Here is a 56,215-nt window from a genome sequence, read left to right as displayed (position 1 = left end):
CACCCCGGTCGCCTTGGCGACGAAGGGCACGGTGCGCGAGGCTCGTGGGTTGGCCTCGAGGACGTAGAGGATGTCCTGCGCGAGCGCGAACTGGACGTTCATGAGCCCCACGACGCCGATGCCCTCGGCGAGCCTGCGGGCCGACTCGCGGACGAGCTCGATCTCGGCGTTGCCGAGGGTGGCCGGCGGCAGGGCGCAGGCCGAGTCGCCGGAGTGGATGCCCGCCTCCTCGATGTGCTCCATGACGCCGCCGAGGTACATCTCGGTGCCGTCGTAGAGCACGTCGACGTCGATCTCGATCGCGTCGTCGAGGAAGCGGTCCACGAGGACCGGGTGCTCGGGCGAGGCCGTCGTGGCCCGCTCGACGTAGGTCACGAGCGTCTCGTCGTCGTAGACGATCTCCATGCCGCGCCCGCCGAGGACGTAGGAGGGGCGCACGAGGACGGGGTAGCCGATCCCCTTCGCGACCTCGACCGCCTCTGCGGCGCTGTATGCCGTCCCGTGCTGGGGCGCGGGCAGCTTCGCCTCCGCGAGGACGCGGCCGAAGGCGCCGCGGTCCTCGGCGAGGTCGATGGCCTCGGGCGAGGTGCCGACGATCGGCACGCCCTCCGCCTTGAGCGCGCGGGCGAGGCCGAGCGGCGTCTGCCCGCCGAGCTGGACGATGACACCGGCGATCGGGCCCGCCTGCTTCTCGGCGTGGTAGACCTCGAGCACGTCCTCGAGCGTGAGCGGCTCGAAGTAGAGCCGGCTCGACGTGTCGTAGTCGGTCGAGACCGTCTCGGGGTTGCAGTTGACCATGACCGTGTCGTAGCCGGCGTCACGCAGCGCGAAGCTCGCGTGCACGCACGAGTAGTCGAACTCGACGCCCTGGCCGATACGGTTGGGCCCCGAGCCGAGGATGAGGACGGCCTCGCGCTCGCGCGGCGCCACCTCGCTCTCCTCGTCGTACGAGCTGTAGTGGTACGGCGTCTGCGCGGCGAACTCGGCCGCGCAGGTGTCCACGGTCTTGAAGACCGGACGCACCCCGAGGGCGTGACGGACACCGCGGACCACGGCCTCCGGCATACGACGGATCTCGCTGAGCTGCGCGTCGCTGAACCCGTGGCGCTTGGCCAGGCGCAGCAGGTCGGGCGTGAGCTCGGGCGACTCCCCCACCTCGCGGGCGATGTCGTTGATGAGCTCGATCTGGTCGAGGAACCACGGGTCGATGCCGGTCGCAGCGTGCGTCTCCTCGACGGTGGCCCCGCCGCGCATGGCCTGCTGGACGGTGACGATGCGGCCGTCGGTCGGACGCGCGGCGACGCCGAGCAGCTCGAGCGCCTCGTCGCGGGTCGGGGTCTCGCCGCGCCAGTGGAACGAGGAGCCCTTCTGCTCGGTCGAGCGAAGCGCCTTCTGCATCGCCTCGGTGAAGTTGCGGCCGATCGACATGGCCTCGCCGACCGACTTCATCGTCGTCGTGAGGGTGTCGTCGGCGGCCGGGAACTTCTCGAACGCAAAGCGCGGCACCTTGACGACGACGTAGTCGAGACTCGGCTCGAAGCTCGCCGGGGTCTCGCGGGTGATGTCGTTGGGGACCTCGTCGAGGGTGTAGCCGATCGCCATCTTGGCGGCGATCTTGGCGATCGGGAAGCCGGTGGCCTTGGATGCGAGCGCCGAGCTGCGCGAGACGCGCGGGTTCATCTCGATGACGATGATCCGGCCGTCGCGCGGGTTGACCGCGAACTGGATGTTGCAGCCGCCGGTGTCGACGCCGACCTCGCGGATGACGGCGATGCCGATGTCGCGCAGCCGCTGGTACTCGCGGTCGGTGAGGGTGAGGGCCGGCGCGACGGTGATCGAGTCACCGGTGTGGACGCCCATCGGGTCGAGGTTCTCGATCGAGCAGACGACGACGACGTTGTCGCGGTGGTCGCGCATGACCTCGAGCTCGTACTCCTTCCAGCCCTTGATCGACTCCTCGAGGAGGACCTCGGTGGTCGGGCTGGCCTGGAGGCCGGCGCCGGCCATGCGGCGCAGCTGGGCCTCGTCGTCGGCGAAACCGGAGCCCAGCCCCCCCATGGTGAACGAGGGACGGACGACGAGGGGGTAGCCGAGCTCGTCGGCGGCGGCGAGCACCTCGTCCATCGTGTGCGCGATGACCGAGCGTGCGCTCTCGGCGCCGCAGCGCTCGACGACGCCCTTGAAGAGCTGGCGGTCCTCACCGAGCTGGATGGCCTCGACGTTGGCGCCGATGAGCGGGCAGCCGTACTTCTCGAGGACGCCCGCCTCGTGCAGCGCGATGGCGCAGTTGAGCGCCGTCTGGCCACCGAGGGTCGCGAGCACCGCGTCGGGGCGCTCCTTGTCGATGATCTTCTCGACGACCTCGGGGGTGATCGGCTCGATGTAGGTCGCGTCGGCGAACTCGGGGTCGGTCATGATCGTCGCCGGGTTGGAGTTGACGAGGATGACGCGCACGCCCTCCTCGCGCAGCACCCGGCAGGCCTGGGTGCCGGAGTAGTCGAACTCGCAGGCCTGGCCGATGACGATCGGGCCGGACCCGATGACGAGGACGCTCGTGATGTCGTCGCGCTTCGGCACTACGCTCCTACCTTCCGGTTGACTGTTCCCTCTGTCGCGCTCGTCGGCGCTCCGGGCCTCGCTCGTTCCTCGCTCGTGTCCTCGCGCTGTCCTCGCCGCTCCGTGAGGAGGTCGATGAAGCGGTCGAACAGGTATGCCGCGTCGTGCGGTCCCGCTGCCGCCTCCGGGTGGTACTGGACCGAGAAGGCGGTGAGGTCGCCCGCGGCAGAGCGGAGCTCGAGTCCCTCGACGACGTCGTCGTTGAGGCAGACGTGCGAGACGCGGGCGGTGCCGAAGTCCGTGTCGGTGTCGGCGTCGAGCGGTGCGTCGACGGCGAAGCCGTGGTTGTGGGCGGTCACCTCGACCTTGCCGGTCGTGCGGTCCATGACCGGCTGGTTGACGCCGCGGTGGCCGTACTTGAGCTTGTAGGTGCCGAAGCCGAGCGCGCGTCCGAGCAGCTGGTTGCCGAAGCAGATGCCGAAGAACGGGATCGACGCACTCAGCACCTCGCGGAGCACACCGACCTCGTGGTCGGCCGTCGACGGGTCACCGGGGCCGTTGCTGAAGAAGACGCCGTCGGGCTGGACGGCGCGGATGTCGTCGGCGGTCGCGCTGGCGGGCAGGACGTGCACCTCGATGCCGCGCTCGGCCATCTGGTGGGGCGTCATCGACTTGATGCCGAGGTCGACCGCGGCCACCGTGAACCGCCTCTCCCCCACCGCCTCGACGACGTAGGTCGCGTCGGTGCTCACCTCCTGGGCCAGGGCCGAGCCCTCCATGAGGGGCGCGGAGGTGACGCGCTCGAGGAGCTGGTCGGACGGCATACGGGCGTCGTCGCCCGAGAAGATGCCCACCCGCATCGCGCCGCGTTCGCGCAGGTGCCGGGTCAGGGCGCGGGTGTCGATGTCGCAGATGCCCACGACGCCCTGTGCGTCGAGCTCGTCCTCGAGCGTGCGGCGCGAGCGCCAGCTCGAGGGGCGCAGCGACGGGTCGCGGACGACGAAGCCGGAGACCCAGATGCGGGAGGACTCGTCGTCCTCGTCGTTCCACCCGGTGTTGCCGACGTGCGGCGAGGTCATGACGACGACCTGGCGGTGGTAGCTCGGGTCGGTGAGCGTCTCCTGGTAGCCGGTCATCGCGGTGCAGAACACCGCCTCGCCGACGGCCTCGCCGCGGTGCCCGTAGGCCTGGCCGGTGAAGGTGCGGCCGTCCTCGAGGACGAGCACGGCGGGCTCGCGGGTGTGCAGTGCGCTGCTCATGAGGCTCCCTGGAGCGAGGCCGTGACGCGGCCGCGCAGGATCGTCGAGTGGACGGCACCGGTGAAGCTCATGCCGTGCCACGGATTGTTGCGGGACAGGGACTTCGACGCTGCGGCGTCCACGGTCTGGCTCGCCTCGGTGTCGACGAGGACGAGGGTGGCGGGCGCGCCCGCCTCGATCGCGCTGCCGTGCCCGGACAGCCCGGCGATGCGGGCCGGCGCGGTCGACATGCGGTCGGCGAGCGTCGCGAGGTCGAGGCGGCCGCCGCGGACCATCGTGTCGTGGACCACGGCGAACGCCGTCTCGAGACCGAGCATCCCGAAGGCGGCGTCGACGAACGCGTGCTCCTTGTCGTGCCGCGCGTGCGGTGCGTGGTCGGTGGCGACGGCGTCGATCGTGCCGTCGGCCAGGGCCGCCCGCAGCGCCTCGACGTCCTCGCTGGGACGCAGGGGCGGGTTGACCTTGAACGTCGGGTCGTAGCCGCTGAGCAGGTCCTGGGTGAGCAGGAGGTGGTGGGGCGTGACCTCGGCGGTGAGGTCGATGCCCTGCGCCTTGGCCCACCGCACGACCTCGACCCCCTCGGCGGTCGTCACGTGCGCGACGTGGACGCGGGAGCCGGTGTGGCGGGCGAGCTGGGCGTCGCGGGCGATGATGCTCGACTCCGCGACCGAGGGCCACCCGGGCAGGCCGAGGCGGCCGCTCAGCTCACCCTCGTGGCAGCAGGCGCTCGGGCCGGCGAGGTCGGGGTCCTGGCTGTGCTGGCTCACGACGCCGCCGAAGGCGCGGACGTACTCGAGGGCCCGTCGCATGACCCGGGCGTCGGAGACGCACCGGCCGTCGTCGGAGAAGACACGGACCCGGGCGCGCGAGCGGTGCATGAGGACGAGCTCGGCGAGCTCCTCACCGGCGAGACCCTTGGTGACCGCGCCGATGGGCTGGACGTCGACGAGCCCGGCCTCGTGACCGAGGTCGAGGACGCGCTCGGCCGCCTCGGCGGTGTCGGTCACCGGGCTGGTGTTGGCCATGGCGAGCACGGCGGTGTAGCCACCGGCCGCCGCCGCAGCCGCGCCCGTGGCGATCGTCTCGGCGTCCTCGCGGCCAGGCTCGCGCAGGTGCGTGTGGAGGTCGACGAAGCCGGGCAGCAGGGCCAGCCCGTCGGCCTCGAGCCGCTCGACGTCGCCGGGCGCGTCGAGGCCGGTGCCGACCTCGACGATCGTGCCCTCGCGGACGAGGACGTCCTTGGCCTCGCCCCCGAGGAGTCGTGCCCCCGTGATGAGCAGGTCGCTCATGCCGCACTCCCCTCTGTCGTGGTGCCCACCGTGGGCGTGTCCTCGCCCGCAAGCAGGTGGTAGAGAACGCTCATCCGCACTGCCACGCCGGCGCTCACCTGGTCGAGGACGAGGCTCTGGGCGGCGTCCGCCGCGTCGGCGCTGATCTCGAGGCCGCGGTTCATGGGTCCGGGGTGGCAGATGACGATCTCGGGGTTCCTCTCGACGAGGTCGGCCAGACGGGGCCGCGTGAGCCCGTAGCCGACGGTGTACTCACGGGCGGTGGAGAAGTAGCCACCACTCATCCGCTCCTTCTGCACGCGCAGCATCATGAGCGCGTCGACGGCCTTGCCCTCGCGACCCTGGAGTACGCCGTCGAGGTCGTGGCTCAGCGCGAAGCCGTCGCGCTCCGCCCACGCGCCGATGCCGCTCGGCATGAGCGTCGGCGGCGCGACGAGCGTCACGTGGGCACCGAGCCGCTGCAGCGAGATGAGGTTGGACCGCACGACGCGCGAGTGGGCGAGGTCGCCGACGATGGCGACGTGGCGCCCCTCGAGCGACCCGAGCCGCCGCTCCATCGTGTAGGCGTCGAGCAGGGCCTGGGTCGGGTGCTCGTGCGTGCCGTCGCCGGCGTTGATGACGTGGGCGTCGACCCAGCCGGCGACCTGGTGGCAGGCCCCGGAAGCGCCGTGCCGGATGACGAACGCGTCGACCCCCATGGCGTCGATGGTCCGGACGGTGTCGCGTAGCGACTCGCCCTTGGACGTCGCCGAGCCCTTGCCGGTGATGTTGATCGTGTCCGCGCTCATCCACTTGCCGGCGATCTCGAACGAGCTCCGGGTGCGGGTGGAGTCCTCGAAGAAGAGGTTGATGATCGTCCGGCCGCGCAGGGTCGGGATCTTCTTGACCTCGCGCTTCTGGACGTCGTGCATCTGGGCCGCGGTGTCGAGGACGGTGCGGATCGCGCCGGCGTCGAGGTCGGCCATCGACAGGAGGTGGCGCGGCATCCGCGTCTGCGTCGTCGAGGAGGTCGTCGCACTCATCGGGCACCCCCGGTGATCGTCACGCTGTCGGCCTCGTCGAAGTCGGCGAGGCGGACCCGGACCTTCTCGGTCTGGGCGGTGGGGAGGTTCTTGCCCACGTGGTCGGCGCGGATCGGGAGCTCGCGGTGGCCACGGTCGACGAGGACCGCGAGGCGCACGGCGGCGGGTCGCCCATGGTCGGCGAGGGCGTCGAGGGCGGCGCGCACCGTGCGGCCGCTGTAGAGGACGTCGTCGACGAGGACGACCGTCCTGCCGTCGACACCGGAGTCCGGGATCTGCGTCGGCATCGGCGCACGGGTGGGCTGGCGGCGCAGGTCGTCGCGGTACATCGTGATGTCGAGGCTCCCGACGGGGATCTCGCTGCCCTCGAACTCAGTGATGATCGCCGCGAGACGGCGCGCGAGCGGGACGCCGCGGGAGGGGATCCCGAGGAGCACGAGACCGTCGGAGCCCTTGTTGGCCTCGAGGATCTCGTGGGCGATGCGACGCAGCGCCCGGGAGATGTCGGCCGCTCCGAGGACCGTCCTCCCGTCGTCGGTCGCGGGGTCGGTCTCGCTCGAGGAGCGGGTGGGCACAGGTGCGTCAGGACACATGAGTGTCGAGACCTCCTTCCCTGCCTCACTGGACAGGTCGTTAAAGGATGTCGGTCGGTCGCGATCACTGTAGCGAGTGCCCCTCCCGCTCCCCAACCCGGCTCCCCGGTGCGTCCACCGATCGGGAACACATAACTCAGTGCTATGCCTGACCCAACGTCATGTGATGTACTTGCCGGACGCCACTCGCCCGCCGAAGGAGGCACCGTGCACCCGCAGACGCTCACGACACCCGACACCGCGGACACCTGTGCCGCCTCCGCCACGCGGGCCCCGCTCTTCCCGCCGCCGGATGCCGACGTCGAGGCCTACCGGGCCTGGCTCGCGCGGGCCGCGTGGCCCGAGGTCGTCTTCGGCGCCCGGCTGCCGGTCACGTCCGCCGCGCGGTGAGCTGCCAGAACGCCCCCACCCCGCGGTAGGGGTCGCGTCGGCAGAGCTCGCGCTCGAGCCCGAGGAGCTCCTCGAAGTAGGTGGGGTCGTGCTTGGCATCGTCGTCGGCGACGAGGTCGTTGGCCACCCGGCCACCCAGCCACGACTCCTCGACGAGACCGACGGCGGCGAGCCCCGCCGCGACGTCCTCGTGCGAGAGCTTGCGTGACTCGTGCTCGAAGGTGTGGCTGCGCTGCGTCACCCGGCCGAGCTCGGCACGCGCGGCCGCCGGACCCTGCCGGGTCAGCGTCCGCAGCACTGCACCGGCGTCGTTGGGGCAGACGAGCGAGACGACGCCGCCCGACCTCGTGACCCCGGCCAGGGTCGCGAGGTCGGCAGCGAGGGCGCCCTCCGGGCGGTACTGCAGGACGAAGTGGCAGACCACGACGTCGTATGCCGTCTCGCCCACCTCCGCGAGCTCGTCCAGTCCCGCGGTGGTCCAGCGGACCCGGTCGGCGACACCGAGACGCTCGGCTTCGGCCCGGCCGCGGTCGAGGAAGCCCTCGGCAGGGTCGGCCACGGTGAGCGCGTGTCCGCGGACGGCATACGGGAGGGTCTCGAAGCCGTCGGCGCCGCCGACGTCGAGGATCCGCAGCGGCTGGTCGCCCAGCGAGGCGACGGCCTCGTCGAGAGCGTCAGCGACGAGGGCGAAGCGGATCCGGCCCCACGGCGAGGACTTCCACGCCTCCCACGCGTCGAGGTGCTCGTCGGCCCGGCTCATCGCACCCGGTCGAGTGTGACCACGCGGACACCGCCGGCGAGGTCGACCTGGTCCACCTGCTCGAACCGGGCATGGGCGAACTCCCCCGCGAACAGCGGGATCCCGGCTCCGATGACGGAGGGGTTGACCTTGAGCACGAGCCGGTCGACCTCGGGCAGCAGGGCGTGGGCGAGGGTGCCGCCACCCACGAGCCAGATGTCCTTGCCGTCCTTGGCCTTGAGCTCGCGCACCCGCTCGACCGGGTCGCCGGTGACGACCTCGACCGGCACGTCGTCCCGGCCGGCGAGGGTGGTCGACACGACGAGGTGGCGCAGGTGCGGGTAGGCGTCGGCGAGACCCGCGGCGAGCCCCAGCTCATAGGAGCCGCGCCCCTCGATCACGGTGTCGAAGTGCGTCCCCTCCCCGGAAATGCCCATGGCGTCCCGGGCCGGACCGGGCAGGGTCTCGGGGTACTCGGCGACGATGAACTCGACGAGATCCGGTGTCACCGGGAAGAACTCGGAGGCGCTGGGGTCACCGCCGTCCGGCCCGGCGATGAAGCCGTCGAGGGTCGTGGCGACGTAGTAGACGAGTCTGCGCATGACCCCAGATCCTCTCAGGGGTGGTGTGCGCAGCCGGATCCGGGTTGTCGGGGCAATCCTGCGTCGTCGGGGCCGGGAGGGTGCGGCTGTCGGGGCCGTCCTGCGTCGTCGGGGCCTCAGGTGCACCCGACAGCGCAAGGTGCCCCCGACAGCCGTAGCGCGTCAGGCCAGGGTCGGCTTGACCTCGGCGAGGCGGGCGAGCAGACCGTTGACGAACTTCGGGCTGTCGTCGGTCGAGAGCTCGGTCGCGAGCGAGACCGCTTCGCTGATCGCCACGCCCTCGGGGACCTCCGAGAAGAGGACCTCGAACGCGCCGATGCGCAGGATCGCCCGGTCGACGGCGGGCATGCGCTCGAGCGACCAACCCTGCGAGTACGTCGTGAGCAGGTCGTTGATCTCGTTCCAGTGGTCGACGACGCCGGAGACGAGGTCGGCCGTGAACTCGTTGAGCGGGACCTCGGTCACCGGGGCCGCGAGACGCTCCTTGAGGAGCTCACCGGCGTTGAGCTGACGCTGCTCGGCCTCGAAGAGGATGTCGATCGCGCGCCGACGTGACTTGGTGCGGGCTGCCATGGAGGGAGCAGCCGCCGATCAGTTGACGCGGCCGAGGTAGGACCCGTCGCGGGTGTCCACCTTGACCTTGTCGCCGGTGTTGAGGAACAGCGGCACGCCGATCTCGGCGCCGGTCTCGAGGGTCGCCGGCTTGGTGCCACCGGTGGAGCGGTCGCCCTGCAGGCCCGGCTCGGTGTACTGGATCTCGAGGACGACCGAGGCGGGGAGCTCGATGAAGAGCACGTTGCCGTCGTGGCGGGCCACGATCGCGTCCTGGTTCTCGAGCATGAACTTGGCGGCGTCGCCGACGATCGCGGGCGTCACGGCGATCTGGTCGAACGTGTCACCGTCCATGAAGACGTAGTCGGTGCCGTCGTTGTAGAGGTACTGCATCGTGCGCTTGTCGACGTTGGCCGTCTCGACCTTGGTCCCGGCGTTGAAGGTCTTGTCGACGACCTTGCCCGAGAGGACGTGCTTGAGCTTGGTCCGCACGAAGGCCGGGCCCTTGCCGGGCTTGACGTGCTGGAACTCCACGACGGACCAGAGCTGGCCTTCGAGGTTGAGGACGAGGCCATTCTTGAGGTCGTTCGTCGATGCCACGTGTCAGTCGCTTCCATTGAGTGTCGGGAGATCGCCCGGAAGTCTATCCGTCGGACGGCCACGCCCCGAATCCGTGCAGATGCGGCCCTCCACCAGCTGCTCGACCCGACTTCGTGTCGCTCGACCCGAGGTGGCACCTCGGGTCGAGCCCAGCTTTATCGGGTGACCCGATAATGCTGGGTGGCCCAGGCGGGGCTCAGAGGAACTGTGCCGGGTCGAACTCGTCGATCGGGATGACCCGGATGCGCGGCAGCGCGGACGTGAACGCCTTGACGTCGTACTCGAGGTCGAAGCTCTCGAGCCCCTGCGCCTCGAGGGCGGTGAACCCGCTGTTGCGGAACTCGCGGAAGGCCATGAGGCCGACCCGACGGTCGTCGTCCTCGAGGAGCGCCTCGACCTCCTCGAGGAAGTCGCCGTCGTGGCTGACGAGCATGACGTCGGCGTCGCGGTCCTTGATGGCCCGCAGCGTGCGCTGGATGGCGACGTCGACGACCTTGACGTCCGCGTCGCCGGACAGCGGCACCGGCTGGAAGCCCAAGGCGTTGAGCGCCTGGATGAACGACATCGGCATCGTCGTCGACGCGTTGAGGAAGAACAGGCCACGGACGTCCTGCGACCACGCCTCCTTGGCGAAGGCGATGAGGCGGTCCCACCGGGGGCGCTCGTCGGGCTGCGGCCGCCGGCCGAGGATCGAGGTGCCGAGGGTGGCGTCGATGTTCTCGCCGTCGACGAGGAGGTACGTCATGACCTCGGAGTCGTCGCTCTCGGTGGTCTGCGGGGCTGCCATGGTCCGGAGTCTAGGTGCACGCGACCGGCCCGCGTCCGGTCAGACCCCGATCGTCAGGTTGGCGACGAAGCCGCTCGTCGCGTCACCCGTCACCGTCGCGAGCTGGTGGATGCCCCCGTCGTCGCCGAAGACCATGTCGGACGTCAGCGAGGTCTGCGACAGGTTGCGCACGCTCTGCTCGTAGCCGGCGGTCGCGTAGACGGTCCTGCACGCCGCTTCCGGGAGGGCGAGCTGCGACGTCTTGACGATCTGCCCGCTGCTCGTCGCCTCGGCCGTGGACCGGTAGACCTCGAAGTGGATGTGCGGCCACCGACCGGAGTATGCCGCCGGGAAGATCGTCGTGAACGTCGCCGTCCCGTCGCCGTTGGTCGGCTGCACCCCGCGCAGGTAGTTCTCGTTCTCGACGCCCTGCGAGTACATCGAGTAGTTGCCGTCCCGGTCGCAGTGCCAGAGGTACACCGCGACACCCGACATCGCGGCATACCCGTTCGCGCTGTCGGTCACGGTGAGGTTCACGGTGAGCGGGACCCCCTCCGCCTTCGTCGTCGACGTGCCGAACGAGCTCGTGATGTCGGAGCGGACGATCCCCGAGTCGTCGAGGACGTTGACGCCGTTGCTCCCGTCGCCCGGGTAGGGGCCCCCGGTCTCGTCGGGCACCTCGGTGCCCACCGTCGACGCGCCCGCGCTCGAGGACGTGCTGGCCGACGCACTCGCCGTGGCGGAGGCGGACGGCGTCGAGGTCGACCCGGTCGTGGCGGTGGCGCAGCCCGCGAGGGCGAGCAGGCCGGCGCCGCCGAAGAGGCCGAGCGCGCGGCGGCGGTCGAGGAGCGTGGCGACGTCGAACTCGAGGCCGCGGTCGTGGTCCGGGTGGGGCTGCTGGGGGGTCTGTCGTTCGCTCATGCCGGGAACTCTGCCGCCGTCGCCCAGTACGTGCCCATGCACCGGCTGTGCGGCTGCTGTGAACGCCTTCCCCGACGCACGCACGGTTTGGGGGCAGACTGCGAGCCATGAAGGCGAAGTCGATCATCGGAGCCGCTGTCGTCGGACTGGCCGGGGTCGCCGCTCGCGACCTCACCCAGAAGAAGCACTCGCTCAGACGCAACTTCCCGGTGATCGCCCACGCCCGCTACTGGCTCGAGAAGATCGGCCCGGAGCTGCGGCAGTACATCATCACGAGCAACGACGCCGAGCGGCCGTTCTCCCGCGACCAGCGCTCGTGGGTCTACGCGAGCAGCAAGAAGGAGAACAACTACGTCGGGTTCGGCACCGACAACGACGTGGAGAACCTCGAGGGCTACGTCATCGTCAAGCACCGGACCTTCGCACCGTCCGCGCCCTCTACCTCGGTCGCGCACGGCCACGACGACGCGGTCGACCTGCCGGCCGCCAAGGTCCTCGGAGGGCCCCGCGGACGGGCGCACGCCTTCCGGCCGGGTTCGGTCGTCAACGTGTCGGCGATGAGCTTCGGCGCGCTGTCCGGCAACGCGATCGAGTCGCTCAACCGCGGCGTCGCCCTGGCCGGCGCCCTCCACAACACCGGCGAGGGCGGCCTGTCCGACCACCACCGCAAGGGCGGCGACCTCATCTTCCAGATCGGCACGGCCTACTTCGGCTGCCGCGACGAGCAGGGCCGGTTCGACCTCGCGCGGCTCAAGGACCTCGTCCAGTCCGCGCCCGTCAAGGCGATCGAGGTCAAGCTGAGCCAGGGCGCCAAGCCCGGGCTCGGCGGGCTCCTGCCGGCCGCAAAGATCACCGAGGAGATCAGCCGGATCCGCGGCATACCGATGGGCCAGGACTGCGCCAGCCCGTCGCGCCACGCCGAGTTCGACGACGTCGACAGCATGCTCGACTGGGTCGAGCGCATCGCCCAGGAGACCGGGCTGCCCGTCGGCATCAAGTCCGCGGTCGGCGAGCAGGACTTCTGGAGCGACCTCGCCGAGCAGATGTCCGGACGGTCGCGCGGCGTCGACTTCATCACCGTCGACGGCGGCGAGGGTGGCACCGGCGCGGCGCCGCTCGTCTTCACCGACACCGTCGCGCTCCCCTTCCGGGTCGGCTTCGCCCGCGTCTACTCGACCTTCGCGCGGGCCGGGCTCACCGACGACGTCGCGTTCATCGGCAGCGGCAAGCTCGGGCTCCCTGACAACGCGCTCGTGGCCTTCGCGCTCGGCGCCGACATGGTCAACGTCGCGCGCGAGCCGATGTTCGCGCTCGGGTGCATCCAGTCCCAGAAGTGCCACACCGATCGGTGCCCGACCGGCGTGGCGACGCAGGACCCGTGGCTCGCCCACGGCCTCGACCCGACGCTCAAGTCGGTACGGCTGGCGAACTACCTCCAGACCCTGCGCCGGGACCTGCTCAAGGTGTCCGAGGCCTGCGGTGTCCCCCACCCCGGTCTCATCGACGCCGACGCCGTGGAGATCCTCGACGGCAACCGGCTCGGCACGCCGCTGCGCGAGGTCTACGGCTACGAGCCCGGGTGGGGCGCCCTCGGCCCCGACCTCGCCCGCGACATCACGTCGATCATGTGGCCCGAGCGCGACCGGGACACCGAGGCGCCGGAGTCGGCCACCGCGACCGCCTGAGGCCCGCACAGGAACCGACCGGTGGTTGGATCGGCACATGCGGATCTTCTTCACCGGCGGCAGCGGCAAGGCCGGCAAGCACGTCGTCGCCCACCTCGCGGACCAGGGCCACGACGTCACGAACGCCGACCTCGTCCCGCTGGGGCACCCGTCGGTCACCGATCTCACGGTCGACCTCACCGACGCGGGCGAGACCTACTCGGCGATGGCGGGGCTGGCGCGGATGTCGGAGCTGGATCTCGAGAGCAAGCCGGGCTATGACGCCGTCGTCCACTTCGCAGCGATCCCCGCCATCCTCAAGGCGCCGGACTCGCGGACCTACGCGACCAACGTTCTCAGCACCTACAACGTGCTCGAGGCGGCCACGTCCCTCGGGATCCGCAAGGTCGTCTTCGCCTCCTCGGAGACGACGTACGGCGTGTGCTTCGCGCAGGGAGAGCGACGGCCCGAATACGTCCCCGTGGACGAGGAGCACCCGACCGTCCCCGAGGACTCCTACGCGATGTCGAAGGTCGCGGGCGAGGTGACCGCCCGCTCGTTCGCCGCGCGCACCGGAGCCGACATCTACGGGCTCAGGATCAACAACGTCATCGAGCCGCACGAGTACGCCGAGCTGTTCCCCGCCTTCCTCGCCGATCCCGCGTTGCGACGCCGCAACATCTTCGCCTACATCGACACCCGCGACCTCGGCCAGATGGTGCAGCGCTGCCTCGAGGTCGACGGGCTCGGGTACGAGGTCTTCAACGTCGCGAACAGCGACATGTCGGTCGCAGCCACGACGGACGAGATCCGTGAGCGCTTCTACGACGGCGTTCCCCTGACCCGGCCCATGGGCCGGGACGAGACCTTCTACTCGATCGACAAGGCACGAGACCTTCTCGGCTTCGCACCAGAGCACTCGTGGCGCGACGTGCTCGACGCGCACACGCCGTCCTGACCGTCGGCAAAAGCCTCAACTCCGCAGGTTGCGACGGGGCCCGGGAGTAGTCTGAGTGGGCGCGTTGGAGGTGATGCGCCATGAACGGTCTACGCGCACTCTGGTGCTCTGTCGCCCTCATCGCGACGATGGCCTCCTGCGGAACCGCCGGGCCCGGCACCGAGTCCGCGGGCAGCGGAAGTGCGACCCCGGCCGTCACCGTCACCGCCCCTGGGAGCGGCGGGACGACGTCCACTCCCGCGACTCCGACCAGCACCGAGACCCCGGTCATCAAGGTCACCGACGACGTCTTCGCCGGACTCACCCGGGCCCAGGCGGAGAAGATCCGTGACAGGTGCCACGGCAGCCTCAGCGTGCCCGGGACGGACGACATCTGCGTGATCCCCAAGACCCTCCCTCCGTGCACACCCCAGAACCGCTGGTGCGTCCGCATCGCCACCGTGGCCGGCACCGACCTGCGCGCCGTCCAGGTCCAGGACCGAAGCCCCGACAGACAACTCTGCGGCACGGCCCGGGCACGGTGTCCTCTCCTCGTCGTGACCCGACAAGTCACCAACGATGTCCACGTCACCAAGCCCAAGACCACGCACACGGCCACACCGACCACGTCGACAGGCGGCGCCACCGTGAAGCCCAAGCCCACCGTGACGCCCTCCCCCACGGCTCCATCCACCACCAAGTCGCCCAGGCCGACGGCGACGTTCAAGCCGTCCGCGGGTCCGGGTCCCACCCCGCCCCCGGCTGCCACGGTCGCCCCCTAGACCATGGCGGAGCAGCCGCCGGGTCCGGCCAGCCCGCCACGCAGCACAGCCTCGGCCGCCGGCCGGCTGCTGGGGTTCGTGGCCCCCACCGGCCTCCTCACTGGCATCTTCTACTACTTCGGCTACGTCAGCGCCCGCAGCTTCTACGGGTACTTCGGCATCCCGCTGAGCGCGCTGGGCCTGCCTGCGAGCCACTACTTCATCCAGACGACCGACACGGTCTTCCGGCCCCTGGCGATCATCGCCGTGATCGCCCTGTCGATCCTCGTGCTGCATCAGCTCGTGGACGTCAGGGCGCCGACGCTGGCACGGCGCACCGCGCGAACGATTCACCGCGGTCTGGTCATGGTCAGCATCGTGCTCGCAGCGGTGGGACTCGTGGGCCTCTACACCGGCAAGGGCGGTGCGCTGTGTGCGGCCTCCTTGGCCGCGGCAGCAGTGCTGGCCGAGTACTCGTTGTGGCTCGGACTGCGCACCGGCATGCTCAGCGCCCTGGTGGCGACGCTGGCCACGGCTCGGGCGGAGATCCGTCGAGGCATCCTGCTCGCCGTCGTCGTCGTCGCCGTGTTCTGGGGCGTCACGGATCTCGCCCACGACCGTGGCCTCGAGCGCGCCCGCATCATCGAGAGCACCCTGCCATTCCAGCCTCAAGCCGTCGTCTACTCCGTCCAGGAACTCTCGATCCCGGGGACGGGCGTGCAGATGCAACGCCTTCCGGCAGCCGAGGGCGGTGCCATCTACCTCTACAACGGTCTCCGGCCGCTCGTCTACGCGCACGACCGGTGGTTCCTCCTCCCCAAGGGCTGGAAGAGGGGCAACGGGGACACGGTCGTGCTCGTCCGCGACACGTCAGACCACGTCCGTGTCGACCTTGCTCCCGGCAAGTAGGGGCTGCGGGCGGCTCGGGACCGTGTGGGTGATGGCACCGCAGGAGGGTTGTCACGGCCGTGCGATTCCGCTCCACTGGAGGCCTCGACCTCGACGGAGTCCGCCATGATCACTGACGCGTTCGACACCGGCCCCACGGGCACCTTCAGGACGTTGTGCCGCACCTACCCGGACGACACGGTGTTCAAGGGCACCGACGGTTTCAGGTCGCTCTGGGGTCCGATCTTCTACCGGGGCCGGGCCAACGGGAGCGCGCGGTTGCTGGCCATCGGTCAGGACCCGGCGCAGACCGAGGCCGTGACCCGCCGGTGCCTGTCGGGCCAGGCGGGCCGGCGCGTGCAGGGCTTCGTCGAGAAGCTCGGCTACACCAAGAGCTATCTCATGATCAACGCGTTCCTCTACGGCATCTTCAACCAGAGCATGGCGCTGCCACACCTCAACGACCCCGACGTCCTCGCCTACCGGAACGCGTGGCTGGAGGCGGCGTTCGCGCCCGGCAAGATCGAGACGGTGGTGACCTTCGGGACGCCGGCGTTCAACGCGTGGACGGCCTTCACCGCGACCCCGGTCGGCGCGAGCGTGAGCGCGACGGTGAGCTTCCACAAGGCCCTGCACCCGACGGCCGACAAGCCGGGAGGCCCGATCACCCGACAGGAGCTCCTCGAGAACTGGAACGTCGCCCTGCAGAGCCTGCACCCGACCGTCCAGCACCCGGACGTCGCGACGCCGCTCGTCCCCTACGGCGCCGACTTCACCGCGGCCGAGCTGCCCGAGATCCCCAGTCGCGACCTGCCCATGGGACTCCAGCCGTGGATGCGCAACACCGACTTCTGGGCGTCCATGTCCGCCACGCCGGGCAACCAGCGCGCCAACATCTCCATCGAGGTTCCGTGAGCTCTCGGCGCGCTCCATGGACCCTTTGACTTCGAGCGCTCGAAGTTTCTACCGTCGTTGACGTGAGCATGCAGACCGCCCAGCACGAGTACACGATCCGCGAGGCGGCGGCCCTGACCGGGCTGTCCGCCAGCACGCTGCGCTACTACGAGGGCATCGGCGTCATCCCGCCCATCACCCGTGGCGAGAGCAGCGGGCACCGCGTCTACCTCGAGAGCGACCTCGACCAGCTGACGTCGGTGGCCTGCCTCGCGGCGACCGGCATGTCGATCGGCGACATGAAGCAGTACGTCGCCAACGGGCCGCTGGGTGCCTCCGCAGCCGAGGAGCAGGTCGCCCTGCTCACCGAGCAGCAGCAGCGCCTCACCGTCGAGGCCGAGCAGCTCGAGCTGAGGCAGCGCTACGTCGCCCTCAAGATCCGGTACTGGCACGCGGTCGAGCAGGGTGACGACGTCCTCGCCCAGCGACTCGCGGGCGAGGCACGGGCCCTCGCCGACGGTCTGAGGCGCTCCACCTCGCACTGACGCGTCGCCTGACTCGTCGCTGACGCGTCGCAGAGCTTGGCCACCCACGGGACCACTCCGCACCCTGACGCACGACCTCCTCGAACCCCACGAACCCACGAGAGGACCCTCCATGCATGTCACCACGAGCGGCGGCACGTCCGCCCGCGGAACCGAGGACTGGTTCACGGGCACCGTCCACATCGACGGCATACGCACTCCCGACGAACAGTCCACGATCGGGTGCGCCCACGTCCGGTTCGCCCCGGGCGCACGCACTGCTTGGCACACCCACCCCAAGGGTCAGACCCTCTATGTCACCGACGGCATCGGGCTGGTGGCCAGTCGTGGTGGCACGCCGCAGGAGATCCGTCCCGGCGACGTCGTCCACATCGCGCCGGGCGAGGAGCACTGGCACGGCGCCACCGCCGACCGGTTCATGGCGCACGTCGCCATCCAGGAGGCCGACGAGAACGGCCAGCCGGTCACCTGGCTCACCCACGTGAGCGACGAGGAGTACTCCGCCTGACCGGGCCCTCCACCCAACCCGTCGCTCCACCCCCTTCATCCCGGGACACCCAACGGCGCTCCCGCGATGCCCCCTGCCCGAACCCCCACCCCCACCCCCACCCCACGAGAAGGAACTCCTCACATGCAGGTCAACGCCTACGCCGCCCCCGCAGCCGGTCAGCCGCTGGCACCCACCGTCATCGAGCGCCGCGACGTCGGGGCCAACGACGTCCTCATCCAGATCCAGTACGCCGGCATCTGTCACTCCGACATCCACACCGTCAACGGCGACTGGGGCCCGCAGCCGTTCCCCGTCGTCCCCGGCCACGAGATCGTCGGCGTCGTCGCCGAGGTCGGTGCCGAGGTGACCCGCCACAAGGTCGGCGACCGGGTCGGCGTCGGATGCATGGTCAACTCGTGCGGCACGTGCACCAACTGCCGCAACGGTGACGAGCAGTACTGCACCCAGGGCATGGTCGGCACCTACGCCGCGACCGACCGCGACGGCACCACCACCCAGGGCGGCTACTCGACCCACGTCGTCGTCGACGCCGACTACGTCCTGTCTGTGCCCGAGGGCATCGACCCCGCGAGCGCCGCTCCCCTGCTCTGCGCCGGCATCACGACCTACACCCCGCTCAAGCACTGGAAGGCCGGTCCCGGCACGAAGGTCGCGGTCGTCGGCCTCGGCGGTCTCGGCCACATGGCCGTCAAGATCGCGCACGCGCTCGGCGCCCACGTCACGGTGCTCTCGCAGTCGCTCAAGAAGCAGGAGGACGGCCTGCGCCTCGGCGCCGACGAGTACTTCGCCACCTCGGACCCCGACACCTTCGAGCAGCTCGCCGGACGGTTCGACCTCATCATCAACACGGTGAGCGCCGCCCTCGACCTCGACGCCTACCTCGGCCTGCTCGCGGTCGACGGCACCCTCGTCAACGTCGGCGCACCCGCCGAGCCGCTGAGCATCAACGTGTTCTCGCTCATCGGCGCCCGCCGCAGCTTCGCCGGGTCGATGATCGGTGGCATCGCGCTCACCCAGGAGATGCTCGACTTCTGCGCCGAGCACGGCATCGCGGCAGAGGTCGAGGTCATCGGCGCCGACCGCATCAACGACGCGTACGAGCGCGTCCTCGCCTCCGACGTCCGCTACCGCTTCGTCATCGACACGGCGACGCTGGCCTGATCCGAGCACCGCAGCGCCCGTCCTCCGTCGGGGGGTCGGGCGCTGCGGTGTCTCCGGGCGGTCGCGCGGGTCCGTTCACAGACATCTGCCGGTATGCCGTGTGGCCCCGCTTGTACCCCCGACCCAGACTTCAGTCGTCCGCGACGGTCCGGGCTGGCGCCGCCCAGGACGCGAGCAGCCTCAATCGCTCGGCGGAGGGGGAGCCGGGTTCTGCGGTGTAGATGAACAGGGCTGTTCCGGGTTCGGCGGTGATGGCCAGCTCCTCGAAGGCCAGCGTGACCTCTCCGATGACGGGGTGGCAGAACCGTTTCGTGCCGGTGCCGTGGGTGCGGACGTTGTGGGCGGCCCAGAGCCGTCGGAAGGTCTCACTGCGGGTGGAGAGCTCGCCGACCAGGTCCTGCAGGCCGCGGTCGTGGGGGTCGCGGCCGGCGTCTGCGCGCATGTTGCCCACGCACATCTCGGCGAACACGTCCCAGTCGGGGTAGAAGTCGCGGGACGTGGGATCGAGGAACTGGAAACGGGCCAGGTTCGGCAGCCGACCCCCGTCGCCGATCACCGGCGAGTAGAACGCCCGGCCCATGCTGTTGGTCGCGAGGATGTTCTGGTGCGCGTCCCGCACGAAGCCGATGCCGTCCGTGATGGCCTCGAGGGCCCAGTGCAGGCTGGGTCGCGTGGCTCTGCCAGGGGTACGGCGACGGGATCGACCTGAGGTGGGGACGCCGTCGGCTGCGCGGGCCAGGTCCCAGAGGTGGGCTCGCTCCGTGTCGTCGAGCTGCAGTGCCCGGGCGAGCGCGTCGAGCACGCCGGCGGAGGCACCTCCGATCTGCCCCCGCTCGAGACGGGCGTAGTACTCCACGCTGAGGCCTGCAACGGCGGCGACCTCGCTGCGTCGCAGGCCCGGGACCCGCCGGGGGCCGAACGTCGGCAGCCCAGCCTGCTCGGGGGTGATGCGGGCGCGGCGAGTGGTGAGGAACTCGCGCACCTCTGCTCGGTTGTCCACGTCGTCAAGACTATTGCGGGGCCGGGGCGATCCCGAGCCGCCAGGGGTGCCCTGTCAGTGCACCCATCGACAGGGACTCCCACCCCACGGAGATGGCGGGTTGACTCGATGTCGCGCGGCCAGACGGTCCGCGCTGTGCGGATCGAAGGAGTGCAAGCGATGAGGACAGCGATCTTCAACGGCAAGGGTGACATCTCTGTCGAGGAACGCCCGAAGCCCACCGTCAGCGAGCCGACTGACGCCATCGTGCGCGTCGTGCTGGCCTGTGTCTGCGGATCGGACCTGTGGTTCTACCGGGGCATCTCCGACCTGCCACACGGCTCCGTGGGGCACGAGTTCATCGGGGTCGTCGACGAGAAAGGCAGCGGGGTCGGCGAGCTGGCGGTGGGTGACTTCGTCATCTCGCCCTTCACGTGGAGCGACGACACCTGCGACAACTGTCTGGCCGGAGTCCACAGCGCCTGCGTGCACGGTGGCGTCTTCGGACAGGGCCTGGAAGGCGACGGTGGCCAGGCCGAGTTCGTCCGTGTACCGCAGGCCGACGGCACCCTCGTCAAGGTCCCGGGCTCCGACTTCGACGACGAGACGATGGCCTCACTCCTCGCGTTGACCGATGTCATGGCCACCGGCTACCACGCCGCAGTGAGCGCCGAGGTCACCCCGGGTGACACCGTCGCGGTCGTCGGTGACGGCGCCGTCGGCCTGTGCGCGGTCCTGTCGGCGAGGATTCTCGGCGCCGCGCGCATCATCGTGCTGGGCAGCACGACCGAGTCACGCCATGCGCTGGCTCGCGAGTGGGGCGCGACCGACATCGTCACCGCACGGGGGGACGAGGGAGTCCAGCAGCTCAAGGAGCTCACTGGTGGTTATGGAGCCGACGCGGTCCTGGAATGTGTCGGCGGCAAGCTCGCGACGGACACCGCCTTTGCCATTGCCAAGGCCGGCGCTGTCGTCGGCCGCGTCGGGATGCCGCACGATGCCACGATCGACGCCACCGTCCCCTTCTTCCGCAACATCGGGACGCGAGGGGGTCCCGCGCCCGCGCGCCACTACCAACCCCACCTGATCGACGCCGTCCTCAAGGGCGAGATCAACCCCGGCAGGGTCTTCGACCTCACGGTCGACCTCGACGACATCGCCGAGGGCTACGCCGCCATGGACGAGCGACGGGCGATCAAGACGCTGGTCAAGGTCAGCGACCTGGCACCACAGCCAACCGTCTGAAGCGCCACCAGGGCTTTCATGACGATGACTGTGCCCCGGCCACTCCGGGTCGTTGCCCTCACAGCAGTCCTGCTGGTGTCCAGCACGGGCTGCGCCTCGTCCGACTCGTCGGACGAGCACCTGCAGACCTCCCCCACCTCATCCACGACCAGCGGCACGCTGGACCAGCGCAGCCCGACCGCTGAGACCACGTCCACCCCCGAGGAGAACCTCATGCGCATCACCATCAGCATCGGCGACGAACAGCTCAGTGCGACCCTCACGGACAGCGCCGCGGCCAGAGACCTGCTGGCCCAGCTCCCGGTGACCGTCGAGATGGTCGACCACGGCGGGGTCGAGAAGACCGGCCCCCTGCCCGAGCCACTGTCCCTCGAGGGTCAGCCCGAGGGCGCCGACCCCTCGCCCGGAGACCTCGGCTACTACGCGCCCGGCAACGACCTCGTCCTGTACTACGGCGACCAGTCCTACTTCGCCGGGATCGTGATCCTGGGCCGGTTGGACGGCGATGCCGCCGAGCGCATCAGCGCACTGGACGGCCCCGTCACCACCGTCGTCCGAGAAGGGCAGGAGTGAGCCGCTGATGCATTTGGACGAGTTCCTCGCACACGTCGACGGCGGCGGCCTGATCGAAGGCGGCTCCGAGCATCACCGGTTCATGCACGAGGCCGCGCAGGAGGCGCTCCGAACCGTCGACGAGCTCAACACCGGATACCGCACGCCCGAGGAGGTACGGGCCCTGCTGACCCGGCTCACCGGCAAGCAGATCGACGATTCGCTGGCACTCTTCCCACCGTTCTACAGCGAGTTCGGCAAGAACCTGACCCTCGGCAAGGACGTCTTCATCAACATCGGCTGCCGGTTCCAGGACACCGGAGGGATCACCATCGGTGACGGCTCGCTCATCGGTCACGGCAGCACGCTGACGACGCTCAACCACGCCGTCGACCCCGACCGGAGGGCCGACATGGTCCCCGCCCCGATCGTGATCGGCCGCAAGGTGTGGCTGGGAGCCGCAGTGACGGTCGTCCCCGGCGTCACCATCGGCGACGGGGCGATCGTGGGCGCTGGCGCCGTCGTGACCAAGGACGTGCCGGCCAACGCCATCGTCGCCGGCGTGCCGGCCAGGATCATCCGGGTGACCGGCTTCGACGCCTCGCCCCGGTGAACCGGGCGTCACGCCCCGGAGTCGACGCTGCCCCGGACCGCGTCAGGGGGAGACCGCGGCGTATGCCGTGTGCAGCTGCTCCTGCGTCGGACCTTCCAGCCGCACGGGACGCCCCACATCCTCGAGGACGACGAACCGCAGCAGGTCGCCGCGGGTCTTCTTGTCGCGGCGCATCGCCGTCTCGAGCTCGGCCCAGCGACCCGCCTCGTACGCGGTCGGCAGCCCCACCGACGTCAGCACCTCGCGGTGCCGGGCCACCACCTCCACTGACAGCACCCCCGCAGCCGCAGCGAGCTCGGCCGCGAAGACCATGCCGATGGCGACGGCCTCACCGTGCCGGCGCCGGTAGTGCTCGACCTGCTCGATGGCGTGCCCGAACGTGTGGCCGTAGTTGAGGATCTCGCGCAGCGACGACTCGCGCAGGTCCTGGCTCACGACGTCGGCCTTGACCCGGATGGCGCGCTCGATGAGCTCGAGCGTGTGCGGGCCATCCGGTCGCCCGGCCGCCTCAGGATCCGAGGCGACGAGGTCGAGGATGACCGGGTCGACGATGAACCCGGCCTTGATGATCTCGGCCATCCCCGCGACGTAGTCCTCACGCGGCAGTGTCGCCAGCACGTCGACGTCGCACAGGACGGCGCGCGGCGGGTGGAACGAGCCGACGAGGTTCTTGCCCTCGGGAGTGTTGATGCCGGTCTTGCCACCGACGGCTGCGTCGACCATGCCGAGCAGCGTCGTGGGCACCTGCACGACAGGCACGCCACGCAGCCAGGTCGCGGCGACGAACCCGGCGAGGTCGGTGACGGTCCCTCCCCCGACGCCGACGACGACGTCGGTGCGGGTGAAGCCGTGCCGGCCGAGCAGCGACCACAGGTCCGCGGCCACGACCGCGGTCTTGGCGTCCTCCGCGTCGGGCACGCCGACGGCATACGCCTCGATCCCGGTGTCGCGCAACGATGCCGTGACGGCCTCGCCGAGCGAGCGCATCGAGTCCGGGTGCACGACGAGCGCCCGGCGCACACCGTCGCCGATGACGTCGGCGACGCGCGTCGAGCACCCGCTCTCGATGACGACGTCGTAGTCGCCACCGACGGAGACGACGCTCATCGGGCAGGCCCCACCAGCGCCACGATCTCGGTGACGACGTCGTCGACCCCACGACCGGCCGTGTCGACGCGGTGCGTCGCGAGCCGCTCGTAGGTGGGGCGGCGCTCGTTCATGAGCTTGGTCCACGCGGCCCGCGGGTTGATCGCGAGCAGCGGGCGGCTGGCGTCGAAGCCCACGCGCTTGGCGGCGTCGGCGATGCCGACGTCGAGGAAGACGACGACGTGACCGTCGAGCACGGTCTGGGTCTCGTCGTCCATCGGCGCGCCACCGCCGAGCGCGACGACACCCGGCTCGGCAGCGACCGCACGGGCCACCTCGGCCCGCTCGAGCGCGCGGAAGGCCGGCTCGCCGTCGAGCACGAAGATGTCCGAGATCGAGCAGCCCTGGTCGGCCTCGATCGCGGCGTCGGTGTCGTGGAACGCCACGCCGAGCGCCTCCGCGAGCGCCGCGCCGATCGTCGTCTTGCCCGACCCGGGAGGTCCGATGAGGACGGCGGTCGGACGCGCCGTGGTCACCACGAGCGCATCGTCTCGGGGATGGCGGCGAGGTATGCCGCGTGGTTGCGTCGCGTCTCGGTCACCGAGTCGCCACCGAACTTCTCGAGGCAGGCCTCGGCGAGGACGAGGGCGACCATGGCCTCGGCGACCACGCCCGCCGCGGGGACGGCGGAGACGTCGGAGCGCTGGTGGATCGCCTTGGCCTCGCCCTCCCCCGTCGTGTCGATGGTGTCGAGCGCCCGCGGAACGGTCGAGATCGGCTTCATCGCGGCGCGCACGCGCAGGACGTCGCCGTTGGACATGCCGCCCTCGGTGCCACCGGCGCGACCGGTGCGCCGACGGATGGTGCCCGACTCGTCGCGCTCCATCTCGTCGTGCGCGGCCGAGCCACGGCGGGCCGCGGTGCGGAAGCCGTCGCCGACCTCGACCCCCTTGATGGCCTGGATGCCCATGAGCGCCCCGGCGAGGCGTGCGTCGAGGCGCCGGTCCCAGTGCACGTGCGAGCCCAGGCCCGGAGGCAGGCCGTAGGCGAGGACCTCGACGACACCCCCGAGGGTGTCGCCGTCCTTCTTGGCGGCCTCGACCTCGGCGACCATCGCGGCCGAGCCGGCGGGGTCGAGCGTGCGCACCGGGTCGGCGTCGATCTCGGCGACCTGGTCCGGCGTGGGCAGCGGCGCGTCGTCGGCGACACCTGCGGTGCCCATCGAGACCGTGTGAGAGACGAGCCGGATGCCGTAGGCCTGCTCGAGGAAGCGGGCCGCGACCTCGCCGAGCGCCACGCGAGCAGCGGTCTCGCGGGCCGAGGCCCGCTCGAGCACGGGGCGGGCGTCGTCGAAGGCGTACTTCTGCATCCCCACGAGGTCGGCGTGGCCGGGGCGAGGTCGCGTGAGCGGCTTGTTGCGCGCGACCTCCTTCTCGGCGTTGACGTCGTCGGCCGCGGCGTAGGCGTCCTCGGAGACCGGGTCCGCCGACATCACCGTCTGCCACTTGGGCCACTCGGTGTTGCCGATCCGGATGGCGACGGGCGAGCCCATGGTCAGACCGTGCCGGACACCGCCGAGGAACTCGACCTCGTCCTGCTCGAACTTCATCCGGGCGCCGCGGCCGTAGCCGAGGCGGCGACGGGCCAGCGCGTCGGCGAGGTCCGTGCGGGTCACCTCGACGCCGGCGGGAAGTCCCTCGATCGTGGCCAGGAGTGCAGGGCCGTGCGACTCGCCTGCGGTCAACCATCGGAGCATGGCCCGATCCTCCCATGCAGGCCGAAGCACCGGCCGGGCGCGGTCAGCACGTGGGAGCGCGGGCGAGTGGACGGCATACCGACTCTTGACAGGTAACCAAATGGTTTCCTAATGTGAGCTCGTGGACATGATCTTCCGGGCGCTGGCCGACCCGACGCGACGGGCACTGCTCGACGCCCTCCACGACACCGACGGCCAGACCCTGCACTCCCTCACCGCGGCGTTCGACATGACCCGGATCGGCGTCGCCAAGCACCTGGCCCTGCTCGAGGAGGCCGGCCTCGTCGTGAGCCGGCGCAGCGGCCGCGAGAAGCTGCACTTCCTCAACCCGGTCGGCATCAGGCAGGTCCACGACCGGTGGGTCAGCAAGTACACCGAGCCCTGGGCCGCCGGCCTCGTCGGGCTCAAGGACGAGCTGGAGGCACAGAGCATGACCGTGAGCAAGGTCTTCGAGATCTACATCCGCACCACGCCCGAGCGGCTGTGGGACGCCATCACCGACCCCGACACCCGTCGGCGGTTCCACTTCGGCAACACCGTCACCTCGAGCTGGTCCCCCGGCTCGACCTACGAGGTGACCCATGACGGCTTCGACGGCGCCCTCGTCGACGGCGAGAACCTCGAGGTCGACCCACCGCGCCGCCTCGTCCAGAGCTACCGGGCCCACTGGGACGACGACGCCGAGTCGGTCGGCACCTCCCGCGTGACCTGGGAGATCGAGCCGGTCGGCGACTCCTGCCGCCTCACCGTCGTCCACGACCAGCTGCCCGACGGCGTGAGCGAGGCGATCCACGGCGGCTGGCCGATGGTGCTGTCGGGTCTCAAGACCTGGCTCGAGACCGGCACCGAGCTCACCACGCCCGGATCGCAGATGTACGCCCGAGGGAGCTCGTGATGTTCACCGACGTGCGTGCCTGCGCTGTCGGGGTGTCCGACACCGACGCCGCGATCGCGTTCTTCACCGGGCGACTGGGCTTCGAGGTCCGGATGGACGTGCCGATGGGCGGCACGGTGCGCTGGGTCGAGGTCGCGCCACCCGGAGCCACGACGTCCGTCGCGCTCCTGTCGGCGGGCGGCCCGGGCGTCGGGACGGACACGGGCATCCGGTTCGCGGTCACGGACGCCACGGCACTGCACGCCTCCCTGCGCGAGTCCGGGGTCGACGTCGACGAGCTCGTCGTCTCGGACTGGGCGCCGCCGATGTTCGACTTCCGCGACCCCGACGGCAACACCTACTACGCCAGCGAGGCACCGGCCTGAGCCGTCCTCGCGCGGCTACCCTCGCGGCATGACGACGACCCCTCCGCAGACCGCGCCGTTCGCCCAGTCCGTCCGGATCCTCAGCACTGCACTCATGGGTGCGCTGGTGTTCATCGGTATCGCGATGTTCTTCGTGCTCGGCGCCGACGACACCCCGCCGGTGTGGCTCGTCGTCGCCCAGGTCGCGGCCGGTGTCGTCGTCCACCTGGTCATCGAGGCGGTCGGCTACCGCGTCCAGCCCCTCGACCCGGGCCTGTCCGACGCCGACGCCGGGACGGCCGCACGAGCCCGGTGGCAGAGCTCGATGATCCTGCGCTTCGCGCTGAGCGAGGTCATCGCGATCGCGTCGCTCGTGGCGGCGTTCGTCCTCGAGGGCGGGATCCTCGCGTATGCCGTGGGCGCGGTCGTGTCGCTCGTCCTCATGGCCGTCCACGTCTGGCCGGGCGCGCGCCCGGTGGGCAAGGTCGCCATCGCCCTCGAGGCCGCCGGGCGTCGCTCCACGCTGCGCGAGGAGTTCGGCGTGCCGGCCCCCGGTCCCCTCCAGCAGTTCTGAGGGTCCGGCCCCGCACCGGGCCACGGCCCGAGCAGCCCGACGCGGGCCCGCCGACGCGGGTCCGCCGACGCGGGTCCGTCACGGCGCGCGGTTGCCCCGGTCCTCCTCCTGCGCGACGAGCGCGTCGAGGTCGCTCAGCCGGTCGAGCCCCTGCACCGCCCGCGACATCCGCTGGTTGCCCGCCAGACGCTCGCGGTTGCGGGACAGGAACCACCAGTAGCCCGCCGTGAAGGGGCACGCGTCCTCGCCCACCCGCACCCTCGGGTTGAAGCGGCACGACCCGCAGTGGTCGCTCATCGTGTTGATGTAGGCACCACCTGACGTGTACGGCTTGGTGGCCATGACCCCGCCGTCGGCGTGCTGCGACATGCCGACGACGTTGGGCACCATGACCCAGTCGTAGCCGTCGACGAAGGCGCGGTGGAACCAGTCGGTCACCTGGGTCGGAGCCCACCCCCGCTGCATCGCGTAGGACCCGAGCACCATGAGGCGCGGGATGTGGTGGACCCACCCGTGCTCGGACACCTGGTCGAGCGTGTGCGAGAGGCAGCGCGCGTCCGTGGCGTCGGCGTCGAGGTCGGCGAACCACTTCGGAAGGCGCTGCGTCGCACTGAGCTCGTTGCGCCGCCGATAGCCCTCGCCCTGGTGCCAGTAGAGGTGCCAGACGTAGTCCCTCCACCCGATCACCTGACGCACGAACCCCTCGGCGCTGGCGATGGGCACGTCACCGGCGAGGTGTGCTGCCTCGGCCCGCGCGACGACCTCCAACGGGTCGAGCAGGCCGAGGTTGAGCGGGACGCTGAGCAGGCTGTGCGCCATCCACGGGTCACCCTCGAGGACCGCGTCCTCGTGCTCCCCGAACTCGGCGAGCCGGTACTCCACGAAGTGGTCGAGGGCCGCCAGCGCCTCGTCCCTGGTCGCGGCGAAGCGCCGGGGGCCGTCGCGTCCGATGAACGAGACGTCCCCGTCGCGCTCCCAGCGGTCGAGGTCGGCCCGCACCTCCTCGTCGATGTCGTCCTCCTGCGGCCACCACGGTGGGACCACCCCGAGCGTGCTCGCCCCCTTGGGCGGTGGGGTGCGGTTGTCGTGGTCGAAGTTCCACCGGCCGCCTGCGGGGTTCTCGCCGTCCATGAGGACACCGTGGCGCCGTCGTGCCTCGCGGTAGAAGTCCTCCATGAGCAGCCGTCGCCCGCCACGCCCTTGCGCCCACCGGGTGAAGTCCTCGCGGGAGGTGGCGAAGCCCCGTGGCGCGAGCACCTCGGCACCGAGCCGGCGCACGAGTCCCAGCGCGGCGTACGAGGTCGGGTGCACGACCTCGAGCTGCGGGATCCCGCCCACGACCTCGGCGTAGGTGTCGGCACGGTGCAGCTCGACCCGGTCACCGAGCTCGGCTGCACGGTGGCGCATGGCCGACAGCACGAGGTGCGCCTTGGCGCGGTGGAAGCGTCGCCGGGCGAAGACCGCCCGCGACTCGATCATGACGAGGGGTCCGTCGTGGTCGTCGGCGAAGTGCGGTCCGAGCTGGTCCCCGAACAGCCAGCGCGTCGTCATCCGGCGACGCTACCGCTGTCAGCGGCCGAGGTAGCCGTCGAGGAGCTGCTGGCCCCACGCCGCCGCGACGATCGCACCCGCGCACATCGAGGGCCCGAACGCCATCGCCGAGGAGCGGCCGGCACGTCGCGTGACCAGCAGCACGACGGCCGTCAGACCGCCGACGACGAACGCGGCCAGCGTCCCGACGACGACGTGGCCGACCGAGAGCCAGCCGAGCAGCAGGCCGATGGCCGGCGCGAGCTGGATGTCGCCGCCACCGAAGCCACCACCGGGCAGCAGCGCGAACGCGACGTAGGCCACCGTCAGCCCGAGGCTGCAGAGCCCGGCGACGAGCAGCCGGTCCCACTCCCCCGTCTCGACGGTCGGCGGCACGAGCAGCACGGCGAACGCCGGCAGCGCCGGTCGCGTCAGCCCCGCCGGCAGCCGGTGCACGTCGACATCGATCCAGACGAGGCACACCGTGAGCCAGGCGAAGAGCAGGTATGCCGGCAGCGCGGCATACGCTGCCGTGTCACCGACCGTGAGGGTGAGCAGCACGACGAGGGCTGCGAGCAGGGGGGCGACCCACCACGACGGCGGGGTCGGGTGGGTGGCCTCGTCCTCGACGATCCGGTAGCCCCCGGTCGCGAGCTCGCGGGCGGTGCGGTGACCGACGACGAGAGCGGCGACGACGAGCAGCACCAGCCCCAGCGCGAGGAGGACGGTCGACGACATCAGCGCCCCAGGACCGAGTGTCCGGCGGCGAACATGACGTCGAGCGGCGGGCGCTGCCCGGTGAAGAGCTCGACCTGGGCGGCGGCCTGGTGCACGAGCATGTCGAGTCCCGAGACCACGACGGCGCCCCGGTCGCGAGCCGCCCGGGCCAACGGGGTGGGCCAGTCGGCGTAGACGACGTCCATGAGGGTGGTCCCCGCGAGCGAGGTGCGTCCGCCCGTGAGGGCTGCGGCGGCCGCGTCGCTCGCGGCCGGCGCCAGGGTCGAGACGACGAGCCGGCGCGGCTGCTCGGCCCACGACTCGAGCGGTACGTGGACGGCTCGCACGCCACGTGCTGCGAGCAGTGCGACGACGTCCCCCGCCGTCGCGGCGTTGCGGGCCGCGACGACGACGTCGCGCACCCCGAGGTCGACGAGGGCCAGCGCGGCCGAGCGGCCGGTGGCACCCGAGCCGAGGATCGTCGCGACGCCGTCGTGCTCGACCCCGCCGAGGGCGCCGACGATGCCGGCGACGTCGGTGTTGACGCCGTCCCAGCGACCGTCGTCACGACGGACCAGCGTGTTGACAGCTCCCGCGGCCCGCGCCACGTCGGTCACGGTCACGGCGACCTCGAACGCGACCTCCTTGAGCGGCATCGTCAGGCTGAGCCCGCGCCACTCGTCGTCGAGGCTCTCCACGACCTGCGCCAGCTCGACCTCGGTGACCTCACGGCGGTCGTACGTCCAGTCCGAGAGGCCGAGTGCGGCATACGCCGCGGTGTGGAGCGCAGGCGAGAGCGAGTGCGAGACCGGCGACCCGAGGACAGCGGCTCTCAGCACTTGTCCTTGTTCGCGGAGCACCACGCGTTGAACTCGCGCACGTTGGCGTCGTGCTCGGCCTGCGTCACGGCGAACTTCGTCTCACCCGTGTCCGGGTTGACGGCGACGAAGTAGAACCAGGGCCCGTCCGCCGGGGCGGCGGCGGCCTCGATCGACGCGGCACCGGGGCTGTTGATCGGACCCGGAGGCAGTCCCTTGACCTTGTAGGTGTTGTAGGGGCTGTCGGAGTTGCGCGCCTCGTTGGACGTGCCGGCGCGGCCGCGCTTCTGCTCGATGTAGTGGACCGTGGAGTCCATCTGGAGCCGGCCGATCGTCGGCCCGTTGGGGTCGTCGAGGCGGTTCTCGATGACCCGGGCGACCTTGGCGCGGTCGGCGTCGCCGTTGACCTCGCCCTCGACGATCGACGCGACGGTGAGGATGCGGTTGTAGTCCTCGGGCTTGACGCCGGCCTTGGTGAGCTCGGCGATGGTCATCGCGACCATCTGCTTGAGCTGGGCTGCGGCGGGCACCTTGTCGTCGAACTCGTAGCTCGACGGGAAGAGGTAGCCGTCGAGCCGGCCCTTGGCGGACGCGGGCAGGCCGAGCGCCGCGGGATTCTTGGCCGCGGCCTGGTAGTCCTTCAACGGCACCCCGGTGGCCTTGCTCAGGCGGGCGAAGATCTCGCTGACCCACAGCCCCTCGGGGATCGTCGCGCGGGCGACGGCGCGGTTGGCCGGGTCGGTGAGCATCGTGAAGGCGTCGATGGCCTTCATGCCCTTCTTGAGCGAGTACGTGCCGGCCTGGATCCGTGCGCTCTGCTCGGGGTCGGCTGCTGATGCGTCGAGGTATGCCGTCCGCGTCTTGACGACGCCGGCCGCCTTGAGTGCGCTGGCGATCGACTCGCCGCTGTCGCCGGCCTTGACGGTGACCTGGACGTCGCCCTCACCCGGGCCGGGGAAGTCCTCGGCGTCGGAGGAGCCGCCGCCGGTGATCGAGGACACGAGCGGCTTGAGCAGCGTGAAGGCGGTGGCCGTGGCGGCACCGACGAGCACCACGGCGACGAGGAGCGTGAGGACCCTGCGGCCCTTGCCGCGCTGGCGACGACGCCGACGGCGCCGCTGCTCCTCGGGAGGCGGCTCTCCGAAGATCGTCGTGTCGAGGTGGTTCTGGCTCACCGCTGTCCGTCCTTCGTCTTCGGCCTGCGCCGCTTGTCCTTCACCGGCTCACCCGGTGGGCGGCCCGAGCCACGTTCCTCGTCCAGTCCGGCCTGGAGGATGAGGACCGCGGCTGCCTGGTCGACGACGGCGCGCTGCCGACGTCCATCAACACCACTGTGGCGCAGAACCCTGTGGGCATCGACACTCGTGAGGCGCTCGTCGACGAGACGGACGCCCACGGGCGAGACCCTGCGGGCCAACTCCGCAGCATACTGGCGCGCTGCCCCCGCAGCGGGTCCTTCGTCCCCGGAAAGTGAGCGCGGCAGGCCGACGACGATCTCGATGGCCTCGCGCTCGGCCGCCAGGGCGGCGATCGTCGCGATGTCGTCCTCGGTCGCGTCCTCGGCCGGCCAGGTGCGCGCCAGCGTGGCGTGCGGGCTGGCGAGCACGCCCCGGGGGTCGCTGACGGCCACCCCGACACGCACCGTGCCGACGTCGACCCCCAAGCGAACCCCGGGGCGCATGCTCAACCGGCCAGCTCCCCCACGCGCCACTCGACGGCGTTGATGGCTTCACCGCTCTTGGTGAGGTCCTGGCCGCCGCCCTGGGCGATGTCGTCCTTGCCGCCGCCGCCTCCGCCGAGGGTCTGTGCGGCGATCCGCACGAGCTCGCCGGCCTTGATGCCCTTGTCACGGGCGGCCTGGTTGGTCGCGATGACCACGACCGGGCGACCCTTCGCGCCACCGGTCACGGCGACGACCGACGGTGCGCCCTCGCCGAGCTTCTGGCGGGCGTCGAGGACCATCGCGCGCACGTCGTCGGCGCCGGCCTCGCCGCCGGCGTCGTGACCGACGAAGCGCACCCCGCCGACGTCCTTGGCGTTGTCGGAGAGCGATCCGGCGGCCGCGAGCACGGCCTGCTTGCGGGAGCGCTCGAGCTCGCGCTCGGCCTCCTTGAGGCGGGTCACCATCGCGCCGACGCGCTCGGTGAGCTCGCCGGGCTGGGCGCCGACGAGACCGGTGAGCTCGGCCACGATGGCCCGCTCACGAGCGAGGTAGCGCAGCGCGTCCATGCCGACGAAGGCCTCGAGGCGGCGCACGCCGGAGCCCACGGAGGACTCACCGGTCACCGTCAGGGCCCCGACCTGCGAGGAGTGTCCGACGTGGGTGCCACCGCAGAGCTCGCGCGACCAGGGGCCGCCGATCTCGACGACGCGCACGTCCTCGCCGTAGGTCTCGCCGAAGAGCGCGAGCGCGCCGAGCTCGCGCGCCTGAGCCAGTGGCATCCACGCCGCAGAGACGGGCAGGTCCTTGCGGACCGCGAGGTTGGCGACCTCCTCGATCTCGCTGCGGGTCGCGGCCGAGAGGGCCTGGCCCCACGCGAAGTCGAGGCGGAGGTAGCCGGGCTTGTTGTAGGAGCCGGACTGCAGCGCCGACGGGCCGAGCACCTGGCGGAGCGCCGCGTGCACGACGTGCGTGCCGGAGTGCGCTTGGCACGCGGACAGCCGCCACTCCGGGTCGACCTCGGCGAGGACGGGTGCACCGGTGCGCAGGGGTCCGTGGACCACCTCGACGGTGTGGGCGATGAGGCCCTTGACCGGACGCTGGACGTCCATGACCTTGAGGTGGACGCCGTCGGCGGTGATGATGCCCTCGTCGGCGATCTGGCCGCCGGACTCGGCATAGAACGGGGTCCGGTCGAGGACGACCTGCCCGCGCTGGCCCGGCTCGATCTCCTCGACGGCGTTGCCGTCGACGACGAGACCGATGACCGTGGCCTCGCTCGTGAGCTCCTGCCACGCGCGGAAGTCGGTCTCGCCCAGGCCGCGCAGCTGCTTCCACACCTCGGTGTTGGCGTGGCCGGACTTCTTGGCCTTGGCATCCGCCTTGGCCCGCTCGCGCTGCTCCTGCATGAGACGCGTGAAGCCCTCGCGGTCGACCGAGAGGCCCTGCTCCTCCGCCATCTCGAGCGTGAGGTCGATGGGGAAGCCGTAGGTGTCGTGGAGCTGGAAGGCCTGGTCGCCCGCGAGGACCTGGCCACCGGACTCCTTGGTCCGGCTCACGGCGGTGTCGAGGATCGTCGTGCCGGACGCGAGGGTGCGCCGGAAGGCCTCCTCCTCGGCGTACGCGATCTGGCTGATCCGGTCGAAGCCGGTCTCGAGCTCGGGGTAGGACTGCTTCATCCGCTCCATCGAGACCGGGAGCAGGTGGGGCAGCGCGGGGTCGGCGAAGCCGAGCAGGCGCATCGAGCGCACGGCGCGTCGGAGCATCCGGCGCAGGACGTAGCCACGACCCTCGTTGCCGGGGGTCACGCCGTCGCCGATGAGCATGAGCGAGGAGCGGATGTGGTCGGCGACGACGCGCAGGCGCACGTCGTCGGGGTTGGACTCGCTCGCCGCGTGGCCCGAGCGCGCGCCGTAGGTCTTGCCGGTGAGCTCCGCGGCCTTCTCGAGGACGGGGTAGACCTCGTCGATCTCGTAGAGGTTGTCGACGCCCTGGAGGATGCTGGCGATGCGCTCGAGACCCATGCCGGTGTCGACGTTCTCGGCGGGCAGCGGGCCGGCGATGTCGAAGTCCACCTTGGAGCGGACGGCGCTCAGCTCGTACTGCATGAAGACGAGGTTCCAGATCTCCATGTAGCGGTCCTCGTCGACCGCCGGACCACCTTCACGGCCGTACTCGGGGCCGCGGTCGTAGAAGATCTCGCTGCAGGGACCACCAGGGCCCGGGACACCCATGTGCCAGTAGTTGTCGGCCTTGCCGCGGCGCACGATGCGGTCGAGCGGGATCGAGGTGTACTCGGCCCAGAGCCGCTCGGCCTCGTCGTCGTCCTCGTAGACGGTCGCCCAGAGGCGGTCCGGGTCGAGGCCGTAGCCACCGTCGTCCTGCGAGGATGTGAGGAGCTCCCACGCGAGGCGGATGGCGTCCTTCTTGAAGTAGTCCCCGAAGGAGAAGTTGCCGTTCATCTGGAAGAACGTGCCGTGACGCGAGGTCTTGCCGACCTCCTCGATGTCACCGGTGCGGACACACTTCTGCACGCTCGTGGCGCGGTCCCACTGCGGCGTCTCCTGACCCAGGAAGTACGGCTTGAACGGGACCATGCCGGCGTTGACGAAGAGCAGGTTGGGGTCGTCGTGGATGAGGGGTGCGGAGGGCACCACCGTGTGGCCGTTCTTCTCGAAGAAGGTGAGCCAACGGCGCCGGATCTCGGCGGTTTCCATGTCGTCTGTCCTGAGGTCGAGTGCGTCGCACCCGGATTGCCGGGCACCGGTGAATCCTACGTGCCACCTCCCGCCGCCCGCGCCTGCGTTCCGACGCCCGGGGTGGCGGGAGAGTGCTCAGCGGCCGAGACGCTCCTTGAGCCAGGTCCACCGCTCCTGCAGCCGCGCCTCGAACCCACGGTCGGTCGGCTCGTAGTACGCCGTCTTCCCGTGCAGGTCGTCCGGGAGGTACTGCTGGCGGGCGACCCCGTCGGGTTGGTCGTGGGCGTAGACGTAGCCCTCGCCGTGTCCGAGACGGGACGCGCCGGCATACCCACTGCCCCTGAGGTGCGCTGGGACGGCACCGCCGCGCCCACCACGCACGTCGGCGATGGCCGCGTTGATGCCGTTGTAGGCGGCGTTGCTCTTGGGCGCGAGCGCGTTGTGGACGACGGCCTGGGCCAGGATGATCCGCGCCTCGGGCATGCCGATCTGGGCCACGGCGTGCATGGCGGCGACCGCCGTCTGGAGCGCCGTGGGGTCGCCCATCCCGACGTCCTCGCTCGCCGCGATGACGATGCGGCGCGCGATGAAGCGCGGGTCCTCCCCCGCCTCGAGCTGGCGGGCGAGGTAGTGCAGGGCGGCGTCGGCGTCGGACCCGCGCATCGACTTGATGAAGGCCGAGGCCACGTCGTAGTGCTGGTCGCCGGTCTTGTCGTAGCGAACCGACGCCTGCGCGACCGCCTGCTCCGCGTGGGCCAGCGTGATCGTCACCGGCCCGTCGTCGCCACCGATCGGGGCGTCGTCCTGCGCCACCCCCGCCGCCGCCTCGAGCGAGGTGAGCGCGCGGCGGGCGTCGCCGCCGGCGATCCGGACGAGGTGCTCGCGCGCCTCGTCCGACAGCGCGTATGCCGCATCGAGACCTCGCGGGTCGCTCACCGCGGTGTCGAGCACGTCGGCGACCTGCGTGTCGTCGAGCGAGGTGAGGGTGATGAGCATCGAGCGCGAGAGCAGGGGCGCGATGACCGAGAACGACGGGTTCTCGGTCGTGGCCGCGACGAGGATGACCTGGCGGGTCTCGACTCCCGGGAGCAGGGCGTCCTGCTGGGCCTTGGTGAAGCGGTGGATCTCGTCGAGGAAGAGGACCGTCTGGCGGTCGTACAGGTCGCGGTTGCGCGCCGCGGCCTCCATGACGGCACGCACGTCCTTGACGCCGGCGGTCACGGCCGACAGCTCGACGAACTCGCGGTGCGCCGCGGTCGCCACGAGGTGGGCCAGGGTCGTCTTGCCGGTACCGGGCGGGCCCCAGAGGATCGCGCTGAGCGGCCCCGCGGTGCCGCCCGACCCCTCGATGAGCCGGCGCAGCGGGCTGCCCGGACGCAGGATCTCGCCCTGACCACGGACCTCCTCGATCGAGGCGGGTCGCATGCGGACCGCGAGCGGGGGCAACGACGCGTCGCCGCCGCCCTCGGTCGAGGCGAAGAGATCGGCGGGAGGGGACACGCGAGCACACTAACCCGGCGGGCGCGGTGTGACCCACATCACACCGGTCGCCCGTTCAGCCCGTGCCGAACTTCGTGCATAGGGTCGACAACGTCCCTGCTCATCCCGGTTCGCGAAAGGTGACCCATGTCAGACACGACGTCCACCTCCCCCACGCTGCACTACGAGGACACCGGTGGCGAAGGCCGGCCGGTCGTCCTCATCCACGGCTGGCCCCTGTCCGGCGCGTCGTGGCAGGACACCGTCCCTGCGCTCACCGCTGCCGGGCTGCGCGTCATCACCTACGACCGCCGCGGGTTCGGGCAATCCGAGCCGGCGTCGGACGGCCGCTACGACTACGACGCCCTCACCTCCGACCTCGCCGACCTCATCGAGCGCCTCGACCTGCGCGCCGTCTCGCTCGTCGGCTTCTCGATGGGCGGCGGCGAGGTGGCGCGCTACGTCGGCACGCACGGCGAGGACCGGCTGCACAGCATCGCGTTCGCCGCCGCGATCCCGCCGTGGCTGCTCAAGAGCGACGAGAACCCCGACGGCGGGCTCCCCCGCGAGGAGGCCGAGAAGATGCAGGCCGGGCTCCGGGCGGATCGCGAGGGCTTCCTCGACGAGTTCACGACGAACTTCTTCAGCGCCGACGGCGAGCTCAAGGTCACGCAGGAGCAGCGTGAGGAGGCCAAGGCGATCGCAGCCCAGGCCGACCTCGACGCGGCTGTCGCGTGCATCGGCTCGTGGCTCGAGGACTTCACCGGCGACCTCGCCAAAGTCACCGTGCCGACCCTCGTCATCCACGGCGACTCCGACGCCATCGTGCCGGTCGAGGTGTCCGGCAGGCGCACCCACGAGCAGGTCGAGGGCAGCGAGCTCGTCGTCCTCGAGCAGGGGCCGCACGGCATCAACGCGAGCCACCGGGACGAGTTCAACGAGGCCCTGGTCTCCTTCCTCACCCGGTGAGCACGTCGGGTCGCGGCGTCGAGCCGCTTCCGTCCCGGGAGGCGCTCGTCGCCGCGACCGCCGACCATCCCTTCGCCCGGTTCGACCTGTCGTCGACGGTCGTCGACCCCGGGCTGCACGTCGCCGGCACCCGGACCGTCGCCTGGGCGCAGCACTGGGCCGACGGGCGCCTCGGGGTGGTCGTCCTCGGTGACCCGGTCGACGTCGCGGTCCTCGCTGCCGCCGACGCCACCCGCGAGTGGGTCGAGGACCTCGCACCCGACCACGTCACCGCACCCGCGGACGCCTACGACCCCCTGCGGGAGGCACTCGGCCTGCGCGGCGGCAACGCCTGGGACCGCATGTGGACGACGACTCACCCGCCGGCGATCCGGGCCGAGCGCGACGTCGTCCCCCACGACGGTGACGACGGCGAGCTCGCTGACTTCGTGCGGGCCCACAACCCGCACCCCCACGCGATCCCCGGACAGAGCGCGGAGCAGCGCTGGGTCGTCGTGCGCGAGGACGGTCGCCTCCTCGCCTGCGGTTGCACCGAGCCGGGCAACGCGGACGTGCCCCTCATCGGGGGGATCGTCGTCGACTCTGCGCAGCGGGGACGCGGGCTGGGAGCCGCCGTGACGGCATACCTCACGAGGGAGGCCCTCGCGCGGACCGGAGCGTGCACGCTCGCGGTCTTCGCCGACAACGACCACGCGCGAGGGCTCTACGAGCGTCTCGGCTACCGGGTCGGGCTGCATGCCCGGACCGGGTTCCCCGTCAGGACTGGGAGGCGCGCACCTTCTCGAGACGCGCGGTGAGCGACTCGACGCGGTGCGCGTTGCCGTGCAGGTGGATGTAGCGCGGTCCGAAGACCGCCAGCAGCACGTCGTCGAGGCGGCGCACGGCCCCCGCCGGGTAGCGGTAGTCCATGCGCTCGTTGATCCCCTGCGCGTCGACCGTGCCGAGGAGGCCACCGAGCTCGTCGAGCGAGGTGATGCCCAGCTCGAGCAGCAGCCCCGAGATCCACGAGTAGTGGTCGGTGCGCGACCAGCCGGCGTCGCTGAAGTGCGCGGTGAGGAAGGCCGCGAGGTCCGGGCCGGCAATACGCGGGTCGTCGTCGGAAGTCCCCGCGCCGGGCCCGACCCCGGCCTGGAGCCGATCACGGATCGCGGTGAACTCCCGGTCGGCGAGCTCGAGCAGCCCTGCGGCGAGCGTGAACCTGCGGTCGAGGTCGGAGACGTCGGCGGCCGGGACCGACCCCTTGTAGCGCACGTCGTGCTCGAACTCGGCCCAGGCGTGCTGGAGGATCGTGCGGACCTGCACCGAGGCGGACCGCCCCCGCAGGTGGGCGTATGCCGGGTCGCTCGCCTCGTCGTCGAGCGTCACCAGCAAGTGCCGGCTGGAGTAGCCGAACCGGCCCTGCTGGGCCGTCTCCTGGCCGAGGTCGCGGTCGTCGAGGACGCTGAACTCCCCGGCGAGCAGGTCGGCCACGGCCGTCACGTCGCCCTGGAGGTAGGTGACGACCCGCACGCCGATCTGGTCGGTGATCTCGGTGAGCGGGTCGGCGTAGGCGGGCGACCCGTCGACGGTGCGGGAGGCCTTGCCGGCGAACGACGCGACGCTCTTGGCCCGCCCGGTGACGCTGACGTAGTTGATGCCGGCGTCGTCGAGCAGGGCGGTGACCATGGTGACGAACTGGTCGGCGACCTGGCGCAGCTCGGGCTGGAGCTGGGCGTAGCGCTGCACGGCGTCGTGGACGGCGTCGTGGACGGCGTCGTGCGCGACGTCGTGCTCGGCACCGGCGGCGGCGTCCTGCGAGCTCATGTGGACCATCCCAGCACGGACCGCAGCCCGTCGACGCCCGAGGCGGGGTCGTGGTGGACGGCGCGGATGCCCATTCCCAGCGCGGTCTCGACGTTGGGCAGGCTGTCGTCGACGAAGCCGACCTCGCCGGCGTCCTCGGGCGCGACGCCCAGGCTGGCGAGCACCCGCTCGAAGTACTCCGGCTCGGGCTTCCTCGCGCCGAGGTCGCACGAGTAGAAGGAGCGTGCGAAGACCTCGTCGTAGCCGAACGTGCGACGCAGGAACGCTTTGCGGTGGTCCTGCTGGTTCGTCGCGAGGGCGCAGCTCACGCCGGAGCCGGCGACCTCCCGCACGAGCCGGACCGCCGCGTCGTCGAGGTCGACCTGCTCCCAGAGCTCGAGGAGGTCGTCGACCCCGACGGTGACCTCAGGGCGCGCTCGCAGCAGCCGCGCGAGCGACTCCCGGAAGGGCTCCTCACCGCGCAGGGCCGGGATCTCGGCCTCGAAGAGGGCTTCGGCGAAGCCCGGGCCTCCCCACGACTCGAGACGGGGTCGCCACTCGTGCCGCGGGTGCTGGAGGACACCGTCGGCGTCCCAGAGCATCACCCGGACAGGGCGCGCGGAGTGCAGCGGCCGGGCATCCACGCTGACGTCGGCCGCCGTCGTCATCTCAGGCCTTCTCGGCGGGGGCCTCGGGCTTGGCGTCGACGCCGGCATCCTTGCGCTGCTCCGGCGTGATGGGCGCCGGTGCGGCGGTGAGCGGGTCGTAGCCGCCACCGGACTTGGGGAAGGCGATGACGTCGCGGATCGACTCGGTGCCGGCGAGCAGCGAGACGATGCGGTCCCAGCCGAACGCGATGCCACCGTGAGGCGGCGCGCCGAAGGCGAAGGCGTCGAGGAGGAAGCCGAACTTCTCCTGCGCCTCCTCGTCGGACAGGCCCATGACCTTGAAGACCCGCTCCTGCACGTCGCGGCGGTGGATACGGATCGACCCGCCACCGATCTCGTTGCCGTTGCAGACCATGTCGTAGGCGTAGGCCAGGGCCGGACCCGGGTCGGTGTCGAAGGTGTCGAGGAACTCGGCCTTGGGCGAGGTGAAGGCGTGGTGGACCGCGGTCCACGCTCCCCCGCCGACGGCGACGTCACCGGCGGCGACGGCCTCGGAGGCGGGCTCGAACAGCGGTGCGTCGAGCACCCACAGGAAGGACCAGGCGTCCTCGTCGATGAGCTCGCAGCGCTTGCCGATCTCGAGGCGGGCAGCGCCGAGCAGTGCGCGAGACGACTTCGTGGGGCCCGCGGCGAAGAAGACGCAGTCGCCGGGCTCGGCTCCGACGTGGGCGGCCAGTCCGGCCTTCTCCTCGTCGGAGAGGTTCTTGGCGACCGGTCCGCCGAGCTCGCCGTCCTCCTGGACGAAGACGTAGGCCAGGCCCTTGGCGCCGCGGCTCTTGGCCCAGTCCTGCCAGGCGTCGAGCTGCTTGCGCGGCTGGCTCGCGCCGCCGGGCATGACGACGGCGCCGACGTACTCGGCCTGGAAGACCCGGAACGGGGTGTTCGCGAAGTAGTCGGTGCACTCGACGAGCTCGTTGCCGAAGCGCAGGTCGGGCTTGTCGGAGCCGAAGCGCTTCATCGCGTCGGCGTAGGTCATCTGCTCGAACGGCGCGTCGAGCTCGACACCGATGAGCTGCCACACCTGCTTGACGATGGCCTCGCCGAGCTCGAGCACGTCGGCCTGCTCGACGAAGCTCATCTCGATGTCGAGCTGGGTGAACTCGGGCTGGCGGTCCGCGCGGAAGTCCTCGTCGCGGTAGCAGCGGGCGATCTGGTAGTAGCGCTCCATGCCGGCGACCATGAGCAGCTGCTTGAACAGCTGCGGGCTCTGCGGCAGGGCGTACCAGGAGCCCGGCGCCAGACGGGCGGGCACGAGGAAGTCGCGGGCACCCTCGGGCGTCGAGCGGGTGAGCGTCGGGGTCTCGATCTCGACGAAGTCGCGCGCGCCGAGCACCTCGCGGGCAGCGGCGTTGACCTTGGAGCGCAGCCGCAGCGCGGCACCCGCGGATGACGAGCCCGGACGGCGCAGGTCGAGGTAGCGGTGCTTGAGGCGGGCCTCCTCGCCGACGGTGACGCGCTCGTCGATCTGGAACGGCAGGGGCGCGCTCGGTGCGAGCACCTCGATGGCCGACGCGACGACCTCGACCTCACCCGTGGGGAGGTCGGCGTTGACGTTGGCGGCGGTGCGGGCGATGACCTCGCCGGTCACCTTGATGCAGAACTCGGCGCGCAGGTCGTGCGCTGCCCCCGTGAGGACCTCGTCGCGCGCGACGACCTGGACGACGCCGCTCGCGTCGCGCAGGTCGATGAACGCCACCCCGCCGTGATCGCGACGCTTGGCCACCCAACCGGTGAGCGTGACGGTCGAGCTGGTGTGGTCGGCGCGCAGGGTGCCGGCCTCATGGGTGCGGAGCACGGGGTGGTCCTTCGGGACGGGGGTGGATGAACGCCGTCATCCTACGGAAGGGCGACCCTCCGGCACGAACCGGATTCGCCGCGACGCAGGGCCGTCACGCGGCAGGTGGGGGTGCGGACTCGGCACTCCCGGGCGGCTCAGCGGTCGGTCGCGACCCCGTCTCGGTAGACCCAGCGCCCGGCCCGACGGGTGAAGGTGCTGCGCTCGCGCACCATGCCGCGCTGACGGGTCGCACCCTCACCGGACACCCAGTGGGCGGCAAACTCGACAACGCCCTCGGTCTCGTCGCCGGACTCGGAGAACACGTCCAGACCCGTCCACGTGAGACCCGGGTCGGGGTCGACGTCGGCCGGACGGGTGGCGGGGTGCCAGGTCCGGAACAGGTGGTCGCTGTCCCCGACCGCGTATGCCGTGTAGCGCGAGCGCATGACAGCACCGGGCGTGGGGGGCCAGCTCTCGCCGGCGAGGTAGGGCCGCAGCACGCTGCCAGCGGCGCCCCCTGCGGGACCCCGCCGCAGGGACAGGGGCCGCCGGCCGAGCCGCCGATCACGCGTCCTCCGCAGGCGCCGGGTCCGCAGGCGCTGGCTCCGCGGGCGCCGTTTGCACCGACGTCGGGCGCTGCGGCCACGGGACGTCGTGCGGGCGGAGGGTGTCGAACCCCCGGGCCTGCGACACCTTGGCCGCGAGGGCGGCCGCGACGAGCACGCCGTTCTGGAGGCGCCCCTCGAGCGCGGCCTGGACCACGTCGTCGAGCGGGACCCAGACGCACGGCATACCGAGCTCCTCGGCCTCGCGGACGTGACGCTCGTGCTCGGGGACGGGTGTGGTGTCGCGGGCGAGGAAGACCCGGATCGCCTCGTCGAGCCCACCGGGCGACGGGTGGAGGTCGACGAGCACGTCGAGGCGGCCCGCCACGAGGTCGGCCTCCTCGTGCAGCTCGCGCGCCGCGGCCTCCCACGGCGGCTCCCCCGGGACGTCGAGGAGCCCTGCCGGGACCTCCCAGTCGCGGGCCCGGATGGGGTGGCGGTACTGCTGGACGAGGCAGATGCGCCCCTGTCCGTCGAGCGCGACGACGGCGACGGCCCCCGGGTGGCGGACGTACTCACGCACGTGCGTGCCCGCGTCACCCAGGTCGACCTCGTCGCGCACGACGTCCCAGACGCGCCCCTCCACGACGACCTCGCTGCGCCGCACCGGCTGCGGGTCGTGCTCGTCGGCGAGGCGCTGCGGGGTCACGGGGCGTCGGCCTCCACGGGCACCTTCGGCCGCTCGACCTCGACGAGCCGCGCGGCACGCTGCTCCTCGATGGCGGCACCGATGAGCCCGGCGAACAGCGGGTGGGCCCGCGTCGGGCGCGACTTGAACTCGGGGTGGGCCTGGGTCGCGACGTAGTAGGGGTGCTCCTCGCGGGCCAGCTCGACGAACTCGACGAGGCCGAGCTCGGGGTGCGTGCCGGAGATGACGAGACCCGCGGACTCGAGCTGCTCGCGGTAGGACTCGTTGACCTCGTAGCGGTGGCGGTGCCGCTCGTCGGCGCTCGTCGCGCCGTAGACCTCGGCGACGACGGAGCCCTCGCGCAGGTCGGCGCGCTGCGATCCGAGGCGCATCGTGCCACCCAAGTCACCCGCGCCCTCGACGAACGCCTTCTGCTCCTCCATCGTCGCGACGACCGGGGCCGGCGTCTCGGGGTCGAACTCGGTGGAGCTCGCGCCCTCGATGCCGGCGACGTTGCGGGCGTACTCGATGACCATGCACTGCAGACCGAGGCAGATGCCGAGCGTCGGGACGCGGTGCTCACGCGCCCAGGTGAGCGCGCCGAGCTTGCCCTCGATGCCGCGGACGCCGAAGCCGCCGGGGACGAGGACCGCGTCGACGCCGCCGAGGGCCTTCTGGGCACCGGTAGCGGTCTGGCACTCGTCGCTGGCGACCCAGCGGATGGCGACCTTGGCGTCGTGGTGGAAGCCGCCGGCGCGCAGCGCCTCGGTGACCGAGAGGTAGGCGTCGGGCAGGTCGATGTACTTGCCGACGAGCGCGACCTCGACCCGGTGCTCCGGGTTGTGGACCCGGCCGAGCAGCCGGTCCCAGTCGGTCCAGTCGACGTCACGGAAGGTCAGACCAAGGCGGCGGATGACGTAGGCGTCGAGCCCCTCGCGGTGCAGGACCTTGGGGATGTCGTAGATGCTCGGCGCGTCGACGCAGGCGGCGACGCCCTCGGTGTCGACGTCGCACATGAGCGAGATCTTGCGCTTGATCGGATCGGGGATGTCCCGATCCGCCCTGAGGACAAGGGCATCGGGCTGGATGCCGACCTGGCGCAGGGCCGCGACAGAGTGCTGCGTCGGCTTGGTCTTGAGCTCACCGCTCGGCGCGAGGTAGGGCACGAGCGAGACGTGGAGGAAGAACACGTTGTCGCGGCCGAGGTCGTGGCGCACCTGACGGGCGGCCTCGAGGAACGGCAGCGACTCGATGTCGCCGACGGTGCCACCGATCTCGGTGATGATGATGTCGGGCGCCTCGCGGTCGTCGACGCCGGGCGCACCGGCGGCCTGCGCGCGCATGCGCTCCTTGATCTCGTTGGTGATGTGCGGGATCACCTGGACCGTGTCACCGAGGTACTCGCCGCGGCGCTCCTTGGCGATGACCTGGTTGTAGACCTGACCGGTCGTCACGTTGGCCTTGCCCACGAGGTTGCGGTCGAGGAAGCGCTCGTAGTGCCCCACGTCGAGGTCGGTCTCGGCGCCGTCGTCGGTCACGAAGACCTCGCCGTGCTGGAACGGGTTCATCGTCCCGGGGTCGACGTTGAGATAGGGGTCGAGCTTCTGCATCGTCACGCGGAGACCGCGTGCCCTGAGCAGGAATCCGAGGCTGGATGCCGTGAGGCCCTTGCCGAGCGAAGAGGCGACGCCTCCGGTCACGAAGATCTGTTTCGTCTGAGCCACCACGGGCTTCAACAATACGTCATCGGCAGGGGGTGGCTCACCACGACTCTCCGGAGCCGGCTCGCGAAGCGCCCCGTCTCAGAGGACGGACCGGTATGCCGTGAGCGCGGCCTCGAGCGCATCCGCGCTCGTGGGGAGCTCACCTCCACGGGCGATGGCCCGGGAACGCAGGTCGTCGCGGACCGCGCCGTGCAGCAGGACGTCGGTGAGCGCACGCGCCATCGAGGCCACGTCACCCACCGGCACGAGGATTGCGGCGTCGCCGACGACCGCTCCGGTGCCACCGGCATCCGTGGCGACGATGGCGGCGCCCGCGTGCAGAGCCTCCTGGAGCCCCACGGGCTGCCCCTCCCAGCGCGCCGTCGAGACGACGGCGTCGGCGGCGGCGATGAGGTCGGCGACGTCGCTGCGGTGGCCGAGCAGCCGCACCGGGACGCGCTTGTCGTCGATCCGGGCCTGGAGACGCTCCTTGTCGGGCCCGCCCCCCGCCACGGCGGCGACGACGTCGATGTCGTGGCGTTCGAGCATCTCGGCGACGGCGTCGACGAGGAGGTCGAGGTCCTTCTGCGGCGCGAGCCGGGCGACCGTCACGAGCAGCATCGTGCGTGGGTCGATGCCGAGGTCGCGGCGGACGGCCCAGCGGTCACGGCCGACGGCGGCGGGCGGCGGCGCCGCGATGACCGCGAGCTCGGCCCGCCGGGCGCCGAGCCTGCGCTGGGTCTGGACGATGTCGGCCGAGACACCGAGCACGAGGTCGGAGCCACGGGCGACGACGCGCTCGAGCACCGCGTGGATGCGCCCGGACAAACCTCCGCCGGGCGAGGCGTTGTGCAGCGTGACGACGAGGGGGACGGCCTGGCCGACGAGGGCGGCGGTCGCGAGGGCCCCGACCCGTGCGCCGTGCGCGTGGACGACGTCGGCGCCGCCGCAGACCCTGCGCAGCACCGCGAGCGCCTGCGCGTCCCGCACCGGGTGGGGTCGGTCCGAGACGGCGAGCTCGACGGTCGCGGCGCCCGTGGCGGCGTAGGCGAACTGGTCGAGCTCCCCGGCGGGAGCGAGCACGACGACGTCGTGACCGGCGCCCACCAGCCCGCTGACGATGTCGTGGACGTGGCGGCCGGTGCCACCGGCGCTCGTCCCCATGACCAGTGCGACCCTCATGACGCCTCTCCTCCCCTGCGGCGGGCCCTGCCGCGGCGCAGGACGTCGCCCATCATCTCGCGGTCGGCCCAGCCCAGGACGACCAGCCCCGCGACGAGGGCCGCGGCGCCCGCGGCCACGCCGACCACGAGCACCTCGACCAGGTCGTCGAGTGCCCTGCCGTGCGTGACGAGGTCACCCACACCGAGGGCCACCGCTGCGGCGACCACGAGGGCCCCGGTCGTGCGGGCGGCGCCACGGGTGGCGTCCTCGCCCCACTCCCGACGGACGAGCAGGCAGAGGAGCACGCCCGACAGAGTCATGCCCAGCGAGGACGCGAGACCGAGCGCACGCAGGGTGGCCCCGGGTCCCTGGTCCGGCCCGACGACGGCGATCGGGAGCATGGCGACCAGCCAGCCCGCGGCGACCGCGAGCGCGGCGTGCAGCGGCCGGCCCTTGACGTAGAGCGCCCGGGTGAGCAGGGCGGTGAGGCCGAACCCGACGAGGCCCGGTGCATAGGTGACGAGGGCACCCGACATCGCCGACAGGGACGCGGGGCTCGAGCCGGCGTCGCCACGGCGGCTGTCGAGCAGCTGGAAGAAGGCCCCGATCGCCGGTGCGGCGGCGAGCAGGACACCGACGGACAGGCCGGTGAGGACGAGCACCCCGCGCAGGGCCCGGGCCAGCGTGGCGCCGACCTCCTCGCCCGCGCCGGTCCGGGAGGCGAGCGCCGGGAAGGCGCTGACGGCCACGGGGACGGCGAGGACGGCATACGGGAGGACGTAGACGGCCTGGACGTACTGGTAGACCGGGAACGCCCCACGGTCCCCACTGTGGTTCGTGAGCCACATCGTCGCCAGGACGGCGGCCTGCTGCGCGAGCAGGGCGACGATGCCGGCACCGGCGAGGCCGCCGATCCGCTTGGCGTCGCTGGGTGCCAGGCGCAGCGAGGGGCGCCACCGCCAGCCGGTGCGCAGGGCCGGGACGACGAGCGGCAGCGAGAGGGCGACGACGCCGAGGGTCGTCCCCCACCCGAGCACCGTGAGCGCGTCGTCGCCCACCCGGGAGGGCGCGGTCTCGCCGTCGGTGAGGGAGCCGTACCAGAGGTAGGACCCGAGGACGACGACCGACGACAGCAGCGGCGCGAGGGCGGCCATGAGGAAGCGGCGGTGCGCCTGGAGGAGTCCGGTGAGGATGATGCCGATGCCGTAGAGGGGCAGCTGGATCGCGAAGATGCGGAGCAGCCGGGCACCGACCTCGCGGGCCTGCGGGTCGAAGTCCTCGACCATGAGCCCGGAGATCGCCGGAGCGGCGACCCAGAGCAGGAGGGCCAGCGGGACGAGCACGACCAGCGCCCACGTGAGCAGGACCGAGGCGATGCCGTCGGCTCGCTCTCGCTCCCCCGCGCCGAGCCAGTGGGCGATGAGCGGGACCGCGACCGCGGCGAGGATGCCGCCGGCCGCGACCTCGAACAGGACGTTGGGCAGGGCGTTGACGCTCTGGTAGACCTCGCCGACCCCTCGTGCGCGCACCGAGTCCGCGAAGACGAAGATCCTCGCGACGCCGGCGAAGCGGGCGAAAAGGGTCGTGACGGCGATGAGTCCCGCGGCACCGGCGATGCCAGCCGCGGCCCGGCGGGCGCTCATCGCTTCGGTCGCCCGAGTGCGTCGAGGCGGCGCAGAACGTCGTTGCCCTCGATGACCTTGCTGAACGAGACCTTCTCCGACAGGACGGTGAGCCCGGCGGTCACCGCGAGGACGGCCAGCCGGCCCCGCAGCCCGGTGCGCTCGACGATCGCGAGCCCGACGAGGGCACCGGCGGCGTTGGCCCCGGTGTCGCCAAGCATCGAGCGGCCGGCGAGGTCGTCGGGCAGGATCCCTGCTGCGGCACCGAGCGCGGCCGCGGCCGTCGCGGCACCGGCCGCTCCGGGCGGGAGCAGCGCGGGGAGACCGGCCACGGCCGTGACCTTGAGCGTGCGCCCCGGTCGCAGGTCGAAGAGGTTGGCGAGGTTGGCGGCGCCCGCGATGGCGGCGCCGCCCACGAGGGTCGCCAACACGCCGGGTGCTGAGCCGTGTCCGGAGCGGAGTGCGGCCCCACGTCCTGAGCGCCGGTCGGCGAGCGCCGCGGCCACGAGGCCGGTCGCGCCGATCCCGACGATTTTCACGGCGCCGGTGGTCACCTCGCCCCGGGCGAGCGCGCCGAGGTGGCCCTTGAAGCCCTTGCTCGCGGAGTCCCCGGCGAGGTCGTCGAGGGCGCCGAACGCCGCCGAGCCCAGGCTCGCGACGACGCCGGGTGCGGAGGGGGACCCACCTGCCACCGCACCGGCCGCAGCGGCGACCGCGAGGATCGGTCCTTCGAGCAGGGTGACCGTGTCCCCGGCGTGGTTCGTCCGGTCCCACGGAGCGCGCAGGCCCTCGGGCAGCGAACGGCGCAGCGCGGAGAGGCCCCCCGCTGTCGCCGCGGCGACGAGGGCGGCGACGACGGGACGTCGGCTCACGGCGCGGGGATCGGAGGGTAGGCGGCGGAGACGCCGTCACCGAGGCCGTACTGGCCGACGCCGCCTCCGTTCTGCTGCGCGAGGGCGTAGGCGACACTCACCTGGCCCAGGGGCAGGCTGATGTTGTCGACGGTGGAGAGGTTGCGCGCGGTCGTGGCGTCGCCGCGCGCTGCGCGCACGACCGAGGCCGCGCCGGTGAACCCGGTCACGCCGACGTCGGAGGCGAGGACGGCTCCCTTGCCGGCCCGGTCCAGTGCGGCGGCGAGGCCCGCGAGGCGGTTGGCCGCGCGGTCGCGGTCGGCGGCGACATCGCCCTTGATGAGCCCGCCCACGATGACCGCATTGCCGGCCCGCTGGAGGTCGGCGCTGTCGACGTCGATGAGCTTGGCGCCGAGCAGGGCGTCGAGCGCGCGCTTGCCCGCATCGGTGACCGCACCGCCGGACGTCGAGACGAGGGCCGCTCCGAGGACGTCGTCGAGCGGGGCCGAGTCGGACGCCGCGGCCGACGGCAGTCCCAGCGAGCGGCGCAGATCGGTCGCGAGCCTGGACTGCGTGGACGTCGCGTCGGCGTCGTCGGGGACCCAGGCGTCCTCGACGGTGGTGCGCGAGACGACCGTCGCACCGGATGCGGTGATGGTGTCGGCCACTGCCTTGACGTCGTCGGCGTCGGCGCCCGGGAGGACGACGAGGGCGACCGTGCCACCGCTGAGCGTCCCGCCCACGAGGCGGGCACGGGCGTCGGCGGTGAACTCGTCTCGCGAGACCCCCGCCTTGCGTGCGGCGTCGAGCTCGGTCCGCAGCGCGCTGCGGTCCTCGCGGAGCTGGGTGACCTCCTGCGTGAGGGTGTCGCCGATCTGTCCCTTGAGCGGACCCGCACCGAGCACGATCCCCACGGCCAGGGCCATGAAGATCGAGACGATCGAGACGATGTGGTAGCGGAAGTCGATCACGTGACAATTCCTCCGAGAGCGGACCAGAGATCGTCGAGGCGGGCGCCGAGGACCTGGAGCAGGACCTTGCCACCGGGCGTGGCCCACAGTGCGGCGGTCAGGGCGCACAGCCCGACGAGGATCATGAGCGCGAGCCAGGAGCCCGAGATGCGGGAGCGGTAGAGCCGGCTCACACCCTTGGCGTCGACGAGCTTGCCACCCACGCGCAGGCGGGTGAGGAAGGTGCTGGCCATGCCGGCCCGGCCCTTGTCGAGGAACTCCACCAGCGTGGCGTGGGTCCCGACCGCGACGATGAGGGTGGCGCCCTTGTCGTCGGCGAGGAGCATGGCGACGTCCTCGCTCGTGCCCGTCGCCGGGAAGACCACCGGCTCGACACCGAGCTCGCGCACGCGCTCCAGCCCGGGGGCGCGACCGTCACGGTAGGCGTGCACGACGACCTCGGCGCCGCAGCGCAGGGTGGCGTCGGAGACCGAGTCCATGTCGCCGACGATGAGGTCGGGCTTGTGGCGCGCCTCGACGATCGCGTCGGCTCCTCCGTCGACCCCGATGAGGATCGGCTTGTACTCGCGGATGTAGGACCGCAGCATCTGCAGGTCCTCCTTGTAGTGGTAGCCGCGCACGACGATGAGCACGTGACGACCCTCGAGGTCGGTCTCGATGTCGGGGACACCCACGCCGTCGAGCAGCAGCGCCCGCTCCTGCTTGAGGTACTCCATCGTGTTCGCGGCGAAGGCCTCGAGCTGGTTGTTGAGCCCGGACCGGGCCTCGCTCATCGACTCGGTGACGATCGCGGCGTCGAGCGCGGTCCCCGTGGCGACCACCCTGTCACCGGCGAGGAGCTCGTTGCCCTCGAGCCGGACGAGGGTGCCCTCGTCGAGGGACATGACCTCCTCGCCGACGGCGTCGAGCAGCGGGATGCCCGCGGCGAGCAGGATCTCGGGCCCGAGGTTCGGGTAGCGCCCGGAGATCGACGCGGCGGCGTTGACCACGGCGCTGGGACGGCAGGCCACGAGGGCCTCGGCGCTCACCTTGTCGATGTCGATGTGGTTGATGACCGCAACGTCACCGGCCTTGAGCCGCTTCGTCAGGTCCTTGGTGCGGGGGTCGACGCGTGCGGGACCGCTGACACCGGCGGGTCCGGGGTCGCGATCACGGCGGAGGCGGGTCGTGAAGGGCATCCCTCCCATCGTGCCACGCTGACGGGTCGCGGCCGTGCACGGCCGCGCCGCCGGGGCCGGGTCAGACCGGGCTGCGACCGAGGTCGCTCAGCAGGTCGCGGGCGTGCTCGAGTGCCGCCTCGCTCTCGCTGCCGGCCATCATGCGCGCCAGCTCGCTCACGCGCTCCTCCCCCGTGACCCGGCGCACACCGCTGCGGGTCACCTTGCCGTCGTCGGCCTTGGAGACGACGAGGTGGTTGTCGGCGTGGGCGGCGACCTGCGCGAGGTGGGTGACGACGATGACCTGGGCGCTGGCGGCCAGCGCGGCGAGCCGGGCACCGACGTCGAGCGCGGCGCGACCGCCGACCCCCGAGTCGACCTCGTCGAAGACGAACGTCGGCACGGCCCGCGTGCTGTCGGCCTGGGCCGTCGCCACCTCGATGGCGAGCATCACCCGGGACAGCTCACCACCGGAGGCCACCTTGCTCACGCTGCGCGGGGTGCTGCCGAGGTTGGCGGCGAGCCCGATCTCGACGTCGTCGGCGCCGTGCGGCCCGAGGCGTCCGGGCTGTTCGACCCCGATGACGACCGTGGCCGAGCCCATGGCCAGGTGCTTGAGCTCGTCGCTGATCCGCTTCGACAGCGCCTTGGCCGCCTTGGTGCGGGCGGCGCTGAGGTCGGCAGCGGCCGCGGCCCGCTGCTGTTCGAGCTCGGTGACCCGCGTCTCGAGGCTGGTGATGCGGTCGTCGTCGCCCTCGAGCTCGAGGACCCGGCGCGAGGCCGCCTCGCCCCACGCGAGGACCTCGTCGACCGTCTCGCCGTAGCTGCGGGTGAGGTCGGACAGCGCCGCGCGACGGGTCTGCACCCACTCGAGCCGGCCGGGGTCCAGGTCGACGTCGGCGACGTAGGCGGAGAGGTCGGAGGCCAGGTCGGTGACGAGGTGCGAGACCTCGACGAGGCGTCGCTCGAGGTCGGCGAGCGCGGGGTCGTTGGCGCTCACCTGGCTCAGCGCCGCGCGGGCCGCCGCCAGCTCACCCATGACACCGGCACTGCCACCGCCGACCGCGTCGTCGTCACCGGCGAGGAGCGACTGGGCCTGCGCCGACCCGGAGCGCAGCTCCTCGGCGTGGGCGAGCCGCTCGTCCTCGGTGCGCAGGCTCACGTCCTCGCCGGGCTGCGGCTCCAGAGCCTCGATGCGCTCGAGCCCCCGGTGCAGCAGGTCGAGCTCCTGGGCCCGCTCTCGGGCCGCCGTGCGCAGGGTCTCGAGCTCGGTCACGGCAGCCGCGTGGGCGGCATACACGCTGTCGTATGCCGTCCGCACCCGTCCCAGCGCGGCTCCACCGAACGTGTCGAGCAGCTCGCGGTGCTCCTCGGGGCGGCGCAGCCGCCACTGGTCGGCCTGCCCGTGGACGGCCACGAGGTGCTCACCGAGCTCGCCGAGCACGCCGACGGGGGCGCTGCGACCGCCGACGTGGGCGCGGGATCGCCCCTCGCCACTCACCGAGCGGACGAGGACGAGGCTCTCGTCGACGTCACCGCCGGCCTCGGCCGCGCGGGCCGCGGCCGGGTGGTCGGAGGGCACGTCGAAGACACCCTCGATGACAGCACGGTCGGCGCCCTCGCGCACGAGCCCGGAGTCGGACCGGGCGCCGAGGAGCAGGCCGAGGCTCGTGACCACCATCGTCTTGCCGGCGCCGGTCTCACCGGTCAGCACGGTCAGGCCCGGCCCGAACTCGATGAGCGACTCATCGATGATGCCGAGATCCTTGATCCTGATCTCCTGGAGCACGTCCGGGTCAGCCCGCCTCGGGGTCGGACCCGTTGGCGCGGCGCGCGGCGCCCCGCCACCCGTGCACGGAGAGGTCGAACTTCTCCACGAGGCGGTCGGTGAACGGGGACGCGGTGAAGCGGGCCAGGCGCACCGGGTCGCTGCTGCGGTGGACCTGGATGCGGGCACCGGGCGGGAGGTCGACGGCGCGTCGCCCGTCGCACCACACGACACCGGAGCCCTGGGTGCCGGGCACGACCTCGACGGCCAGCTGGCTCTCGGGTCCGACGACGAGGGGTCGGGCGAAGAGGGCGTGCGCGCTGATGGGGGCGAGCAGGAGGGCCTCGACGTCGGGCCAGACGACCGGTCCACCCGCGGAGAACGCGTATGCCGTCGACCCGGTCGGCGTGGCCATGACGACTCCGTCGCAGCCCCAGGTCGACAGCGGTCGTCCGTCGATCTCGACGGTGAGCTCGATCATGCGCTCGCGCGACGCCTTCTCGACGGTCACCTCGTTGAGGGCCCAGCTCTCGAAGACGGTCTCGCCGTCGTGGAACGCGGTGACCTCGAGGGCCATGCGCTCCTCGACGGCATAGCTGCGCTCGACGATCCGCTCGACCGTGACGTCGAGGTCGTCACGCTCGACCTCGGCGAGGAAGCCGACGTGACCGAAGTTGACGCCGAGCAGCGGCACACCAGACCCCCGCGACAGCTCGGCCGCACGCAGGATCGAGCCGTCCCCGCCGAGGATGCAGACGAGCTCGCACCCGGCGGTGGGGTCGGCCGGGTCTGCGGCGACGAGGTCGGGCTCGCCCTCGAGCGGGGTGCCGAGCATCTCGTCGCTGATGACGGCCACCGAGACACCGGCGGCGGTGAGCCGCTTGACGACGCCGAGAGCGTGGTCGTGCACCTCGGGGCGTGACGGGTGGACGACGAGCAGGATGCGGCGCGGCTGGCTCATGGTCATCCTCCCTTGCTCAGGCCCCGAACGGCTGCGGTCAGTGCGTCGGGGTCCATCGTGCCCGAGACCCCCGACCGTGCCCACAGGAGGTACTCGGTGTTGCCCTCTCCCCCGCTGATCGGGCTGCGCTCGAGACCGTTGACGCCGAGCCCTGCCTCGGTCGCGGCCGCGAGGACGTCGGTGAGGGCCTGCCGCCGGTGACGCGGGTCGGTGACGATGCCGTTCTTGCTCAGGCGTCCGCGGCCCACCTCGAACTGGGGCTTGACGAGCAGGACCACGTCGGCACCCGTGCGCGCCAGGGCCGCGATCGGCGCGAGGACCAGGGTGAGCGAGATGAACGACAGGTCGCCGACGACGAGGTCGAAGGTGCCGCCGAGGTCGTCCGGGGTGACGTCGCGGATGGACGTGCCGCTGCGCTCGGTCACCCGCGGGTCGTCGCGAAGCTGCGCCACGAGCTGTCCGTGCCCCACGTCGAGGGCCACGACGTCGGCGGCACCCCGGGCGAGGAGCACCTGGGTGAACCCGCCGGTCGAGGCGCCGACGTCGAGGCAGTGCGCACCCTGCGCGGTGAGACCGCGCGCCTCCCACGACGTGAAGGCGTGCTCGAGCTTGTGCGCGGCGCGCCCGACCCACCTGGGCCGGTCCTTCGAGACCTCGATCGGCGTCTCCTCGTCGGCGGCCGAGGCGGCCTTGCCCGCGACCCGCCCACCGACGGTGACCAGACCACTCTCGATGAGCTCGCGAGCCTCACCGCGGGACCGGGCGAGCCCGCGACGGACGAGCTCGGCGTCGAGCCGAGCGATGTCAGCCCCCGAGGTCGCTCAGGCGACCCTGGAGGGTGCGCTGGACCTGCTCGCCGCGCTCGACCTGGGCGTCGAGGTCGTTCTCCGGGGCCTCGGCGAGGTCCCGGAGGGCAGCGTCGATGACGAGGTCGCCCGTCTCGGGGGCGGGGGCGTGCGTCGAGCCGGCGTCGGTGACCTCGGGCTCGACCGGCTCGCCGTTGTCGGGGACGTGCTCGCTCACGCGCTGCCCGCCGTGGACGTGCTCGAGCCCGTCGAGGAGGGCGCCGACGTCGTCGTCGAGGCCTTCTTCGCCGGGGACTTCTTGGCAGTCGACTTCTTGGCGGTCGACGCCGTCGTGGCCGTCGGCGACTTCTTGGCGGCGGACTTCGTGGCGGTGGACGCCTTCTTCGCCGAGGTCTTCTTGGCGGCGGACTTCGTGGCGGTGGACGCCTTCTTCGCCGGGGCCTTCTTGGCGGCGGACTGCGTGGCGGTCGACGCCTTCTTCGCCGGGGAGGACGTCTTGGCCGTGGACGCCTTCTTCGCCGGGGCCTTCTTGGCGGCGGACCGCGTGGCGGTCGACGCCTTCTTCGCCGGGGCCTTCGGGGCCGAGGACGTCGCGGACGACGACTTCTTGAGCGCCGACCGCGCCGGACGACGCGACGGAGCGGGGGCGACGCCCGGGGCGACGTCGGCCACCGTGGCTCCAGCGGTGTCGGCCACGGCGGCCACACCGGAGGCGGCGCTCGTGGCAGCGCTGCTCGACCGACCTGCCAGCGACCCGGCGAGCTCCTCGACCTGACTGCGCAGCGCATGCACGGTGTCGGTCACCGAGGAGAGCTCCTGCTGCAGGGTGGCGACGTCGAGGCGGCCCACGGCCTTGTCGACCTCGGAGCGCACGAGCGCGACGAGGTTCTTGCGGTTGGTGTTCGCCGCGGCGAAGAGGTCGTCGGCGAGGCGGCTCGCCTGCTTGGTGACCTTCTTGGCTGACAGGTCGTTGTTGGTCAGGGCGACGAGCTCGGCGGCTGCGTCCTTGGCAGCGCTCCGCGTCATCTCGCCGAGTCCGGAAGCGAGCTCGACGTATCCCTTGATCGACCGCTGGGCCATGGAGTCCTCCTGTGCGTCGTGGTGGTTCCGCCACACGCTACTCGTGAGTGTGCCCGTGCAGAGGGCCAGTCACTGCGTGAGTGCAGCGAGTTCCTCGGGCAGTGGACGGCTGACGTCGACGCCGGCGGGAGCGTTGTCTCGCGCATCCCACTCCGCCCGCAGCGCTGCCGACGCCGGCTCGAGGTCGTCGACGTCGGTCAACAGGCCGCGCAGGTCCCTCGCGACCCAGGTCGGCCGGGACTCGGGGGCTGCGGCGACGGCGTCGTGCACACCGTGCACGCCGGTGAGCACGAGGAGGGAGTCCATCCCGGCCTCGTGGGCGCCCTCGATGTCCGTCTCGAGACGGTCCCCGATCGCCAGGACGCGCACGGGCGCAACCCCGAGTCGCTCGGCGCACATGAGGTAGAGCGGCTCGTCGGGCTTGCCCGCCACGAGGTCCGGACCACGGCCGACCGCCGCCCCGACCGCGAGGACGAGGGCGCCGTTGCCCGGCGCGTAGCCCTGGGCCGTGGGCAGCGTGTGGTCGGTGTTCGTGGCGAGCCACAGCGCACCGCGCTGGACGGCGTATGCCGCCTGCGCCAGGTCGTCGGCCGTGACGTCGGCTCCGTAGCCCTGCACCACCGCGACGGGGTCGTCGGCGGCGGTGGTCACGGGGACGTATCCCCTCTCCCGCAGCGCCTCCGCCACTCCGGATCCACCGACGGCGAGCACCGCCGCGCCGACCGCGACGTGCTGCGTGAGCAGCCACGCGGCCGCCTGGCTGCTCGTCGCCACGGCCGAGTCCTGCACCGACAGCCCGAGCCGGCGCAGGTGGGCCCCCACGTCGGCGGGTGGCCGGGATGCGTTGTTCGTTGCGTACTGGATCGGTATGCCGGCCGCGGACAGGGAGTCCACGGCATACGGAACCGCGGGGTCCCCGCGGTAGACGACCCCGTCGAGGTCGCAGACGATCGCGTCGTAACGGTCGACGAGCCTCACTCGTCGCCCTCGTCCTCCTCGTCGGCGCCGTCGAGCAGATCGGTCATGCTCACACCGTCCAGCTCCTCGAGGCGCTCGACCGCATCGGTCTCGTACTCGGCGTCGGCCTCGGCGGCCTTCTCGAACCACTCCCGCGCCTCGTCGGCGCGACCGAGACCCAGCAGGGTGTCGGCGTAGGCGTAGGCCAGTCGGGGCTGGTTCGACTTCTTCAACTGTGGAATCTGCAGCGCGACGAGAGCGGCATCGGTCTGCCCGAGGTCGCGGCGGATCCCCGAGATGACGATGGCCAGCTCGACCTTCTCCTGCGTGGGAAGGCGACGGGCCTCCGGCGACTGAGCGAGGTCGAGTGCGCGCTCGTGGCGACCGAGCCCGCGCTCGCAGTCGACCATGAGCGGGATGAGGTGGTCGGACCCGCTGATCCGACGGACGGTGCGGAACTCACCCAGGGCACGGGCGAAGTCACCGGTGCGGTAGGCGACCATGCCCAGCGCCTCACGGGCGGCGGGAACCCGGCCGGCCCGACGCACGGCCGTCTCGGCATGCGCCATGGCACCGTCGAAGTCCTCGGCCTCGAGCAGTGCCGCGACCATGACGAGGTGCTGCGCCACGCCGTCGGCGTTCTCCTTGCTCAGGGTGCGCAGCTGCTGGTGCACCGAACGGTCGAGCTCCTTGCCGGTGACCCCGTCCGGGATCCTGGGCTCGGGGCGACGCGGGCTCTTGGGTGCCAGACGGGGTCCGCCACGCTCACCGTCGCGCTCGGCACCACCCCGAGGGGGCCGGCCCACGTCACGACGGTCGTCCCGACCGCCCGAGCGGGCAGGCCCACCAGAGCGCGCAGGTCCCCCAGAGCGCCGGTCGTCGCGCTCGGGACGCCCTGCACCACGAGGTCCACGCCCGCTGGCGTCACGCCCACGCGAGCTCCCACCACCGCTGGGGCCTCCCCGACGGGAGTCGTCTCGCCCACCTTCACGGCGCGGTCCACGGGTCTCGTCGGTCATCGATGCCTCCAGGCAGATCGGGCGGCGTGGAACGCCGCAGGAGCAGGTGCAGTCTAGGGCCCGCGCGCGGGGGTGAGCCGAGGTGATCGACCACGTGCGTCGGGCGCACTTTCGGTGTGCAATTGGTTGG

Annotated in this window: 57 protein-coding genes (1 of these 57 cut by a window edge); 17 read left to right on the top strand and 40 right to left on the bottom strand. The window is 71.7% G+C overall.

Annotated elements, in window-relative coordinates:
• The 5 genes in view from carB to pyrR are tightly spaced (at most 32 nt apart) and all read right to left on the bottom strand, a layout consistent with a single transcriptional unit that may run on beyond the window.
• Positions 1-2,577, bottom strand: the 5' portion of a protein-coding gene (gene carB, locus KLO01_RS11825) for a carbamoyl-phosphate synthase large subunit (RefSeq protein WP_147065386.1). Its footprint begins 741 nt before the window's first position; only the first 2,577 of its 3,318 coding nucleotides appear in the window; its start codon is at positions 2,575-2,577; its stop codon lies off the left edge, out of view.
• The gene (carA, locus tag KLO01_RS11820) at positions 2,577-3,815 is read right to left on the bottom strand and encodes a glutamine-hydrolyzing carbamoyl-phosphate synthase small subunit (RefSeq protein WP_147065384.1); all 1,239 of its coding nucleotides are present in this window, start codon (positions 3,813-3,815) and stop codon (positions 2,577-2,579) included. Before carA ends, carB begins: the two co-directional genes overlap by 1 nt.
• The gene (locus tag KLO01_RS11815) at positions 3,812-5,104 is read right to left on the bottom strand and encodes a dihydroorotase (protein WP_147065382.1); all 1,293 of its coding nucleotides are present in this window, start codon (positions 5,102-5,104) and stop codon (positions 3,812-3,814) included. The genes carA and KLO01_RS11815 overlap by 4 nt, the downstream gene beginning before the upstream one ends.
• Positions 5,101-6,090, bottom strand: a complete 990-nt coding sequence (locus tag KLO01_RS11810) for an aspartate carbamoyltransferase catalytic subunit (protein ID WP_147066060.1) — start codon at positions 6,088-6,090, stop codon at positions 5,101-5,103. Before KLO01_RS11810 ends, KLO01_RS11815 begins: the two co-directional genes overlap by 4 nt.
• A 32-nt stretch (positions 6,091-6,122) precedes the next feature.
• Positions 6,123-6,719, bottom strand: a complete 597-nt coding sequence (pyrR, locus tag KLO01_RS11805) for a bifunctional pyr operon transcriptional regulator/uracil phosphoribosyltransferase PyrR (protein WP_147065381.1) — start codon at positions 6,717-6,719, stop codon at positions 6,123-6,125.
• Positions 6,720-6,926: 207 nt separating this feature from the next.
• Between pyrR and KLO01_RS11800 the strand changes: the two genes are divergently transcribed.
• A complete protein-coding gene (locus tag KLO01_RS11800) occupies positions 6,927-7,109 on the top strand; it encodes a hypothetical protein (protein ID WP_147065379.1) in 183 nt (60 codons plus the stop codon).
• On the opposite strand, the gene KLO01_RS11795 is transcribed toward KLO01_RS11800, so the two are convergent.
• The 6 genes from KLO01_RS11795 to KLO01_RS11770 all read right to left on the bottom strand — a co-directional run bounded on the left by KLO01_RS11795 (position 7,090) and on the right by KLO01_RS11770 (position 11,289).
• A complete protein-coding gene (locus tag KLO01_RS11795) occupies positions 7,090-7,869 on the bottom strand; it encodes a methyltransferase domain-containing protein (RefSeq protein WP_147065377.1) in 780 nt (259 codons plus the stop codon). The two genes, KLO01_RS11800 and KLO01_RS11795, sit on opposite strands and share 20 nt — an antisense overlap.
• On the bottom strand, positions 7,866-8,450 hold the full coding sequence (locus KLO01_RS11790) for a dihydrofolate reductase family protein (protein WP_147065375.1): 585 nt from the start codon (positions 8,448-8,450) through the stop codon (positions 7,866-7,868). The genes KLO01_RS11795 and KLO01_RS11790 overlap by 4 nt, the downstream gene beginning before the upstream one ends.
• 162 nt (positions 8,451-8,612) lie before the next feature.
• Positions 8,613-9,023: a transcription antitermination factor NusB gene (gene nusB / locus KLO01_RS11785; protein WP_147065373.1), complete on the bottom strand. Its 411-nt coding sequence runs from the start codon at positions 9,021-9,023 to the stop codon at positions 8,613-8,615.
• Positions 9,024-9,041: 18 nt separating this feature from the next.
• Positions 9,042-9,602 (bottom strand): elongation factor P, encoded by a 561-nt coding sequence (gene efp, locus KLO01_RS11780; protein ID WP_147065371.1) that lies wholly within the window; start codon positions 9,600-9,602, stop codon positions 9,042-9,044.
• 196 nt (positions 9,603-9,798) lie between these two features.
• Positions 9,799-10,389 carry an NYN domain-containing protein gene (locus KLO01_RS11775; protein WP_147065369.1) on the bottom strand — a complete coding sequence of 197 codons (591 nt, stop codon included), beginning with the start codon at positions 10,387-10,389 and terminating at the stop codon, positions 9,799-9,801.
• 39 nt (positions 10,390-10,428) lie between these two features.
• A complete protein-coding gene (locus tag KLO01_RS11770; protein ID WP_147065367.1) occupies positions 10,429-11,289 on the bottom strand; it encodes an intradiol ring-cleavage dioxygenase in 861 nt (286 codons plus the stop codon).
• Positions 11,290-11,396: 107 nt separating this feature from the next.
• On the opposite strand from KLO01_RS11770, the gene KLO01_RS11765 reads away from it, so the two are divergent.
• The 8 genes from KLO01_RS11765 to KLO01_RS11730 all read left to right on the top strand — a co-directional run bounded on the left by KLO01_RS11765 (position 11,397) and on the right by KLO01_RS11730 (position 18,650).
• Complete coding sequence (locus KLO01_RS11765) at positions 11,397-12,974, top strand: FMN-binding glutamate synthase family protein (protein ID WP_147065365.1); 1,578 nt, start codon at positions 11,397-11,399, stop codon at positions 12,972-12,974.
• A gap of 37 nt (positions 12,975-13,011) precedes the next feature.
• Positions 13,012-13,911, top strand: coding sequence for an NAD-dependent epimerase/dehydratase family protein (locus tag KLO01_RS11760; RefSeq protein ID WP_147065363.1), 900 nt, complete (start codon positions 13,012-13,014; stop codon positions 13,909-13,911).
• A gap of 80 nt (positions 13,912-13,991) precedes the next feature.
• Entirely contained in the window at positions 13,992-14,672 is a 681-nt protein-coding gene (locus tag KLO01_RS11755; protein WP_147065361.1) for a hypothetical protein, read from the top strand.
• A 3-nt stretch (positions 14,673-14,675) separates the two neighbouring features.
• Entirely contained in the window at positions 14,676-15,560 is an 885-nt protein-coding gene (locus KLO01_RS11750) for a hypothetical protein (protein WP_147065360.1), read from the top strand.
• A 105-nt stretch (positions 15,561-15,665) separates the two neighbouring features.
• Positions 15,666-16,454, top strand: coding sequence for a uracil-DNA glycosylase family protein (locus KLO01_RS11745; RefSeq protein ID WP_147065358.1), 789 nt, complete (start codon positions 15,666-15,668; stop codon positions 16,452-16,454).
• Positions 16,455-16,522: 68 nt separating this feature from the next.
• Positions 16,523-16,978 carry a MerR family transcriptional regulator gene (locus tag KLO01_RS11740; protein WP_222611983.1) on the top strand — a complete coding sequence of 152 codons (456 nt, stop codon included), beginning with the start codon at positions 16,523-16,525 and terminating at the stop codon, positions 16,976-16,978.
• Between the two features lie 112 nt (positions 16,979-17,090).
• Positions 17,091-17,486, top strand: a complete 396-nt coding sequence (locus tag KLO01_RS11735) for a (R)-mandelonitrile lyase (RefSeq protein WP_147065354.1) — start codon at positions 17,091-17,093, stop codon at positions 17,484-17,486.
• Positions 17,487-17,609: 123 nt separating this feature from the next.
• Positions 17,610-18,650: an NAD(P)-dependent alcohol dehydrogenase gene (locus tag KLO01_RS11730; protein WP_147065353.1), complete on the top strand. Its 1,041-nt coding sequence runs from the start codon at positions 17,610-17,612 to the stop codon at positions 18,648-18,650.
• Between the two features lie 130 nt (positions 18,651-18,780).
• Here KLO01_RS11730 and KLO01_RS11725 read toward each other — a convergent pair whose 3' ends face one another.
• A complete protein-coding gene (locus KLO01_RS11725; protein WP_147065351.1) occupies positions 18,781-19,650 on the bottom strand; it encodes a helix-turn-helix transcriptional regulator in 870 nt (289 codons plus the stop codon).
• 159 nt (positions 19,651-19,809) lie between these two features.
• On the opposite strand from KLO01_RS11725, the gene KLO01_RS11720 reads away from it, so the two are divergent.
• From KLO01_RS11720 to KLO01_RS11710, 3 genes are all read left to right on the top strand, one after another.
• Positions 19,810-20,874 carry a zinc-dependent alcohol dehydrogenase family protein gene (locus tag KLO01_RS11720; RefSeq protein ID WP_147065349.1) on the top strand — a complete coding sequence of 355 codons (1,065 nt, stop codon included), beginning with the start codon at positions 19,810-19,812 and terminating at the stop codon, positions 20,872-20,874.
• A gap of 75 nt (positions 20,875-20,949) precedes the next feature.
• Positions 20,950-21,447 carry a cyclophilin-like fold protein gene (locus tag KLO01_RS11715; protein ID WP_246136177.1) on the top strand — a complete coding sequence of 166 codons (498 nt, stop codon included), beginning with the start codon at positions 20,950-20,952 and terminating at the stop codon, positions 21,445-21,447.
• Positions 21,448-21,454: 7 nt separating this feature from the next.
• Complete coding sequence (locus KLO01_RS11710; RefSeq protein WP_147065345.1) at positions 21,455-22,039, top strand: DapH/DapD/GlmU-related protein; 585 nt, start codon at positions 21,455-21,457, stop codon at positions 22,037-22,039.
• A gap of 42 nt (positions 22,040-22,081) precedes the next feature.
• On the opposite strand, the gene aroB is transcribed toward KLO01_RS11710, so the two are convergent.
• The 3 genes from aroB to aroC are packed head-to-tail and all read right to left on the bottom strand — an operon-like array spanning position 22,082 to position 24,881.
• Positions 22,082-23,146 (bottom strand): 3-dehydroquinate synthase, encoded by a 1,065-nt coding sequence (gene aroB / locus KLO01_RS11705; RefSeq protein ID WP_147065343.1) that lies wholly within the window; start codon positions 23,144-23,146, stop codon positions 22,082-22,084.
• A complete protein-coding gene (locus KLO01_RS11700; RefSeq protein WP_147065341.1) occupies positions 23,143-23,664 on the bottom strand; it encodes a shikimate kinase in 522 nt (173 codons plus the stop codon). Before KLO01_RS11700 ends, aroB begins: the two co-directional genes overlap by 4 nt.
• On the bottom strand, positions 23,658-24,881 hold the full coding sequence (gene aroC, locus KLO01_RS11695) for a chorismate synthase (protein ID WP_147065339.1): 1,224 nt from the start codon (positions 24,879-24,881) through the stop codon (positions 23,658-23,660). Before aroC ends, KLO01_RS11700 begins: the two co-directional genes overlap by 7 nt.
• A gap of 121 nt (positions 24,882-25,002) precedes the next feature.
• On the opposite strand from aroC, the gene KLO01_RS11690 reads away from it, so the two are divergent.
• From KLO01_RS11690 to KLO01_RS11680, 3 genes are read left to right on the top strand one after another with little or no spacing between them, the layout of a single operon-like run.
• Entirely contained in the window at positions 25,003-25,776 is a 774-nt protein-coding gene (locus tag KLO01_RS11690; protein WP_147065337.1) for an ArsR/SmtB family transcription factor, read from the top strand.
• A complete protein-coding gene (locus KLO01_RS11685) occupies positions 25,776-26,141 on the top strand; it encodes a VOC family protein (RefSeq protein ID WP_147065335.1) in 366 nt (121 codons plus the stop codon). Before KLO01_RS11690 ends, KLO01_RS11685 begins: the two co-directional genes overlap by 1 nt.
• Positions 26,142-26,169: 28 nt before the next feature.
• Positions 26,170-26,694 (top strand): hypothetical protein, encoded by a 525-nt coding sequence (locus KLO01_RS11680; RefSeq protein WP_147065333.1) that lies wholly within the window; start codon positions 26,170-26,172, stop codon positions 26,692-26,694.
• 78 nt (positions 26,695-26,772) lie between these two features.
• On the opposite strand, the gene KLO01_RS11675 is transcribed toward KLO01_RS11680, so the two are convergent.
• From KLO01_RS11675 to KLO01_RS11645, 7 genes are all read right to left on the bottom strand, one after another.
• On the bottom strand, positions 26,773-28,245 hold the full coding sequence (locus tag KLO01_RS11675; RefSeq protein ID WP_147065331.1) for a cryptochrome/photolyase family protein: 1,473 nt from the start codon (positions 28,243-28,245) through the stop codon (positions 26,773-26,775).
• 18 nt (positions 28,246-28,263) lie between these two features.
• Positions 28,264-28,962, bottom strand: a complete 699-nt coding sequence (locus KLO01_RS11670; protein ID WP_147065329.1) for a prepilin peptidase — start codon at positions 28,960-28,962, stop codon at positions 28,264-28,266.
• Complete coding sequence (locus KLO01_RS11665) at positions 28,962-29,780, bottom strand: shikimate dehydrogenase (protein ID WP_307725670.1); 819 nt, start codon at positions 29,778-29,780, stop codon at positions 28,962-28,964. Before KLO01_RS11665 ends, KLO01_RS11670 begins: the two co-directional genes overlap by 1 nt.
• Positions 29,774-30,934, bottom strand: a complete 1,161-nt coding sequence (mltG, locus tag KLO01_RS11660; protein ID WP_147065327.1) for an endolytic transglycosylase MltG — start codon at positions 30,932-30,934, stop codon at positions 29,774-29,776. The genes KLO01_RS11665 and mltG overlap by 7 nt, the downstream gene beginning before the upstream one ends.
• The gene (gene ruvX, locus KLO01_RS11655) at positions 30,931-31,440 is read right to left on the bottom strand and encodes a Holliday junction resolvase RuvX (protein ID WP_147065325.1); all 510 of its coding nucleotides are present in this window, start codon (positions 31,438-31,440) and stop codon (positions 30,931-30,933) included. The genes mltG and ruvX overlap by 4 nt, the downstream gene beginning before the upstream one ends.
• Positions 31,441-31,442: 2 nt before the next feature.
• Positions 31,443-34,136 carry an alanine--tRNA ligase gene (gene alaS / locus KLO01_RS11650; RefSeq protein WP_147065324.1) on the bottom strand — a complete coding sequence of 898 codons (2,694 nt, stop codon included), beginning with the start codon at positions 34,134-34,136 and terminating at the stop codon, positions 31,443-31,445.
• Between the two features lie 117 nt (positions 34,137-34,253).
• Positions 34,254-35,543 carry a replication-associated recombination protein A gene (locus tag KLO01_RS11645; protein ID WP_371860273.1) on the bottom strand — a complete coding sequence of 430 codons (1,290 nt, stop codon included), beginning with the start codon at positions 35,541-35,543 and terminating at the stop codon, positions 34,254-34,256.
• A 201-nt stretch (positions 35,544-35,744) separates the two neighbouring features.
• On the opposite strand from KLO01_RS11645, the gene KLO01_RS11640 reads away from it, so the two are divergent.
• Both KLO01_RS11640 and KLO01_RS11635 read left to right on the top strand, forming a co-directional pair.
• The gene (locus tag KLO01_RS11640) at positions 35,745-36,566 is read left to right on the top strand and encodes an alpha/beta fold hydrolase (protein WP_147065321.1); all 822 of its coding nucleotides are present in this window, start codon (positions 35,745-35,747) and stop codon (positions 36,564-36,566) included.
• Positions 36,563-37,363 carry a GNAT family N-acetyltransferase gene (locus tag KLO01_RS11635; RefSeq protein ID WP_147065319.1) on the top strand — a complete coding sequence of 267 codons (801 nt, stop codon included), beginning with the start codon at positions 36,563-36,565 and terminating at the stop codon, positions 37,361-37,363. Before KLO01_RS11640 ends, KLO01_RS11635 begins: the two co-directional genes overlap by 4 nt.
• On the opposite strand, the gene KLO01_RS11630 is transcribed toward KLO01_RS11635, so the two are convergent.
• From KLO01_RS11630 to KLO01_RS11545, 18 genes are all read right to left on the bottom strand, one after another.
• Positions 37,323-38,369 carry a GTP pyrophosphokinase gene (locus tag KLO01_RS11630; RefSeq protein ID WP_147065317.1) on the bottom strand — a complete coding sequence of 349 codons (1,047 nt, stop codon included), beginning with the start codon at positions 38,367-38,369 and terminating at the stop codon, positions 37,323-37,325. The genes KLO01_RS11635 and KLO01_RS11630 overlap by 41 nt on opposite strands.
• Complete coding sequence (locus tag KLO01_RS11625; RefSeq protein ID WP_147065315.1) at positions 38,366-39,016, bottom strand: HAD family hydrolase; 651 nt, start codon at positions 39,014-39,016, stop codon at positions 38,366-38,368. Before KLO01_RS11625 ends, KLO01_RS11630 begins: the two co-directional genes overlap by 4 nt.
• 1 nt (position 39,017) lies before the next feature.
• Positions 39,018-40,811: an aspartate--tRNA ligase gene (aspS, locus tag KLO01_RS11620; RefSeq protein WP_147065314.1), complete on the bottom strand. Its 1,794-nt coding sequence runs from the start codon at positions 40,809-40,811 to the stop codon at positions 39,018-39,020.
• A 137-nt stretch (positions 40,812-40,948) separates the two neighbouring features.
• Complete coding sequence (locus KLO01_RS11615) at positions 40,949-41,293, bottom strand: YchJ family protein (RefSeq protein WP_307725669.1); 345 nt, start codon at positions 41,291-41,293, stop codon at positions 40,949-40,951.
• A 64-nt stretch (positions 41,294-41,357) separates the two neighbouring features.
• Entirely contained in the window at positions 41,358-42,047 is a 690-nt protein-coding gene (locus tag KLO01_RS11610) for an NUDIX domain-containing protein (protein WP_147065312.1), read from the bottom strand.
• Positions 42,044-43,753 carry a CTP synthase gene (pyrG, locus tag KLO01_RS11605; protein ID WP_147065310.1) on the bottom strand — a complete coding sequence of 570 codons (1,710 nt, stop codon included), beginning with the start codon at positions 43,751-43,753 and terminating at the stop codon, positions 42,044-42,046. Before pyrG ends, KLO01_RS11610 begins: the two co-directional genes overlap by 4 nt.
• Positions 43,754-43,828: 75 nt before the next feature.
• Positions 43,829-44,911, bottom strand: a complete 1,083-nt coding sequence (locus tag KLO01_RS11600) for a glycosyltransferase family 4 protein (protein ID WP_147065307.1) — start codon at positions 44,909-44,911, stop codon at positions 43,829-43,831.
• Complete coding sequence (gene murJ / locus KLO01_RS11595; RefSeq protein ID WP_147065305.1) at positions 44,908-46,536, bottom strand: murein biosynthesis integral membrane protein MurJ; 1,629 nt, start codon at positions 46,534-46,536, stop codon at positions 44,908-44,910. The genes KLO01_RS11600 and murJ overlap by 4 nt, the downstream gene beginning before the upstream one ends.
• Complete coding sequence (locus tag KLO01_RS11590; protein WP_147065303.1) at positions 46,533-47,387, bottom strand: hypothetical protein; 855 nt, start codon at positions 47,385-47,387, stop codon at positions 46,533-46,535. Before KLO01_RS11590 ends, murJ begins: the two co-directional genes overlap by 4 nt.
• Complete coding sequence (locus tag KLO01_RS11585) at positions 47,384-48,337, bottom strand: copper transporter (RefSeq protein WP_147065301.1); 954 nt, start codon at positions 48,335-48,337, stop codon at positions 47,384-47,386. The genes KLO01_RS11590 and KLO01_RS11585 overlap by 4 nt, the downstream gene beginning before the upstream one ends.
• A complete protein-coding gene (gene steA, locus KLO01_RS11580) occupies positions 48,334-49,515 on the bottom strand; it encodes a putative cytokinetic ring protein SteA (RefSeq protein WP_147065299.1) in 1,182 nt (393 codons plus the stop codon). The genes KLO01_RS11585 and steA overlap by 4 nt, the downstream gene beginning before the upstream one ends.
• 61 nt (positions 49,516-49,576) lie before the next feature.
• The gene (gene recN, locus KLO01_RS11575; RefSeq protein WP_147065297.1) at positions 49,577-51,283 is read right to left on the bottom strand and encodes a DNA repair protein RecN; all 1,707 of its coding nucleotides are present in this window, start codon (positions 51,281-51,283) and stop codon (positions 49,577-49,579) included.
• A 7-nt stretch (positions 51,284-51,290) separates the two neighbouring features.
• Positions 51,291-52,223, bottom strand: a complete 933-nt coding sequence (locus tag KLO01_RS11570) for an NAD kinase (protein ID WP_147065295.1) — start codon at positions 52,221-52,223, stop codon at positions 51,291-51,293.
• A 2-nt stretch (positions 52,224-52,225) separates the two neighbouring features.
• Positions 52,226-53,026, bottom strand: a complete 801-nt coding sequence (locus tag KLO01_RS11565; RefSeq protein WP_147065293.1) for a TlyA family RNA methyltransferase — start codon at positions 53,024-53,026, stop codon at positions 52,226-52,228.
• A gap of 1 nt (position 53,027) precedes the next feature.
• The gene (locus tag KLO01_RS11560; protein ID WP_147065291.1) at positions 53,028-53,246 is read right to left on the bottom strand and encodes a hypothetical protein; all 219 of its coding nucleotides are present in this window, start codon (positions 53,244-53,246) and stop codon (positions 53,028-53,030) included.
• Positions 53,243-54,109 (bottom strand): hypothetical protein, encoded by an 867-nt coding sequence (locus KLO01_RS11555; RefSeq protein WP_147065289.1) that lies wholly within the window; start codon positions 54,107-54,109, stop codon positions 53,243-53,245. Before KLO01_RS11555 ends, KLO01_RS11560 begins: the two co-directional genes overlap by 4 nt.
• Before the next feature lie 69 nt (positions 54,110-54,178).
• Positions 54,179-55,087, bottom strand: a complete 909-nt coding sequence (locus KLO01_RS11550) for an HAD-IIA family hydrolase (RefSeq protein WP_147065287.1) — start codon at positions 55,085-55,087, stop codon at positions 54,179-54,181.
• The gene (locus tag KLO01_RS11545) at positions 55,084-55,872 is read right to left on the bottom strand and encodes a tetratricopeptide repeat protein (RefSeq protein ID WP_246136176.1); all 789 of its coding nucleotides are present in this window, start codon (positions 55,870-55,872) and stop codon (positions 55,084-55,086) included. The genes KLO01_RS11550 and KLO01_RS11545 overlap by 4 nt, the downstream gene beginning before the upstream one ends.
• Positions 55,873-56,215: the final 343 nt, after the last annotated feature.

This window comes from Knoellia locipacati (assembly GCF_007992835.1).
GTDB classification, from domain to species: Bacteria; Actinomycetota; Actinomycetes; order Actinomycetales; family Dermatophilaceae; genus Knoellia; species Knoellia locipacati.
The sequence above is the reverse complement of the archived record's forward strand: the minus strand, read 5'-3'. Positions and strand labels throughout refer to the sequence as shown.

Bases quoted from the DNA above. Each gene is read 5' to 3' on its own strand.
- KLO01_RS11810 (WP_147066060.1), bottom strand. From the start codon at position 6,090: ATGCCGCGCCACCTCCTGTCGATGGCCGACCTCGACGCCGGCGCGATC.
- murJ (WP_147065305.1), bottom strand. From the start codon at position 46,536: ATGAGCGCCCGCCGGGCCGCGGCTGGCATCGCCGGTGCCGCGGGACTC.
- KLO01_RS11730 (WP_147065353.1), top strand. From the start codon at position 17,610: ATGCAGGTCAACGCCTACGCCGCCCCCGCAGCCGGTCAGCCGCTGGCA.
- KLO01_RS11570 (WP_147065295.1), bottom strand. From the start codon at position 52,223: ATGAGCCAGCCGCGCCGCATCCTGCTCGTCGTCCACCCGTCACGCCCC.
- KLO01_RS11745 (WP_147065358.1), top strand. From the start codon at position 15,666: ATGATCACTGACGCGTTCGACACCGGCCCCACGGGCACCTTCAGGACG.
- KLO01_RS11625 (WP_147065315.1), bottom strand. From the start codon at position 39,016: ATGACGACGGCGGCCGACGTCAGCGTGGATGCCCGGCCGCTGCACTCC.
- ruvX (WP_147065325.1), bottom strand. From the start codon at position 31,440: ATGCGCCCCGGGGTTCGCTTGGGGGTCGACGTCGGCACGGTGCGTGTC.
- KLO01_RS11680 (WP_147065333.1), top strand. From the start codon at position 26,170: ATGACGACGACCCCTCCGCAGACCGCGCCGTTCGCCCAGTCCGTCCGG.
- KLO01_RS11790 (WP_147065375.1), bottom strand. From the start codon at position 8,450: ATGCGCAGACTCGTCTACTACGTCGCCACGACCCTCGACGGCTTCATC.
- KLO01_RS11555 (WP_147065289.1), bottom strand. From the start codon at position 54,109: ATGGCCCAGCGGTCGATCAAGGGATACGTCGAGCTCGCTTCCGGACTC.
- nusB (WP_147065373.1), bottom strand. From the start codon at position 9,023: ATGGCAGCCCGCACCAAGTCACGTCGGCGCGCGATCGACATCCTCTTC.
- KLO01_RS11640 (WP_147065321.1), top strand. From the start codon at position 35,745: ATGTCAGACACGACGTCCACCTCCCCCACGCTGCACTACGAGGACACC.
- KLO01_RS11675 (WP_147065331.1), bottom strand. From the start codon at position 28,245: ATGACGACGCGCTGGCTGTTCGGGGACCAGCTCGGACCGCACTTCGCC.
- aroB (WP_147065343.1), bottom strand. From the start codon at position 23,146: ATGAGCGTCGTCTCCGTCGGTGGCGACTACGACGTCGTCATCGAGAGC.
- pyrR (WP_147065381.1), bottom strand. From the start codon at position 6,719: ATGTGTCCTGACGCACCTGTGCCCACCCGCTCCTCGAGCGAGACCGAC.
- KLO01_RS11795 (WP_147065377.1), bottom strand. From the start codon at position 7,869: ATGAGCCGGGCCGACGAGCACCTCGACGCGTGGGAGGCGTGGAAGTCC.
- KLO01_RS11740 (WP_222611983.1), top strand. From the start codon at position 16,523: ATGCAGACCGCCCAGCACGAGTACACGATCCGCGAGGCGGCGGCCCTG.
- KLO01_RS11710 (WP_147065345.1), top strand. From the start codon at position 21,455: ATGCATTTGGACGAGTTCCTCGCACACGTCGACGGCGGCGGCCTGATC.
- KLO01_RS11760 (WP_147065363.1), top strand. From the start codon at position 13,012: ATGCGGATCTTCTTCACCGGCGGCAGCGGCAAGGCCGGCAAGCACGTC.
- aroC (WP_147065339.1), bottom strand. From the start codon at position 24,881: ATGCTCCGATGGTTGACCGCAGGCGAGTCGCACGGCCCTGCACTCCTG.
- KLO01_RS11750 (WP_147065360.1), top strand. From the start codon at position 14,676: ATGGCGGAGCAGCCGCCGGGTCCGGCCAGCCCGCCACGCAGCACAGCC.
- KLO01_RS11755 (WP_147065361.1), top strand. From the start codon at position 13,992: ATGAACGGTCTACGCGCACTCTGGTGCTCTGTCGCCCTCATCGCGACG.
- KLO01_RS11630 (WP_147065317.1), bottom strand. From the start codon at position 38,369: ATGAGCTCGCAGGACGCCGCCGCCGGTGCCGAGCACGACGTCGCGCAC.
- alaS (WP_147065324.1), bottom strand. From the start codon at position 34,136: ATGGAAACCGCCGAGATCCGGCGCCGTTGGCTCACCTTCTTCGAGAAG.
- KLO01_RS11720 (WP_147065349.1), top strand. From the start codon at position 19,810: ATGAGGACAGCGATCTTCAACGGCAAGGGTGACATCTCTGTCGAGGAA.
- KLO01_RS11600 (WP_147065307.1), bottom strand. From the start codon at position 44,911: ATGAGGGTCGCACTGGTCATGGGGACGAGCGCCGGTGGCACCGGCCGC.
- KLO01_RS11765 (WP_147065365.1), top strand. From the start codon at position 11,397: ATGAAGGCGAAGTCGATCATCGGAGCCGCTGTCGTCGGACTGGCCGGG.
- carA (WP_147065384.1), bottom strand. From the start codon at position 3,815: ATGAGCAGCGCACTGCACACCCGCGAGCCCGCCGTGCTCGTCCTCGAG.
- KLO01_RS11685 (WP_147065335.1), top strand. From the start codon at position 25,776: ATGTTCACCGACGTGCGTGCCTGCGCTGTCGGGGTGTCCGACACCGAC.
- KLO01_RS11775 (WP_147065369.1), bottom strand. From the start codon at position 10,389: ATGGCAGCCCCGCAGACCACCGAGAGCGACGACTCCGAGGTCATGACG.
- KLO01_RS11735 (WP_147065354.1), top strand. From the start codon at position 17,091: ATGCATGTCACCACGAGCGGCGGCACGTCCGCCCGCGGAACCGAGGAC.
- KLO01_RS11815 (WP_147065382.1), bottom strand. From the start codon at position 5,104: ATGAGCGACCTGCTCATCACGGGGGCACGACTCCTCGGGGGCGAGGCC.
- steA (WP_147065299.1), bottom strand. From the start codon at position 49,515: ATGCCCTTCACGACCCGCCTCCGCCGTGATCGCGACCCCGGACCCGCC.
- KLO01_RS11770 (WP_147065367.1), bottom strand. From the start codon at position 11,289: ATGAGCGAACGACAGACCCCCCAGCAGCCCCACCCGGACCACGACCGC.
- KLO01_RS11670 (WP_147065329.1), bottom strand. From the start codon at position 28,962: ATGTCGTCGACCGTCCTCCTCGCGCTGGGGCTGGTGCTGCTCGTCGTC.
- KLO01_RS11645 (WP_371860273.1), bottom strand. From the start codon at position 35,543: ATGCGACCCGCCTCGATCGAGGAGGTCCGTGGTCAGGGCGAGATCCTG.